Origin of the sequence: Rhodococcus sp. MTM3W5.2, from assembly GCF_001984015.1 — a bacterium.
GTDB lineage: Bacteria > Actinomycetota > Actinomycetes > Mycobacteriales > Mycobacteriaceae > Rhodococcus_G > Rhodococcus_G oryzae.
On sequence record NZ_CP019572.1, the window covers coordinates 4,772,184 to 4,828,014 of the forward strand.

Genomic DNA, 55,831 nt, shown 5'->3' on the forward strand with positions numbered 1-55,831 from the left:
CGACGAGTCGCTAGCAGATGTCATTGCCGAATTCGAGCGCGCAAGCCAACGATCACGTGAGATCGCGTCCCGCTTCGATCTCGACGACACCAAGGACAACCCCGCGAGGGAAGCGTCAGCATGCGGTGGACGCTGCTCACCTTCATCCAAGAGTTCGCCAGGCACGCAGGCCACGGCGACATCCTCCGCGAACAGCTCGAAAAGGGGCCACTCCGTCAGCCGAACTCGTAGAGCTTCGGCGCTACCGGAGCACCTGCCCCAGCTCGCTGACCGCCTCATGCCATTTGTCGGTGATCGCAGCCGTTCACCCGGCGGATCGCGAACAATTGCCAACTATCGGGGTCGGATCAGAGTGAAATGACGGTCTCGATCGACGGCGCAGACACGTGCGGAGTCGCGGTGCTGAGCCAGAACCGGACCCGCCCATACCCCGACGCGACATATGCGGCGTTCCCGGAGGTCTGGTAGGCAGCCGGGTTCTCCCGGCTGTCCATCGGATACACGGTGCGACTGCCGGTGGCGCCAGTGTCGAGGTTCTCCCAGTGCACCGTCACCGCGATCATGCACTGGGTCAGCTGATGGGTCAGGTCCGGGACGAAGAACTCCGGGGACAGCAGGATGTAGGCCTCGCCGCCGGGCCATCCACTGGTCAGTCCCACGGTCATCGGGATACGGACGATGCCGCACCGACCGATGTCGTCCGACAGCGCCCACGTGTCCAGGGCGCGCGCCGGTGACGGCACGGGCGCCGCGCCTGCCGTTCCGAAGCCGAGCATCGTCGTCGCGGCCAGCGCGGCAACGCCGATCGCGCTGCGACCCCTGATGACCTTCCTCATGCTGTTCTCCCCCGTTCCGTGCTGAGCAGCACGACTGATACTGATCGTCCTCAAGCGCCACCAGTCAGTGCGGTCACTGCGAACAGTCGTCTGATCATCGATGACCCCCCACACCGGATTGACTGAATTCACTCGGTGTGTCTGTTTCCTCCCGCCCCGCGTTACCGAGCTCGGCCACGCTCCGGGTGCCCCACGGCTTCCCCGGCAAGCCGGATTCATGGCCTGGTGGCGTTCGTCCGCCGAAAGCGGCCGAATTCACGCAGCGGATCCGCGAACTAGGGCCAACTGTCTTGACCACGATCGCGAACGAAGTGGTCACGTTGTTGGCACACTGCGGGTCAGGTCCTCGGGAATCGCCAACAGCATTGGTGATTCACATCCTCCGGTGTGAACGGCCAACCCGCGGACCTCAAGAGCTGCCCGACTGCTGACTCGAGGGCGCCCACTCGCCCGTGCACAATGGCGCGGTGACGTCAGAGGAAATGCAGGGACCGGGGTACGGCGAGGATTTCGCCACCCTCGCCGCGTACGTGAAGGACTACCGCGCCGGTGGCTACGACGTCGACACCGTCACCGAGTCGGTGTGCGCACGATGCGGCGGACGGGCCTTCGAGATAGGCGTGGACGACGATGCGGGTTGCGCCGAACGGCTCTGCGTGGCCTGCGACGACGCCGTCCTGATCGCCGACAGCGTGGACCACTGGCCCGAGGCCGAACCGGGCCAGTGTGAATGCCCGTGCGGCGGTATGGAGTTCGCCATCGCCGTCGGCTTCGCCCCGGTCGGCGACGGGAGCGACGACGTGCGCTGGGTGAGCATCGGGCTTCGGTGTCTGCGAGACGGGATGCTCGGCGTGTACGCGGACTGGAAGATCGACTACAGCCCTCGGGCCACCTGCGAGGCATGGCGTAGGCGGGACAAACCCCGAAGGTCATCGCCAGTCGGAGCGTCGCGCCCGGCTGCAGGACGTCGCGGCTCAGTCGTGGAGAGTGACGTTGGGCAGTGGGCGGCCACTGGCGTCGAACAACACGGCTCCACAATCGCAGCGCTCGTCGGCCAGGGTCTCCGTCGCAGGCAGCTCCCAGACCAGCATCTCCGAGCAGTCCGGGCAGTTCAGGCTGACCAGGGTCTCTTCGGGTTCCGAGCCCCAGGCCCGCACCGGGATGCCCTGGTGCGTCAGCTCGGTCAGCTCACGCTCACCGGTCAGCGCGACCAGTACCTCGTAGGTGTCGGTGCCGCTGTCCCGCACCGCGAGCGTGCAGCCGAGATTTGCCAGTACACCGGACAGATGATCGAGCTGGCGGACCGGGAAATCACCGCGGCGCAGAGTCGGGTCGGTCTCGGCCGCGTGGTAGACGACGTCGGTGTCGACGGCCGTCGGCTCTACCCCGAAGGCACGTACCCGACCGGCCACGAACGCCGCCAGATGGCCTGGGTAATCCTCTCCGGTCCAGTCCATCCTGAACATCACACTGTCGACTCGGACCCCCTGGGTCCGCTCGGCGGGGGTCAGGACCAGGTCTTCCAGATCTGCCACGACGATCACGCTACCAACTGCCGGCGGGCAGGCCTGCGGTTGTAATGTCGTTGTCGTGCGAGACCAATGCCGGCCCCGCACCAGCTCTCGGGATCGCGGATTCGACCGCCCGATCAGATCACTGGCGGGCCAGCCACTCCGACAGTGATGTTCGCGCCAGCTGTGCACCACTGCCGGGCAGCAGGCTCTCGGGTCCGAGCACCGCCCCGAAATACCGCGCCTGGGGATCGGTGACCACCGTGCGCGGGTCTGAACGCGCGGCCAGCACGGTGCGGATCCACTGGTCCATGCCGAGCACTTCCGGACCCGCGACCTCGACGATGCCGCTCAGCGGAGCGCCTACCGCCGCGCGACCCACGGCCGGTGCCACCTCGTCCGCGGCGATGGGCTGCACACCGGCATCCGGGAGCCGCACCTCGCCGTCGACAGTCGCGGAATCGGCTATGCCACCGGCGAATTCGAAGAACTGCGTCGCGTGGACCAGCGAGTAGGGCAGGCCCGATCCCTTGATCAGATCTTCCTGCGCCAGCTTCGCCCGCAGGTACCCGGATTCCGGCAACCGATCCGTACCCACCACCGACAAGGCGACATAGTGTCCGACGCCGGCCGCGGCGGCAGCCTCGAGCAGGTTCGCGGTGGAGGTCCGGAAGAAGTTCATGACGTCGTCGTCGGCGAACGACGGCGAATTGGATACATCGACCACCACGTTCGCATCCTGCAGCGCCTCTTGGACGCCCTCACCGGTGAGGGTGTTCACGCCCGTGCTCGGTGCGGCCGGAACCGCCTGGTGGCCATCCTCACTCAATCGAGCGACGAGCTTCGAGCCGATCAGCCCGGTGCCGCCGACAACAACGATCTTCATGCTCATTCCTCCTACCTCGTCACACAGCCACAAGCTGGGTCGCGCGCGGGTCCGGTCCGCTCGGCACAAGGCAACGCAGGTGACTACGTCGACACGCACGCACCGCAGGACATCACGTTACCCGGCATCGCGCCCTCAGCCGGGGCGCCTGGTTCCGATCACGACGGTGGCGCCGGCCTCGTCCGAGCGGGCGACGCGGGGAGTCAGTCCACCGCGGGCAAAGGCGTCGACCGTGAGCGGCACCTGCCGTTCACTCGTCTCGATCAACAGGTGTCCGCCCGGCGCCAGCCAGCGGGTGGCGCCGGCGGCGACCTTTCGCTGGATGTCGACGCCGTCGGTCCCACCGTCGAGCGCCACCAGCGGCTCGTGGACACGGGCCTCCGGCGGCAGCATTCCGATCGAGCCGGTGGGCACGTAGGGCGCGTTGGCCACCAGGACATCGACCCGACCGCGCAGGGACCGGGGCAGCGGATCGTAGAGATCGCCCTCGTATACCCGGGCGTCGGCGGCATTGCGACGCGCGCAGCGGACGGCGGCCGGATCGACGTCGACCGCGTGCAGTTCGATGTCACCCCCGGCCGCGGTCAGCGCGACGCCCACCGCACCGGACCCGCAACAGAGATCGAGGACGACCGCCTGGTGGCGGGCGACGGCCGCCGCCTGACGGGCGAGGAACTCGGTGCGGCGGCGGGGCACGAAGACCCCGGGGTCCACGGCGATGCGCAGGCCGCAGAACTCGGCCCAGCCGAGGATCTGCTCGAGGGGCAGGCCGGCGACGCGGCGGTCCACCATGGCCTCGAGGTCGTCGGGGGTCGCGGCGGCGCCGGCGAGCAGGCGCGCCTCGTCCTCCGCGAAGACGCAGCCGGCTGCGCGCAGCCGGGTGACGATGGAGGTTTGCGGGCACAGCGATGAGATAGCAGACATGGGAACGCCTTTCGGGAAATTCCTATGGGCGCTCTCGCGATCACCTACGTCGGTCGGACCGCACACGGTGAGAGCACCCGGGTTGCCAAAACGGACACCGGTCTCACCTCCTCGGTCGGACGACTACTGCGGACGCGAACGATACCCGAGCCATCACGGAGCGGCCACCGATATACCGAGCTCCGTTTGAGCCGCATCACACTTGGTTGTGCACAATCTAACCGTGCACTACCTTCATTCTCGTGACCGATGAACTCGCCCTCGACCGGCAGGTGTGCTTCGCCCTCTACTCGGCCTCGCGCGCCGCCACCGCGGCGTATCGCCCACTCCTGGAGGATCTCGGCCTCACCTACCCGCAGTACCTGGTGATGCTGACGCTCTGGGAACGCGACGGCCGCGGGGTCCGCGAGATCTGCACGGAGCTCGGCCTGGACACCGGCACCCTCTCTCCCCTGCTCAAAAGGCTGGAGGGCCTCGGACTCATCGAGCGCCGACGTCTGAGCACCGACGAGCGTCGCGTGGAGATCCACCTGACCGCCGTCGGACGCACCCTGCGCGACCGCGCGCAGGACATCCCGCGCCGGCTCGCCGATTCCACCGGGATGTCCGAGCCGGAGCTGGCCGCCCTCCGGGAGGCCCTGGTCCGGGTCACCCGCGCATTACAGGCCTCGGCCCGACCTTGAACCACGCCAACCCATTCCCCACCCGAAGGAGAAACAGATGAAGACGCTCTATACCGCGGAGGCCCTCGCCACCGGCGACGGACGCAACGGCCACGCCCGCTCCTCGGACGGCAGGCTGGACTTTGATCTCGCCATCCCGGCCGCGATGGGCGGCACCGGCGACGGCACCAACCCCGAGCAGCTCTTCGCGGCCGGCTACGCGGCCTGCTTCCACTCCGCGCTGCAGCTGGTCGCCCGTCAGGCCAAGGCGAACGTCGCCGACTCGGCGGTCGGCGCCCGGGTCGGCATCGGCTCGCTCGACGGCGGCGGATTCGGCCTCGAGGTCACCCTCGAGGTGTCGCTACCGCACCTGGCTCGCGCCGAGGCCGAGGACCTGACGGCGAAGGCCCACCAGGTCTGCCCGTACTCGAACGCCACCCGCGGGAACATCGAGGTCACCCTCGTGGTTGCCGAGGCCGACGAATAGGCCTCACCGGCAAGAAGATCAGGACCGGCGGGCGAAGATCCGTTCCCACACGGCGGGATCGGTGCGCGGACCGCTCGGGGTCTCCGGCCCGTACCTCTCGATCTCGCCGTCGATGTCGAGGGGGCGGGTCGGCGGCATGCCAGGCACCAGCTCCTCCTCCACCCGGTCGTCCGGAACGAGCCAGCACACCTCGAACTCGATACCGTCCGGGTCCCTGGCGTACAGGGCCTTGGTCGACCCGTGATTGCTCGCACCGGTCAGCGCCCCTGCCTCGATGAGCTTCTCGCGCATCGACGCCAGGTCGGTGAGGGTGTCCACCTCCCAGGCGAGGTGGTAGAGCCCCACGTCGCCCTGGCGGGCACGGCTCGGCCCGCTCGGGCTCTGGAACAGGCCCAGGTCGTGATCGTTGGCCGAGTTCGCGGCCTGCAGGAAGGCCGCGCCAGGAAATCCCCCGGCAGCGGACGGAATCCGAGCACGTCCTGGTAGAACGCCAGGCTGCGCTCGAGGTCGGCCACGAACAACACGGCATGGTTCAGTCGGCGAATCGACATCTGTGTGCTCAGCTTTCGAATGAGTAGGTGACGCCGGTCAGCCGCTCGGACTCGCCCCACAGCGCCCGGGCCACCGTCTTGTCCCGCGACTTCGAAGAGGAGCCGACCACCTTGGGGTAGCCACGCTGCTCGAAGGGCCCGTCGGGCCCGAAGTAGGTGCCGCCCGCCACGTCGGCGGCCGTCGCTGCGTACAGCTCGGGCAGGGCTCCCATCTCCGCGCTCTGCGCCATCAGGTCACCGATGCCCATCAGTCGGTCCCAGATGGACTCGGTGTGCCCCTGCAGGCCGGTGGACGCGTATCCGGGATGGGCAGCAACGGATTTCACGCTCGACCCCGCCTGGCTCAGTCGACGGTCGAGCTCGTAGGCGAACATCAGGTTGGCCAGCTTCGACTGTCCATACGCCGGCCAGCGGCGGTAGGTGCGGCGCTGGTAGTTCGGGTCGTCGAGATCGATGCTGCCGAGCCGGTGAAAGAGGCTCGACATCGTGACGACGCGATCGGAGATCCGGTCGAGCAGCAGCCCGGTCAACGCGAAGTGGCCCAGGTGGTTCGTGCCGAACTGTGTCTCGAACCCGTCGGCGGTGGTGCCCTTCGGCACGGCCATCAGCCCCGCGTTGTTGATCAACACGTCGACCTTCTCGACGCCGGCGGCGAACTCGCGCACCGATGCCAGGTCGGCGAGGTCGAGGCGGCGGACCTGCGCGTTCTCCCCGATCTGGGCGGCAACGGCACCGCCCTTGTCGACGTTGCGACAGGCAAGGATCACAGTGGCTCCCGCCGCTCCCAGAGCGCGCGCGGCGACAGCACCCAGCCCGCTGTTTGCGCCGGTCACCACGAAGGTGCGGCCCTGCTGATCGGCAATGTCCTGTGCGGTCCACTTCACCATCAGTCCAGCTTACGACGAGTGCGGGCGCGGATCCGATGGATCCGCGCCCGCACCCGTGGTGCCGCTGTGCTAGTTCTGGCCGCTGTTGGCGCCCGTCGTCAGGGACGCGAACAGGGCCGCGAGGTCGATGGCGCTCGAACCGCCCCCGCAATCGTCATCCTCCGTGGGGGTCTGGTTCGTGCTGTCGCACGTCTGCGGCGGAGGCGGGGTCGGGGTCGCATTGGCGACCGCCGGGGCAGCCATAAGACCTGCGCCGACGAGGAACAGGCACGCGATGGAACGCCGAGTCATTCGTACTCCTGTGCAATCACATCCGGCCCCCATGGCGGTGCCGGCTCTCGATGCGCGAGACCCTACATATACGGACGTCCGTTCAGGGCGATTCTTCGAATATTGCTAAAACCCAGCAGATCTCGACGGCTACTGCATGCCGCTGGTGATCGTGCTGCCGCCGGCCGCACCGCCCGAGCTACCCAACTCGAGCAGGTCCGTGATCGATCCCGAGCCGGACCCGGAGCCGCCCGCGCACCTGTCGGGACTGCCCGAACCGCCTGCGCTTCCCGAGCTACCGGCGCTGCCCGTCCCGGCCTGGTCGCAGGGCTCAGGATCGACCGACTTCGGCGTCGAGACGAAGTTCAGTCCGGCCACATCGCCCGCCCCGAGATCGGCCGGCTTGCTCGTGGCGTCGAGAACGCAGTCCGCGGCGACGGTCGCCTCGACCTGGTACCCCGGTGCGGCGGTGTAGTTCGTGAACGAGTAGGTCCCGTCGGCCGCGGTCACCGTGGCAGCGACCTCAACGCCTGCGGGTCCGATCAGTTTCACGGGCACCCCGGCCGCCGGCGTCGCCGCGGCGCCCGGGCACCCGGTGACGGTGCCGGAGACATCGTTGGCCAGCGAGGCGAACCAGGTCTGATACACCGGCAGACCCGAGCGCTGGTAGTAGGTGAAGGTCAGCGTCTTGAGGGCCGCCGTCGGCTCGAACCACGCCGCGGCACCGGACGTGTCGCTCGCCCCGCGTTGCCGATCAGTTCGCCCGCGCCGTTCCACGCCGGCACATCCTGATCCGCCGGACACGGTGCCGGGCTTCCCCCGCAATAGTTGAAGGCCCCCTGAACCCGAGCCCGGCAGCAGGGACCGCGGCCCCCGTGGCGTCGGTCGCCGAGATGACGACGCGGTCCGCGTCGATGTCTCCGAGGACGAAGGTCCAGCCCGCGGTCGGCGTCGCGGCGTCGAAGGTGTACGTGGTGGTCGACGGCGACGTCGCGTTGTCGGCCTTCGGGTGCAGGTTGATGTAGCCCTTGCCCTGACTCGACCCGTATTTCGCGCCGACCGGGGTGTTCGCGTTGAGATAGGTGCTGGCACCGGATGGAATCTGCACCGGGGCTCGGGAGTCGCTGACGAAGGTCGCTGCGGGGAAACCGCCGCCGAGTGTCATGGTGCCGGTGAAGGCCTGGGTGGCGCCGCCGACCGTCAACGGCCCCCAGCCACCGCCACCACCATCCGCCGTGTCCGCGGCAGCGATCCCGGGCAGCATCAGCGCCCCTACTGCGGCGAACAACAGGCATGCACCAGAGCGTCGGGTCATACGGAACTCCTATGTAGTCGGATTCCATACCGCCCCCGACAGCGGCACACTAACGTGCTGGACCGTATCGCAATTCGACGGGCGCCGAGCAGAATCAGGCAGGAAAAGCATGACGGACAAGACACTTGGGCTGGCCGTGATCGGGACCGGCTTCGGCTGCATCACCCACGTACCGGCGTTCCGGGATGCCGGGTTCGAGGTCCGCGCGCTCGTCGGCCGCGATCGAGATCGCACTGTGGACCGCGCCGAGCGCATGGGGATACCGCACGCCGCAACCTCCCTCGACGAGGCCCTCTCGGTCGCGGACATCGACGCAGTCACCATCGCGACGCCGCCACACACCCATGCCGCGCTGGCAGTCGAGGCGGCCGAGCGAGGGCTGCATGTGGTGTGCGAGAAGCCGTTCGCGGCAGACCTGGCCGAGGCTCGGGCGATGCTGGCCGCCGCCGAGAAGTCCGACGTCGTGCACATGGTCGGCACCGAGTTCCGCTACGCGAGCCCACAGGCGCTGCTTGCCCGGCAGATCCGCAACGGGGCGATCGGCGCCCCGCGGCTCGCCACCTTCCTCATGCATCTGCCGCTGTTCGCCGCCGAGGGCAGCGAGGCGCCCGGCTGGTGGACCGACGCGAGTAGTGGCGGCGGCTGGCTCGGCGCGCAGGGCACTCACATGATCGACCAGATCCGTAGCACCCTGGGCGAATTCGAGATGGTCAGCGCCGGGCTGCCGGTCGTCGCCGATCGTGGGCAGAGCGCGGAGGACTCCTTCACCGTGCACTTCCGCACCACGACCGGAGTCGACGGCGTGCTGCAGAGCACGGTCGGCGCGTGGGGGCCGCTGCTGATGACCACCCGCATCGCGGGCACACTCGGCACACTGTCGATAAACGGCGACAAGGTGTTCCACGCCGACGCGACCGGTGAGCACGAGGTACCGATGCCCGCCGACCTGACCAACCCGGCCCCACAACCGCCGCCGCACGACCTCTTCCAGACCACCTACGACTGGATGCACTCGACCGGGCTGGATCGCGCCCCGTATGCCCGGCTCGCCGATGCGTTCCGCAGGCGCATCCTCGGGCAGGCCCCCGACCCGAACGAGCCCCGGCGGCGACCTTCCGGGACGGTGTCGCGGGACAGGCTGTGCTGGACGCCATTCGCCGCTCGGGTCGAGAGGGGCGGTCCGTGCGGGTCGAGGCCCCTAGACCCGGGCCGATTCTGGCCTCGACCGGGGGCGACCGCCTACCCTCCGAGGTGTGTCCGCCGCCCCGCTCCCCGTCCGCGACGGCCTCAACCCCACCCGGCTGAGGCTGCCCGAACGCGGCCCATGGACCACGGTGATGGCGTACCTGCTCGCCCGGTTCCCCGACGATGCAGCGCGGCTCCGGGAGAAGGTCGCACTGGCCGAGGTGATGGGCGGGGACGGGGTGCCGGTCACCAGCGAGACCGAGTTCGCGCCGCGCTCGTTCGTATACCTCTACCGAGACCCGCCGGTCGAGGCGCGGGTGCCGTTCGAGATCGAGATCCTGCACCGGGACCGGGACCTGCTGGTCGTGGACAAACCACACTTTCTCGCCAGCACGCCGCGGGGCAGGCACATCGTGGAGTCGGCGCTGGTCCGGCTGCGCCGCGACCTGGACCTTCCCGAGCTCACACCCGCCCATCGCCTGGACCGCGTGACGGCAGGCGTGCTGGTGTTCACCGTCCGGCAGGAGGCCAGGCGGGCGTACCAACTGCTGTTCGAACAGCGGCTGGTGGCCAAGGAGTACGAGGCGATCGCCGGATTCGACCCGGCGCTGACGCTGCCGCGGACCGTGCACAGCCGCATCGTCAAGGAACGCGGAATGCTGCAGTGCATCGAGGCACCGGGGAACCGAACGCCCATACCCGCATCGAGCTCCTCGAGGCGCGCGGCGATCTGGCCCGCTATCGACTGCTCCCGAGCACCGGGAAGATGCATCAACTGCGGGTTCACCTGAACTCACTCGGCATCCCGATCATCGGCGACAGTTTCTATCCACAGCTGTATGACGTTGCACCGGAGGACTATTCGAATCCGCTGCAACTCCTGGCCCGCTCGGTCGAGTTCGATGACCCGCACACCGGCGAGCCGAGACGGTTCGTGAGCGGGCGACACCTGTCCGCCTGGGGGAAGACCGGCAAACCCAACCCTTAGCGAATTGCCAAGGAGCGCACACCGTGCGCTCACAGATCTCCGTCACCATCGGTATATCGGAAAAACCGCCGGACACCCCGGCGGATCCGCACACCGATCGGAGCCCGAGATGACCGACCTCTGCATGATTCTCCAGCGCGCGGACGACGCCGCGGACCTCTTCAGTGATCGCGACTTCCTCCAGGCCGTCGCGCGGGCCGCGAACCTCCGCCAGGCCCACATCCTCGCGGAGCTGCTGACCACCACCGGCCACGAGGAGGACGCCGACCGGTTCCTGGCCGCACACGCCGCATCCTGCCTCGCGAACCTGCCGGACGCGGCATGAGATACCGGCGAACCCACAGGTAGGGGAACTACTACGCACCGTAGTGGACTACGTCACAATACTGGCATCTCAGATGCAAGTTAAATACCGTCGGGTCATGACCCTCTCCCCCGCATCCACCGAAGTCATCAAGGCGACCCTCCCCGCCGTGGGCGCTGCCATCGAGGACATCACCGCGCTCTTCTATCCGAAGATGTTCGCCGCCCATCCCGAGCTCGAACGCGATCTGTTCAATCGGGGCAACCAGAAGCAGGGCCAGCAGCAGAAGGCCCTCGCAGGCGCGATCGCCGCATTCGCGGCACTGCAGGTCAGCCCCGACGCCCCCGCACGGAACTGATCATGTCGCGGATCGCGAACAAGCACGCCTCGCTCGGAATCACCGCGGACCAGTACGTGATCGTGCACAAGTACCTGTTCGAGGCGATCGTGGAGGTCCTCGGCGAAGCCGTCACCCCGGAGGTCGCGGCCGCCTGGGACGAGGTCTACTGGCTGATGGCCGACACCCTGATCGGGCTCGAGGCCGACCTCTACTCCGCGTCCGGGGTCCAGGCCGGCGACGTCTGGCGCCGAATGGTGGTGGGCCGACGCGTCCTCCAGTCCGCGGACACCGTCACCTTCATCCTCGAGCCGGCCGACGGCGAACCCCTGCCCGCGTACCGGCCGGGACAGTACGTCTCCGTCGGCGTGCGACTGCCCGACGGCGCGCGCCAGATCCGGCAGTACAGCCTGGTCGGCGCGCCGTCGCAGTCCGAGTGGCAGATCAGCGTCAAGGCGGTCCCGGCGCAGACGCTGCCCGACGGGTCGGCGAGTCCGGCGGGCGAGGTCTCGAACCACTTGTACCGCAATCTTTTCGAGGGCGACGAGGTTTCCGTGTCGCTGCCCTTCGGCGACCTGGTCCTCGAGGACGACGACGCTCCCCTGCTGCTGGTGTCCGCCGGGATCGGCTGCACCCCGATGATCGGGATGCTCAACCACCTCGCCGCCACCGGCGACCCGCGTCAGGTCTCCGTGCTGCACGCGGACCGCTCCCCGGCCCAGCATGCGCACCGGGCGGAGCTGACAGAGCTGGTGCAGCGGATGCCGTTCGCGGTGATGCACCGGTGGTACGAGGACCTGGGCACCCGAGCCGCGGGCGACACCACGCACCTCGGCCGGGCGGACCTGTCCGCCGTCCAGATCGAGCCGGACACCCAGGTCTACCTGTGCGGGCCGTTGCCGTTCATGCTCTCCGTCCGCGAGACGCTGATGGAACGCCAGGTCCCGGCCGAGCACATCCACTACGAGGTGTTCGGCCCGGACAGCTGGGCCTCGGCAGGCTGACCGTCCGCGCGGCGGCCGGCCTTAAATCCGGCCGCCGACGCCGGTCAGCTCGATGGGCGACTGCGGCAGCACCGCCGAACGGACCACGGCGCCGGCCTCGAGGTCGACCGCATGGATCGACTTCGCGGCCGGATCACTGACGTAGGCCGTGCCGCCGTCGACGAACAGGGCGGGCCGCGGCGACTGCCACTTCTCCGGCTCGGTCCAGGCACCCAGCACCGGTATCCGGTTGGTCACCGCGCCCGTGTGCTGGTCGATCACGCGCAGGAGGCCGTCGGTGCCCAACACCAGCGCCTCTCCGCGCGGGCCTCGACCGAGGGACCGAAAGGTGTAGCTGGCGCCGAGGTCGACGGGCGTCATCGCGGCTGTCGTCGTGTTGACCAGCATCACCCGCTGCGGCCGTTCGAGTTCCGCGCCGCGGTCCGTCTTGTAGTCGCCCAGCACCACATCGGAGGTGCCCGTGCCTGCCTGGTTGCCGATCCGGCCGTAGGCATCCGGGCTCGAGATCTTCGTGACCACACCGTCGCGGTAGACGAGCACCCCGTCCTGGCATCCGAACACGACAACCTCGTCTGCGGCCGCCGCCTCGCCGTGCACGCCGGGGCACTGTTCGTTGCGGGTGACCTCCCTGCGTTCCCGGTCGAGGACGACGATGCCGGTGCGGGTCTTCTCGTCGCCGAGCGTGGTGATCAGCCCGCCGTTCGCCAGTTCCACCGCCACCCCGTGGTGCGGCTCGGCGGTCGCGTGGCTGTCCACCGCCGGTTTCCCGTCCGCGAGCCCGTGCGGATCGAACATCTCGACCAGCCCGGACCCATCGTGGAACAGCACGGTGCGATCGGCATGCCGGACCACGTGGCCGGGCTTGTTCGCGGCGAACTCGGTGCCGGTGAACGCCGGGGCCGCGGTGTAGTGATGCGAGTGGTCGCCGTGCGGCTCGGACCAGGTCCCGACGTCGAGCACCTCGAAGGCGTCGCCGGTGGTGACGAGGACGTGCCTGCCGTCTCCCGCCGGGTTCAGCCGGGTGAAGCCGTCGACGGGCACCTGCCCGACCACCTCGAGACTCTCGGCGTCGAGCACCAGGACGCCGCCGTCGTATGACACCGCGAGACGCGGTGTCGCGCCCGAAACCTCCACCGGTCCAGCGGTTTCGGATCCAGCGGTGGCAGTGGCCTGGTCCTGCGGGTCGATCCCGGACGAGCAGCCGGCGAGCAGGGCGGTCGCGAGGACGGCGGACGCCGCCGCGGCGCGAACACGAGGAGTGGGGGTCTTGGTCATGCCCACCAGCTTCGGCCTTATTGCAAATGATTGTCAAAGTATATAATGCGCATACGTGCACCCATTTGGCCGAAAGGCCTTCCCTGGGAGCGCATTTGACAGCGGGCCCCTATCCTCCCTAGGTTTCTGGAAATCATTTCCATGTGACCTGGTGCCGCATGCCCGCGTGCCGCGGCCGATGAAGGGGATTCAATGAGCAAGTTCCGTATTGCTGGTGTCGGTGCGGCCGCGGCCGTGGCCGTGGCTATCGGCCTGATGTCGACCGGTGCGGCGCATGCCGACACGTTTGTGCCGCTGCCGGACGGGCAGAAGGCCGGGCCGGGTGCGGTCGTCGGGCGTACCGGTGAGAGTGTCCTGATCTCGCCGTCGCTGGCCGCCAATGGTGCCGGCCGCACCGCGTGGGTCTCGGGCACCGTCACCGCCGATGTCACCGGTGTCTCCGGTGAGGGCGAGGCTGGTCCGTGGAACGGTGCGACCAACGACAAGGGCACCAACAACTCCTCGACGCATGGGGTCTCGCGGATCAGCACCGGCTACATCGTGGGCTGCCAGGTCGACATCACCGGTCTGGGTGGGTCCATCGGGATGGGCGTGAGCATGGACGGTCCGTCGATCTCCGGGTCGCTGACGGTCCCGGTGTCCGCCGGTCAGGTCAAGTTCGTCGGTGTCGCGGGCAAGGACATCAAGAAGAACGGCAAGTACGCCGTGCAGTACCAGGACACCCAGATCGAGATCCAGAACTGCGGCGGCTACGCGCAGGCCCGCTCGTACACGGTGGTCGAGATCGTCGGCAACGACTACTCCAAGACCACCCTGTACGGCCAGCCCTTCAGCATCGGATAGCGGCTCCGCCGCCCGTGCGCGTGTTGCACCCCGACTGGGGTACAACGCGCGCACAGTCCACGCCTGAACCCGATACCTGAACCCTCAGAGGAAAATTCATGAACTCCAGCAAGAACGGCCTGCGTCGCGGGCTGCAGATCTCTGCCGTCGGCGCGGCCACGGCCGTCGCGGTCGGCTTCCTGTCCGCGGGTGCGGCCAATGCCGACACCTTCGTGCCGCTGCCCGGCGGCACCATCACCAAGACCCTCGCCGACGGCACCGTCGTCACCGTCACCATGACCGGCGAGTCCGCGAACATCTCCGGCTCCATGGGCGCGACCCCGCTGCACCGCAACGTGTGGGTGTCGGGCTCGGCGAAGGTCGAGATCTCCGGCGGCTCCGGCGCCGAGGGCGGCGACATCGAGCCCGGCTACATCGTGGCCTGCCAGCTCACCCTCGGCGGCGAGACCGGTGCCGAGTCCGGTATGGGCGCCGGCTGGGACGGCACCGCGGGCGAGCCCGAGGCCGCTACCGCGGGCAACGTCACCATCGGACCCGGCGAGGCCGCGAGCTTCTCGGTCCTCGACCTCGAGTCCGCCGACGACTTCGGCGGCGAGTCGCACTCCGGCGAGCACTCCTTCGAAGGCGCCACCGGCAGCGTCACCTGGGCCGACTCCACCATGGGCGTCGAGGGCTGCGCCGGCTACGCGCAGGCCCGCTCCTACGTCAACGTCACCGTCGACACCGAGAACGTCAAGGGCACCGTCACCTTCTGGGGCCAGCCCTTCAGCATCGGCTGACCACCGACTCCGAGGCGGGCGAGGCCGCGGCGGCACCGGACTCCGGGCGGCCGCCGCCGAGCCCGCCGCTGTCGTCGGCATGGACCTGGGCGTTGAAATGTGCGCCGATCATCCCCCGCTCGGCATGCTGGGCCGCGCGCAGGGACGGCGAGCGACGGGCATAGCGGTCCAGTATCGCCCGCAACTCGGGCTGCTCTGCGGTCAGCTCGTTCCATGCGGTGTTCGGCGGGGCGCCATCCTCGATCGCCTGATCGAGTTTCGCCGCGAGGTGGGTGGTCCATCGATGCTCGAGCGCGAGCAGGACACCGTCGGGCCCGCCGAACAGCTTCTGTATGTCGGGCAGGTCCACGAACAGCCCGGGATCGCTCGGGTCGACCCGAGCCCGCTCCAAGACCAGCTGAAGCACGGCACCGCGTGCGTGAAAGTCATTCCAGGACACTGAACTCACCTCCGTATCTGTCGGTACCGCTGACGCTACGGAGTCCTCGGACCCGGATCGACATGCCAGGGTCGCGACTTCGTCTCCTACCGTGGGTGGAGATCGTGACCGCTCGTGGCACGATGCCGGCGGCCGGATCAGCCCTTAGGCTGGCGGGGTGAAGGTGGTAACGGAGTACCTGCACCGACGCGTGGCGGTGCTGCCCTATGACTACCCGCCCGCGATCCCGATCGCGAGCGATCTCGGCCTGATCGCCGCCGCCATCGTCGCGGTCGCGCAGCGCGGCGCCCTCATCCCACCCGGTTGGGCGCTGATCGGCGGGCTGATCGCGATGAGCGCCTGCCTGGGGGTGATGCTCGGCCTGCCGGTGCCCCACCCCGGCTGGTGCCCGTCACCCTCATCGCCAGCACCTTCGTCGGAACGGCGCTGCTGCTGCTGGATCCGGTGCCCAACGACGTCGCGCCGTTCATTCTCATCGTCGGCGTCGCCCAGGTCGCGGCGACCACCGGACCGAGGGTCAGCGTCTCGGTTGCCGTCGCGGCGGTCGGAATGATCGTGGCCGCGGCCACCCTCGGCGACCTCGAAGGGATCCCGCCCTACCTCACCGGTGTTGTGCTCGGGTGGATGGTGGGTTTCGTGCTCCAGACCCAGTTGCGCCTGCTCCAACGGGAGCGCGAAGCCGTGGCCCGCCGCGCCGAGCAGGCCGCGGGCGACGAACGGCGGCGCATCGCCCGCGAGGTTCACGACGTCATCGCGCATTCGTTGAGCATCACGCTGCTGCACCTGACCGGTGCCCGCCGAGCGCTCCAGGAGGATCGCGATGTCGACGAGGCGATCGAGGCCCTCACCGACGCGGAGCGCCTGGGCCGGCAGGCGATGGCCGACATCCGGCAGACCGTCGGCCTGCTCGACGCCGGACCCTCCAGGGTCACACCAGAGCCGGACATCGCCGACATCCCGGAACTCGTCGCAGACTTCGTCCGCGCGGGCGTGCACGTGAAGTACGACCTGACCGGCAGTCCGGAGGCCGTGTCCGCGGCCACCGGTCTCGGCCTGTATCGGATCACCCAGGAATCGCTGGCCAACGTCGTCAAGCATGCGCCGGGCGAGACCGCGAAGGTCCGGCTCCGCGTGGCGGACGATGCGGTCGTCGTGTCGATTGTCAACGGCACCCACCGCGCGCCGCGATCCGAGCCCGGCGTCGGCTCCGGGCTGAGGGGGATGCGACAGCGCGCCGAACTCCTTGGCGGCTCGTTGGTCGCGGGCCCGGACGCGAACGGATGGTCGGTGCGCGCCGAGTTCCCGCTCGGGATCGAATTCCGCAACTGCATGCTCTCGCGCGGGATCCCCGGGCTCTCGTGACCGCGACGGACGTCAAGGTGCTCCTGGTCGACGACCAGGAGTTGGTGCGCTCGGGACTGCGACGGATCCTGCGGCGCAAGGACGGCTTCATCATCGCGGGCGAGTGCGCCGACGGCGCCGAGGTGCCCGCCGCGGTGGCGCTCCACTCCCCCGACGTCGTGGTGATGGACCTGCGGATGAAACGGGTCGACGGGATCGAGGCGACGAGGCAGCTGCAATCGACTGATCGACCGCCGCCCGTGCTGGTGCTGACCACCTTCGACGACGATCATCTGCTCTCCGGCGCGTTGCGCGCGGGTGCCGCCGGCTTCATCCTCAAGGATTCGCCCGCCGAGGAACTCATTCGCGCCATTCGGACCATCGCCGAGGGCGGTGCCTGCCTCGACCCGGCGGTCACCGAGCGGGTCCTCGCCACCTACCGCACCTCCGCGCCGGTTCCCGGCAACGGCACATCGACCCTCGACGATCTGACCGCACGCGAACTCGACGTGCTGACCCTGATCGGGCGTGGACACACCAACGCCGAGATCGGTCGGGAGCTAGGTATTTCCGGGGTGACCGTGAAGAGTCACGTCGGTCACATCTTCCTCAAGCTCGGTCTTCGGGACCGGGCCGCCGCGATCGTGTACGCCTTCGACAACGGAGTCGTGAGCCCCGGGAGCCGGTGACCCTGCGAACCAACGAAAAAACTCCGACTTCGAGTTGAACTCGAAGCCGGAGTTTCAGTAACCACTCATGGTGGCCAGGGCCGGGATCGAACCGGCGACCTTCCGCTTTTCAGGCGGACGCTCGTACCAACTGAGCTACCTGGCCGGGCGGCACCCGAACCGAATGCCTATCGCACTGCGCCTAACTAACGGCACTTTGCGACCCTGACGGGACTCGAACCCGCGACCTCCGCCGTGACAGGGCGGCGCGCTAACCAACTGCGCCACAGGGCCTTGCAGAGTGTTGGTGTCAACAACACTCGATCTTACCGGTCGAACTGTACCCCCTACGGGATTCGAACCCGCGCTACCGCCTTGAAAGGGCGGCGTCCTAGGCCGCTAAACGAAGGGGCCCCGCCGGATCTCTCCGGCAATTCCCTCAACGGCTTTCCGTTGGGAGCTGGGATAGCTTAAGACACTGATTCAGGAAAACTCAAATCGAATGGTCAGAGGCGGTTTCTGGCCCATTTTCGGGGGTTTCGGCACCAGTGTCGGCACGCAGGTCCAGCCAACCGGTGCGATGCCAGCCCTCGAGCCACTCCCGCGACGCCATCGCCTCGAGCACGACCGCGAGCGCCTCCTCGAATCGTTCGGGCAGCGGCGTGCTGTCGGCGGTGAGGTCGAGCATGTAGCGCTGGCCTGCCAGGGCCGCACCGAGGACGCGAGTGAACGTGCCGGGGTCGGCCCCCGGCCGGAGATGACCCTCGGCCTGTGCGCGCAGCACGAGTTCGTGCGCCGTCTGCCCCCACACCTGCGAACCACCGGACCGCACCTCGGCGTAGAACTCGGGCTCGACGATCAGCCGGAACTCCGCCTGGACAATGACGTCGTTGGCGAACCGCTCCGCCAGCTCCACGATGATCGAGTGCAGCACCTGGAACGGGTCGGCGTCGACGGCCTTCCAACGATCATTGGTCTGCGTGTAGTGATCGAGCGCTGAGGCGAGGACGGCCCGGGCCAGCTCTTCCTTCGACTCGAAGTGGAAGTACATCGCGCCCTTGGTGGCGTGCGACCCCTCCAGGATCGTGTTCACCGACGCGGCGGCGTAGCCCCGGCGGGCGAACTCCACCGCAGCGGCTTCGACGATCGCCGCGCGCGTCCTACGTGCGCGTTCCTGTTGACGTGCCATGTGAGCCAGTCGCCTCCGAAAACCGTGCAGCTCTATCCCGTGCCCCGACAGGCCACCAGACGACCTCGTTGTCACCTTAGCCCTAATTTGGACCGTTTCGGGGGAACCTCATGCGGATTCCACCTACCTGCGGGTAAAGTATCCAGACCGCAGAACACACCGAGTGGTACGATTCAGCCGGCTCGGGTGCGGCGCAGGGGGTGCGCACCCGAGCTGTTTGCGTTCTCGGCACGGTGCGGCGGCACCCTCGTTCACAGCCAGTCTCGGCGCTTGAAGCTCAGCCACAGCCCGAAGGCGAGCCCGACCAGCAAGACCGTGCTCAGCCAGAATCCTTCCGTCTGACCGAAACCGGGAAACGGGATGTTCTGACCGAAGTAGCCCGTCACCCCGGTGGGAATGGCGATGATCGCGGCCCATGCGGTGAGCTTCTTCATGATCTCGTTCAGTGAATTACCTTGCATCGCAAGGTGGGTTGCGAGAATCGACTCGATGGTGTCACGCAACCCGTCGATTCGTTCGGTGGCGCGCAGGGCATGGTCGTAGATGTCCTGGTAGTAGGGCGTCATCTCGGCGTCGAGCACGTGCGCGCCCTGCCGGAGCAGCGCACTGAAGGCCTCGTTCATCGGGAGCACCGACCGGGACAACTGCACCACCGCCTTGCGGAGCGTGAAGCTCTGCAACTGGACCGCGTTCCTCGACCGTCCCGCGCTCTGCGCGCCGTCCGAGATCAACAGCTCGTCCTCGAGCCCTGGATCTCCTCGTCCAGGGCATCGAGGGCGACGAAATACCCGTCCACGATCTCGTCGAGGACGGTGTGCAGCAGGAAGCCGACGCCGAAACCCGCGAGATCCGGGTTGTCGTCCCAGTCCTCGAGGATCGGATCGATCGCGAAACGGTCATCGGACCGGATGGTGATCAGCGCGCGGTCGAGGATGAAGATCGAGATGTCGGTGGAGCTGAGCTGACCGCCCTTCGCGTCGAAACGCACAGCGCGCGTATGCAACATGCTGTGGTCGCGGAACCTGACCAGCCGGGGTCGCTGATGTCCGGTGATCGCCCCCTCCACGGCCAACGGATGCAAGGCCACCGCTCCGCCGATCAGCGGGGACAGCGCCACGATGTCACCTACCGACGGGGCGAGCAGGTCGACCCAGATGAGCGCGTCCTCGTCGGACCGGTACGAGGCGATCTCGTCGAGCGGAAGATCCGAACCGGCCAGCACCGCCTTCCGGTAGAGCCGGTTTCGGACTTCGCACGACACCTGAACCGTGTCGATTCGCGGCTTCTCCATCAGCCCTCCCATGGCCTCCCCGCCATCATCGCGCACTCGGCCGCGAACGAGCGCCGACGCGGCCTAGATCGGCGCGCTCACCGTTGCCGGGGTCCTGTCCTCGCCGACGCGGCGAAGCCACTAGACTCCTGCACCGCGCCCCTATAGCTCAGTTGGTAGAGCTACGGACTTTTAATCCGCAGGTCGTAGGTTCGAGCCCTACTGGGGGCACCATCGGTCCCGCCGGGCGATCGCCCGGCGGGACCGTTTCGTTTCCGGCCCCGCTGCCCTCCGTCGACACGCCAAGGCCGCGTCAATGGCCTTCCGCGCCGGATTGGAGCATGCTCTCCCAATGGAACACATGGTCGACCCCCCGGTCCCGCTCTTCAGCCATCCCGACAACACCAGCCTCACCGCCTCGGCCTCGACGCCGAGTTCTGCACCCGCTCCGCAGCCCCTTTTCAGCAGCCCGTCCAGCGGGAATGCCTGCCTGGACTGAGTTCCTCCCGAATCCGATTCGTGGCTCGACACCCACCCACCGCGGGTCCAGAATGGGGACACCGGAAGCGAGTGACGTCACGCTCCGATCCCCGAAGCCGGTGAGCGTGGCGGCGCACCATCAGGGAGGCTGCCATGAGCGATTCCGAACACGTCCGCGAGGTACGCCGCGACATGGTCGTCGTCGCGACCGGAATCGCCCTCGTGCTGCTGAGCATGTGGGTGCCGGATCGGGGTTACCGGCAGATCACCGGCGCCATCCTCATCCTCGGCCTACTCGCCTACTCCGTCGGCCTGTGGGCCATGTCCACCGAATCGCGGTCGAGCCATTGGGGTCTCATCGCACTCGGGCTCTTCCTGCTCGCCACACCGCTGGCGATGGACTTCCCCAACGGCACGACCGCTGCGGCGATAGTGTCCGTGGCCGCTGGGGCGATCGTCACGGCTGCGGGCGCGCTCGGCCTGGCGGCAAAACAGCAGGCCGGCCCGCCCCTCACACGGGCGCGTCAGCGCGTCTGACCTCGGGCGTCCGCAGCATCAACAGCGAGAGCCAGATGGCGGCCAGCAGCAGCGCGCCGATATAGGCCACGGTCGCCGTCCATCCGCCCCACCCGAAGGCGAGGCCGGCGCCTGTGGCGGCCAGGCTCGAGCCGAGGTAGTAGGCGCACAGGTACAGCGATGACGCCTCCGCACGGTGCTCGGTTGCGAGTGCACCCACCCAGCCACTCGCCACCGAGTGCGCCGCGAAGAAACCACCGGTGAACAGCAGCATGCCGACCAACACCAGCGCGAGAACGTCCGGCAATGTCACCACCAGGCCGACCGCGCTCACACATACCGCTGCCAGGAGCACCCATCGCCTGCCGACCAGGTCGCCCAGCCGACCGGCCACCGCGGCCGTGACCGTCCCGAGAGGTAGAGCAGGAAGACCGCGCCGACCGCGGCCTCCGTCAGATCGAACGGCGGGCCAGCAGCCGAAAACCGAGGAAATTGTAGGCGGAGACGAAACCGCCCATCAGGATGAAACCGAGCGCGAACAGCGCCTTGAGATCCCGGTTGCGAAGGTGCAGAACGAGATTGGCCGTGACAGTCCCCCAGCTGACCCGCTTCGGACGAAAGAAGCGCGACTCCGGCATTGTCTTGGCCATCACCACCGCCAGCAGCACCGCCGCCACCGCGGACGCCTCCATCGCCCAACGCCACGTGCTCATGTCGAGCACCGTGGACGGGATCAGCCTGCCCAGGAGTCCGCCGATCGTGGTTCCTGCGACGTACCGGCCCATCGCGGCCCCCAGATCCCTGCCGTGCACCTCTTCCGCGAGATACGCCATCGCAACGGCCGGGATCCCCGCCAGGGCCAACCCCTGGACCACGCGCCCGACGAGCAGCCATTCGATCGTCGGGCTGAGGGGCAGCACCAATCCCACCGCGCAGGACAGCACGGCCGACCAGACCATCACCGTGGTGCGTCCGAACCGCTCGGAGAGCACGCTCGCCGGGATGATGGCCAGCGCGAGCACGCCGGTGGTCACCGAGACCGCCAGCGCGGCCGTGCCGGGCGGCACCGCGAAGCCCTGTGCCAGCGCGGGCAGCAGCGCCTGCGTCGAGTACATCGAGATGAAAGTGGTCAGTCCGGCCGCGAACAGGGCGACCGTGATCCGGGCATAGCCGGGCGATCCGCGCCGGTGCGGTGCGTCCTGCCCTGTGAGTGTCGTCGTCATAGTCATCGAATGGCCTCCGAATCCATCCTGACCGACCTGCACTTATCGACAAAATGAGAGTTTTCGGTGTTCTATATGCAGATAGAACATATGTAGTCGTCAAGGGATCGGGACCGACATGCTCTCCGCCGACCTGAAGTGGTTCGTGGTCCTCGCCGAGGAGGGGCAGGTGACCTCCGCGGCCGACATACTGCGGCTGTCCCAACCGACGCTGTCGCGACGGTTGGCCCGGCTCGAGCGACAGCTCGGCGTCGAGCTGTTCGACCGCCACGGACGCCGCCTCCGCCTCAACCAGCACGGCCGGTTGATGTTCGAGCACGCCTCGCGCGCACTGACAGAACTCACGAGCGCCGAGGAGCGGATCGCCACGATGATCAGTCCCACGGCAGGCACGGTGCGACTCGACTTCCTCCATTCGTTCGGCACCTGGCTGATCCCCGACCTGATCCGGGGCTTCCGCTCCGAGGCGCCGCAGATCCGGTTCGCGCTGCACCAGGACGCCGCCGGGCTCCTCGGTGAACGGGTCCGGTCCGGCCACGCCGATCTGGCCGTTGTCTCGCCCCGACCGGACGCCGCCGACCTGCAGTGGTTGCTGCTGAGCCGTCAGCCCCTCGCCCTCGCGGTTCCCGCCGGGCATCGCCTGGCCGTCCGGGCGGCCATCGACCTCGGTGACGCCGCCGACGAGCCCTTCATCGCCATGCATCCCGATTTCGGCATGCGACGGCTGCTCGACGAGGCAGCGGAGGGGGCCGGGTTCACGCCCGAGATCGTCTTCGAGAGCAGTGAGCTCGCCACGGCGACTGGCCTGGTGTCCGCCGGGCTGGGGGTGGCGCTGGTCCCGGTCTCGCAGGCGGCCCGCTGGCCCGACGGGATCGTGATCATCCCCGTCCGCGGCGCGCGTGCGGCGCGCGAGATCGGGATGATCTGGGCCCAGGACCGCCCACTGACCCCACCGGTCCTGCGCTTCCGCGACTTCGTCGCCCGGCGGACCTGAGTCGCGGGACTCAGCGCTGCTCGTCCTGGCCCGACGCTGCTTCCGCGTCCGCCGCGACCGCCTCTCGGCGCACCCTCTCCTCCTCGCGCATCCTGGCGAGCTCGGCGCCTCGGCGTCGATAGGACACGCTGCGCGCGACGAACACCGCGAAGGCCAGTACCCCGATGATCGCGCCGACCAGCGACGCGCCTCGGAATCCAGGCGCGTCCACGTCGAGGATCCGCTCCCCCGCATGCGCGGCGGTGTTCCCACCGAAAACCACGGTCAGGGTCAGCAAGTTCGGCAGCGCCGCAACGATTCCCAGGATCACCGCCACCACCTGCACCACGCGACTGTGCTTCCGGCCGCGGACCCGCCAGGCCAAGAAGAACAGCAACAGCGGCACCACCGTGCACAGCACGCCGTACATCAGCCCCCAGGCGATGCCCCTCGTGAAGCTGCCCGACGACAACGCCCCGGCCTGCTGCGCCCACCACCTCGGCAGGAAGGCGGCCAGGATGAAGTACGTGATCACCAGGACGACAGCGAGCACCAGCCCGGCGATCACTTTCCTGGCCCAGCCGGGCAGACCTTCCTTCCCTGCCTGCACCGCACCGGTGGTCGTGTTCTCCTCGCTCATGTCGCACCGTCCTCCTCGAGCACCCGGCGCGCGAGCGTCTTCGGCGCCACCAAGATGAAGCTCGTCCGGACCCACTCGCGCAATTGCGCCCAGCGCTCCTCGTCCGCCCCCGTTTCGACCTCGAGCGCCACCCACCCGTGCCTGCCGAGGCCGTAACCGGACGGACTCGCCCCCGGTTCGGTGGCGACCACCGCGGCGGCCTCGTCCATGGTCAGCTTGAACGAGAGATGTTCGGCCGTGGCGTCACTGAAGACGAAGTTCTTGCCGCGCACCCGGAACGTGGGGTGGTCGCCCCACGCGGCCACATCGACCCGCTCGGCTTCCGGGAGATCGGCGATGATCTCCTCGAGACGTCGCATGTTGTCGCCCATGGCGTGAATCCTGCTCGCATCGCTCGGGTTCCGCCAGCGGCGGACCGTGCGTGTTGTTACCGTGGATGCAGCACGCGTGACACCCGATCCGATGCGAGGGAGAGCGCCATGCGAACTTGGGTCCACTTCGTCCTGCTTCTGTGCGGGATCGCGGTCGGCATCGGCGCATTCCTGCCGATCATGCAGGACGTCACTCCAACCGATGTCGGGATCGACGATCTCCGAAACGGATTCCCAGCAGGATGGGTCCTCGAGCAGCTCGGCGATCAGACGGTGACGTTCTACAAGTCGATGGCGATGCTGCTCGTGATCTCGGCGGCACTCATCCTGCTCAGCGCGCTCGTCGGCTCAAGGGCGCTCGGCTGGGTCGGCATCATCGTCGGCGTGATCACCTTGGCCGCGTTCTTCTTTCGGGTCAATGAACGCTTCGGCGACGAGTTCCGCGACCACGCATCGAACCTGCTGACCAATCAGATGGGGCTCAATCTCGTTGCCGGTGGGCTCGTCGTGGCGCTGTTCGCATGCCTCGTCCCACGTGAAAAGGCCTCCGCGACCGTCTGAATCGACGCGCCGGTCCGCGCGGCGATCCTCCCAACCTGCCGGAACGGTCACTAGTGTCGGACGCACCCGGACGCTCGAGAAAAGAGGCGTCCACGAAAAGGCGGGCACCCATGGCATCACTTGACGACCTTTTGTCCCAGATCCCGATCAGCCAGATCGCTGCCAAGCTCGGGGTCGACGAAGAGACCGCGACCGCGGCAGTGAAGACGGCCATCCCGACCCTTGTCGGCGGCCTCGAGGCGAACGCCCAGGACCCGGCGGGTGCCGCATCGCTGGAATCCGCCCTCGCGCAGCACTCCGACCCGGCCCTGCTCACCGGCGGCGTCGATATCGACCAGGTCGACGAGGCCGACGGTGAGAAGATCGTCAACAACGTTTTCGGTGACAACAAGAACCAGGTGATCAGCGCGCTCGGCAACACGGGCGGCGCCGGTGACAGCAACCTCGTCGGCAAGCTGCTCCCGATCCTGGCCCCCATCGTGCTGGCGTTCATCGCCAAGCAGTTCTCCGGCGGCGGCGCCGCGGCGCCCGCTCAGGCCCAGTCCGGCGGCGGTATCGGTGACCTGCTCGGCGGCCTGCTCGGCGGCGGCGGACAGTCCGCGGGCGGCCTCGGAAACGTCCTCGGCAGCATCCTCGGCGGCGCGGCGGGCGGCGGCGCGGCCGGCGGCCTCGGCGACCTGCTCGGCGGCCTGCTCGGCGGCGGGCGCAAGTAGTCCGCACGCTCGAATCCCTGCAGAACTGGCGGCGTCCCGAATCGGGACGCCGCCAGTTCCGTGCGCGGAGAAAGTACGCGCCACATCCCGTCCGTGCAGTGCTGTAACGGACTGCCGGAGGGACCCGATGACCCGGACGGGGTGTCCCATACCCGGTGGTTATTCCCAGGCTGTGAGCATTTCAAACGATTCACAACGTGGTTACGGTCCCGTAGGCTACGTTGAGCCGATTTCAGACAACACTTGGAGGGCATGCGTATGGCCAGGGATCTGACCCAACTCGAACTGCTTCAGGAGCTGGCGCAGGTTGCTGAGGAGAACGTGAATCGCCATATCTCCATGGCCAAGGAATGGCACCCCCACGATTACGTCCCGTGGGACGAGGGCCGCAACTTCGCCGCCATGGGTGGCGACGACTGGGACATCGAGCAGTCGCAGCTCGACGAGGTCGCGCGCGCGGCCATGATCACCAACCTGCTCACCGAGGACAACCTGCCCTCCTACCACCGCGAGATCGCCGAGAACTTCTCGATGGACCACGCCTGGGGCACCTGGGTCGGTCGATGGACCGCCGAGGAGAACCGGCACGGCATCGTGATGCGCGACTACCTCGTCGTGACCCGCGCCGTCGACCCCGTCGAGCTCGAGCGCTTCCGCATGGAACACATGACCAACGGCTACTCGTCGCTCCCCGACGGCGGCGCCGCCGGGCTGCTGCACTCCGTCGCCTACGTGACCTTCCAGGAACTCGCGACCCGCGTCTCACACCGCAACACCGGCAAGGCCTGCAACGAGCCCGTCGCCGACAAGATGCTGCAGCGCATCGCCGCGGACGAGAACCTGCACATGATCTTCTACCGCAACATCTGCGGCGCGGCGCTGGACCTGGCGCCCGATCAGGCGCTGCGATCGATCAACACGATCGTCCAGAACTTCCAGATGCCAGGGGCGGGCATGCCCAACTTCCGCCGCAACGGCGTCCTGATGGCCAAGCACGGCATCTACGACCTCCGCCAGCACCTCGAGGAGGTGGTGATGCCGGTGCTCCGCAAGTGGAACATCTTCGACCGCACCGACTTCACCGCCGAGGGCGAACAGACCCGCGAGGACCTCGCCAAGTTCCTCGAGAACCTCGACGCGCAGGCCACCAAGTTCGAGGAGCAGCGCGACCGCATGCTGGCCCGCGAGGCCGCCAAGCGCGAGCAGCAGGCTTCCTGAGAGCGCCAGCTATTCTGTGCCCGGTACCGAAACAGGTACCGGGCACAGCCCTTTCTATCGAGGTATCGAATGTCATCACCCGCCGGCCAGCACCTCCGAATCGGCTCATTGGAGCTGCGCAGCCCCGTGGTGCTCGCCCCGATGGCGGGCATCACGAACGTGGCGTTCCGCACCCTGTGCCGTGAGCTGGAGCTCGCCCGCTCGGGCAGCACCTCGGGGCTGTACGTCTGCGAGATGGTGACCGCTCGGGCGCTGGTCGAGCGCCAGCCCGCGACCCTGCACATGACCACTTTCGGGCCCACCGAGACGCCGCGGTCGCTGCAGCTGTACACCGTGGACCCGGCGACCACCTACGCCGCCGCGAAGATGATCGTCGACGAGAACATGGCCGACCACATCGACATGAACTTCGGCTGCCCGGTTCCCAAGGTGACGAGCAAGGGCGGCGGCGCGGCCCTGCCGTACAAGCGCACCCTGTTCGGCCAGATCGTCGCGGCCGCGGTCCGCGCGACCGAGGGCACCGACATCCCTGTCACCGTGAAGTTCCGGGTCGGGATCGACGACGAGCACCACACTCACCTGGATGCCGGACGCATCGCCGCAGGCGAGGGCGCGGCCGCGGTGGCACTGCACGCGCGCACCGCCGCCCAGCGGTATTCGGGCACTGCGGACTGGAACGAGATCGCCCGGCTCAAGGAGCACGTCACCGACGTCCCGGTCCTCGGCAACGGCGACATCTTCGCCGCCGAGGACGCGGTCCGGATGATGGCGGAGACCGGCTGCGACGGCGTCGTCGTCGGCCGCGGCTGCCTCGGCAGGCCGTGGCTGTTCGCCGAGCTGAGCGCCGCTCTCGCGGGCACCCCCGAGCCGACCCCGCCCAACCTCGGTGAGGTCGCGTCCATCATCCGGCGGCATGCCGAACTCCTGGCGGACCACCACGGCGAGGACAAGGGCCTGCGCGAGCTGCGCAAGCACGTCGCCTGGTATCTCCGCGGCTTCCCCGCCGGGTCGGAGATGCGGGTGGCGATGGCCATGGTGTCCACCCTCACCGAGCTCGACGACCTCCTCGCCCAGCTCGACCCGACGGTGCCCTTCCCCAAGGACGCCGAGGGTCCGCGTGGACGCCAGGGGTCGCCCGGCAAGGTCTCCCTGCCCGAGGGTTGGCTCGACGATCCGGAGGACTGCCTGGTTCCCGCGGGTGCCGACCTGATGCACTCGGGCGGCTGACCCTCTGAACTCTGGTCGCTGCGCAGGCTCCGCACTTGCGGCTCTCGAGCCTGAGTGGAACCAGCGGTCCCGATAAGTATCATGTTGTGATCGTCCGGTGCGGCGGTGAATGCAGACGTGAGAGGCAGGGTTCAAGTAGGTGAGCGACGATCAGACACCAGGCCCAGTGCCTGAAGGTCGCGCTCCCTGGGAACGACCGCTCTCGCACGTGAGCCGACCCCAGTACCGGCCCGAATCGCAGCAGCCTCCCGGCCCTCCCGACCAGCAGCGGGCCGACAGTGGCCGGATCGGTCGCAGGCACGGCGAACCCGGCGAGCACACCGAGCGGATCTCCGTCTCCGACCTGGTGAACCGCGACAGCCCGCCCCGGCCGACAGCGGCCGGATGAAGACTCCCGCGATGTCGCCGCTGCCACCCGCCCGTCCGCGGCAGGACCCGGTGCCCGACCCGCCGCCTGCGCCAACCACCGGCTGGCTGCGCCGGGCGGAGCCCGAACACGTCGGCCCCGCCGCAGGTGATCCTGTCCGTGTCGGCGCACCCGGCGAGACCCGCCTCGCCGCGAGCAAGAACCGCAAGCAGAAGCGGTGGCGGGTGCTCGGCCGCAGCGCGGTCGCGGTGGCCGCGGCCGCCTCCGTCGGGATCACCGGCGTCGCGTGGGGCTACCTGCGCAACACCGACAACGGCTTCAGCCAGGTTGCCGCCCTCGACCTCGACAGCACCGACGTCGTCGACCCCGGCGGGCAGACCGGCGACGAGACCTACCTGATCGTCGGCACCGACACCAGGGCGGGCGCGAACGGCGGCGTGGGCGCCGGTTCGGTCGAAGACGCCGAGGGCGCCCGCGCGGACACGGTGATCCTGGTCAACATCCCGGCGGACCGCAGCCGGGTCGTCGCGGTGTCGTTCCCCCGCGACCTGGACATCGCTCGGCCCAGTTGCGCGGACTGGAACAGCGACACGGGCCAGTATTCGACCGAGATGAATCCGCCCGCGGACAACGACAAGCTCAATTCCGCCTACGCGTTCGGCGGGCCGAAGTGCCTGGTCAAGGTGATCCAGAAGATGTCAGGCCTCAAGATCGGCCACTTCGTTGCCATGGACTTCTCCGGATTCGAGTCGATGGTCAACCAGGTCGGCGGGGTCGAGGTCTGCACGACCACACCTCTGATCGACGGGGAACTCGGAACGGTTCTGCCGAATGCGGGCAAGCAGACGATCGACGGCGCCACCGCGCTGAACTACGTGCGGGCGCGCAAGGTCGAGGCAGAGGGCAACGGGGATTACGGCCGGATCAAGCGCCAGCAGATGTTCCTGTCCTCGCTGCTGCGCGGGGCGCTGTCGAACAAAGTGCTGTTCGACCCGGGCAAGCTCAACGGCTTCATCAACGCCTTCACCCGCGACACCTTCGTCCAGAACATCGACACCAAGTCGCTCGTGATGCTGGGCCGATCGCTGCAGAACGTGGACGCGGGCGCTGTCACGTTCCTCACCGTCCCCACCGCGGGCACCAACGAGCTGGGCAATGAGATCCCCCGCCAGGACGACATCGACGCGATCTTCCAGGCGATCATCGACGACGAGCCTCTTCCGGGCGAGGAGCGCAAGGACCCGGCGCCCTCCTCCGCCCAGTCGGCCCGAAGCCCACCGCGCCCGCACCGCCTGCGCTCGAGGCGGTCAGCCCGATGGACGTCTCGCTGCAGGTGTCCAACGGATCGGGTGTCACCGGGCTCGCCGCCACCGCCGCCGACGATCTCGGCTCGTACGGATTCCAGATCTACAGCGTCGGGAACTACACCGGTACCAGCACGAACACGCTGGTCCGCTTCTCGCCCGGGCTCGAGGCGGAGGCCGCGACGGTGGCCTCCTCGCTGCCCGGCGCGGTGCTGCAGGAGTCCTCCGATCTCGGCGGCATCGTCGAGGTGGTGCTCGGGTCGAGCTTCTCGGGAACCGTCGCCCAGCCCAAGTCCGTCGGCGCCGCGCTGACCCCGACAATGGCCCCCAAGAACTCCTCCGCGAGCGGCGAGGCGGCCGACGCCCTGCCCGCCGATCTGGCGTTCACCAATGCGGCAGACGATTCCTGCGCCTGACCGGCTTTTACCGCCCTGACGTGCACCGTCATTCATGCCGCGTTAACCCAATGACCGTGACTTGGTATCCCACACGCCGTAGGCTTTGATTCCATGCGCGTGGCTTACAACGAACAGATGACCGAGCTCGCCGACATGCTCGGCGAGATGGCGGGCCTGGCGGGCGCGGCCATGGAGCGGGCGACCCAGTCGCTGCTCCAGGCCGATCTCTCGCTGGCCGAGCAGGTCATCAGCGATCACGACCAGATCACCGAGCTCAGCGTCGCCTGCGAGGAGCGGGCGTTCGCCCTGCTCGCGCTGCAGGCGCCGGTCGCAGGGGATCTCCGGTCCGTGGTGAGTGGAATCCAGATCGTCTCGGACATCGACCGGATGGGGGCCCTGGCGCTGCACGTCGCCAAGATCGCTCGCCGTCGACATCCGAACCACGTGCTGCCCGAGGAGGTCAACGGCTACTTCGCCGAGATGGGCCGGATCGCGGTGGCCCTCGGGGCCGGCGCGCGTGAGGTCCTCGAGACCCGCGACCCCGAGCGGGCCGCGAAGCTCCGCGAGGAGGACGACGCGATGGACGATCTGCACCGCCACCTCTTCAGCGTGCTGATGGACCGGGAGTGGAAGCACGGCGTGGCCGCGGCCGTCGACGTGACCCTGCTGGGCCGGTTCTACGAGCGCTTCGCCGATCACGCGGTCGAGGTCGCCCGCCGCGTCATCTTCCTGGTCACCGGCAAGATGCCCGTCGACCCCGAAGAGACCACCTCGCTGGAATCCTGACCACACAACCACGACGCCCCGACCGGATCACCGGTCGGGGCGTTCTCGTATCGGCAGGCACGGAAAAGCGAACGGGCCGCTGCCGGAGCATCGCCCGAGAGCGATACCCGACAACGGCCCGTTCGACGAAGGCTGTCTAGCCGAAGCGGCCCGAGATGTAGTCCTCGGTGGCCTTCTGCGTCGGGTTGGAGAAGATCTTCTCGGTGTCGTCGATCTCGACGAGCCGGCCCGGCTTGCCGGTGGCCTCGAGATTGAAGAACGCGGTCTGATCGCTGACCCGGGCGGCCTGCTGCATGTTGTGCGTGACGATCACGATGGTGAAGTCCTTCTTCAGCTCCGTGATCAGGTCCTCGATGGCCAGCGTCGAGATCGGGTCGAGCGCCGAACACGGCTCGTCCATGAGCAGCACGTCGGGCGAGACCGCGATCGCGCGCGCGATGCACAGACGCTGCTGCTGGCCGCCGGACAGCCCGCCACCGGGCTTGTCGAGGCGGTCCTTGACCTCGTTCCACAGGTTGGCGCCGCGCAGCGACTGCTCGGCGACCTCGTCGAGCTGCTTCTTGTTGCGCACCCCCTGCAGCTTCAGCCCGGCCACCACGTTGTCGCGAATCGACATGGTGGGGAACGGGTTCGGACGCTGGAACACCATGCCGATGGTGCGGCGGACGCCGACCGGGTCGACCTGCGAGCCGTAGATGTCCTCGCCGTCGAGCAGGATGGCGCCCTCGACGCGGGCACCCGGGGTGACCTCGTGCATGCGGTTGAGCGAGCGCAGCACCGTCGACTTGCCGCAGCCGGAGGGGCCGATGAAGGCGGTCACATTGCGCGGGGGCACGGACAGACCCACATCCGCGACGGCGTGGAACTTGCCGTAGTAGATGTTGACGTCCTTGAGATCAAGACGCTTGGCCATGGTGGCTCCCTCGAGGTTGTGTGAGCGGTGTGGTCGTCATGGGGTCACTTGCTCCGGACCCGGGAGAGGTGACCGATCGCCTTCGCCGCGATGTTCAGCACCGCGATCAGCATGATCAGCGTGAGCGCCGCGCCCCAGATGCGGCTGGCGCCCGCGTCGGTCGGATTGTTCATCTCGGCGACCATGACGCCGGGCAGCGACCCCATCTCGCCGTTGAACATGTCGAAGTTGATGAAGGGTGCGTAGCCGACCAGGATCAGCAGCGGCGCGGTCTCACCGAGCACGCGGGCCAGGGCCAGCATGACGCCGGTGATGATGCCCGGCAGCGCGGTGGGGACGACGATCCGCATGATCGTCTTCCACTTCGGCACGCCGAGCGCGTAGGAGGCCTCGCGCAGATCCTGCGGCACGATGCGGAGCATCTCCTCGGTGCTGCGGACGACGACGGGGACCATCAGCAGGACCAGGGCCAGGGACACAGCGAACGCCGACTTGGGGAAGCCGAAGGTCGCGATCCACAGGGCGTAGATGAACAGCGCGGCCACGATGGACGGGACACCGCTGAGGATGTCGACCATGAACGTGGTCAGCCGACCCAGCTTGGACGGGCCCGCGTACTCCACCAGGTAGATGGCGACGAACAGTCCGAGCGGGATCGACAGAACCGCGCACACCAGTCCCTGGATCAGGGTTCCGATCAGGGCGTGGTAGATGCCGCCGCCGGTGGCGGAGGCGGACAGGCCGCTGAACGAGTTGGTGAACCAGGTCGCGCTGGTCATCGCGGGAAAGCCGCGGACGATCACCGTGTAGAGCACCCACACCAGCGGCACCAGCGCCACCAGCACCGCGAGAGTCACGAGCACCGCCGCCGCCAGGTCGGCGAAGCGTCGTCGCCCGCTGACCCCCTGGAAGGTCGGCTTCTTGACGGGTCGATCGAGGGTCACCGTCATGTCAGGCCCTCTTTCCGGCGATCGCGGCGCGGGCCGCTGCGTTGACCACGAAGGTCAGGATGAACAGCACCAGTCCGACCGCGATGTAGGCGCCGGCCTGGATCTCGTTGTTGAACTCGGCGTAACCGAGCGCGATCTTCGAGGCGATGGTGGAACCGCTGTCGAACAGCGACCATCCGAACGCCTTCGAGGTGGTGCGCAGGATCATGTAGAGCGCCATCGTCTCGCCGAGCGCCCGGCCGAGGCCGAGCATGGAACCGCTGATGTAGCCGGACTTCCCGAACGGGATGATGGTGGTCTTGACGACCTCCCACTTGGTGGCGCCGAGCGCCAGCGCCGCCTCGATCTGCGAGGTCGGGGTCTGCACGAAGACCTCGCGGGTGACCGCTGTGATGATCGGCAGGATCATCACAGCGAGCACGATGCCCGCGGTGAAGATCGTGCCGCCGCCCGCGATCGAGCCGGAGCCGGTGGCGAACAACGGGATCCAGGACAGGTTCTCGTTGAGCCAGACGGCCAGCGGCTTGATCGCGGGGGCGAAGATCAGCAGGCCCCACAGGCCGTACACGATGGACGGCACGGCGGCGAGCAGGTCGATCACGTACGCCAGCGGCCGTGCGAGCCGCTTCGGCGAGTACTCGGTGAGGAAGATCGCGATGCCAAGCGCAACCGGCATGGCCAGCGCCAGGGCGAACACCGACACCAGCACGGTGACCTGGAACAGGTCCAGGACGCCGAACGCCATGCTGTTGATGTTGTCGGTGTCCCATGTGCTGCTGGTGAGGAAGTTCACCTCGTTGCGGGCGAGTGCGGGCACCGCCCGCCACACCAGGAACGCGCCGATGGCACCGATCAGCACCGAGATGAACACGGCCGAGCCGGTCGCCATCGAGGTGAAGACCCGGTCGCCCGGGCGCGTCACCGTCTTCGACGAGGCTGCAGGTGATGGAGTGATCGGTGCCTCCGGTGTTCCGAGCGGACCGCCCACCCCCACCCCGGCATCACCGGGGTTGGGGGTGCGAGGTGCCGATTGGGTGGGCGCGTCGCTCATCTGCGCTCGCAATCTTCTTCGTTGAATATAGAGCCTGGACCGGTCGGAACAATCAGCCGATGGCCGAGATGGACGCGTTCAGCTTGTCCTTGACCGTGGCGGGCAGCGGCACGTAGCCCTGCGCGGACAGCTCCGACTGGCCCTCGTTGGCCGCGCTGGTCAGGAACGACTTGACGGCCGCGGAGGTGTCGGCGTCGTAGCCCTTGGAGCAGACGATCTCGTAGGTCGCCAGGACCAGCGGGTAGGCGCCGGCCTCGGTGGTGCCGTAGATCGAGTTCAGGTCGAGCGTCAGGTCGCCGACGCCCTCGGTCTTGAAGGCCGCGCCCTCGATCGCCTTGCTTGCCGAGTCCTCGGTCAGCGCAACCGCGCCCGCGCCGCTGTCGATCTGGGCGGCCTTGAGCTTGTTCTGGTCCGCGAAGGACTTCTCGACGTAGGTGATCGAGCCGGGCGCACCCGCGACGGCCTGCGCGACGCCTGCCGAACCCTTCGCGCCCTCACCGATGCCGCCCTTGAAGTCGGAGCCGGCGCCCTGGGTCCACGCGCCCTTCGAGGCGGTGGTCAGGTACTGCTGGAAGTTGTCGGTGGTGCCCGAGGAGTCGGAGCGGACGATCACGGTGATGTCCTGATCCGGCAGGGTGGCGCCGCTGTTGAGCGCGGCGATGGCCGGGTCGTTCCACTTCTTGATGCCGCCGTTGAAGATCTTGGCGATGACCTCGCCGTTGAGCGTCAGGTTGTCGACGCCGTCGATGTTGTAGGCGAGGGCGACCGGACCGAAGACCAGCGGCAGGTTCCAGGCGTCGTTGCCCGCGCAACGCTCCTTGGCCGCTGCGGCCTGCTCGGCCTTGATGGCGGAGTCGGAGCCGGCGAAGTCGATCTGCTTGGCGATGAACTGGGTGCGCCCGTCACCGGAACCGCTGGGGTTGTAGGCGACGTTGACGGTCTTGCCCTTGTCCTTGCACACCGCGATGTAGGTGGAGGTGAAGGCGTCCATCGCGTTCTTCTGCGCGGAGGAACCGGCCGCGGACAGCGTGTCCTTGCCCTCGCAGGCGGCGTTCGAGGCGGAGGTGTCCACCGTCGTGCCCGAGGAGGAGTTGTCGTCGCTGCCGCACGCGGTCAGGGCCATGGCACCTGCGGCCAGCACACCGAACATCGCAGCACTGCGCTTGAGGTTCACGCTATTTCCTCCGGGAGGCTCAACTTCACGCCCATTGTCGGGCGGTGTTCCGTGGCGCAGTCCGCATCAGCGCTGCACCAGGCAGCACGGCGCCGCCCAACGAGAAAGGTAGGGGCAGGTGGTGGACAGAGCGTCCCAGAAGGGTGAACGGAGGGTGAACTCATGGCCGGGTGAGGCGGATCTCACCCCGGGCCACGGCAAACGGCCCCTCAGGCGTAGGCGACATCCACGTGGAACCGCTCGAATCCGAGCCGCTCGTAGGTGTGCAGGGCGGCGACGTTGTCCGCCTCGGTGTACAGCAGCACCGTCCCCAGGCCACGCTCGCGCAGATACCGCAGGCCCGCGACGGTGAGCAGCCTGCCAAGGCCCCTGCCCTGTGCCGCCGGGTCGACCGCCACCACGTACACCTCGCCGAGCTCGCCCGATTCGGACGTCGCCGGGTGCACCTTGGTCCAGTGGAATCCCAGGACGTCGCCGGTCCCCGCGTCGGCCGCGATGAACAGGCCCTCGGGGTCGAACCAGGACTCGGCGCGCCGCTCGGCGATCTCCCGCTCGGTCCACGACCCCTGCTCGGGATGCCAGTCGAAGGCCGCGGCGTTGACGCGCAGCAACTCGGCGTCGTCCTCCGCCCCCGCGTAGGTCCGCAGGATCACGCCATCGGGAACCGCGACGTCGGGCAGTTCCGGCCGGTCCAAGGGTCGACGCAGCTGCAACAGCTCGCGGACGGGACTCAGGCCGAGGCGCGCGGCGACGGCACGGGCGGCGGGCAGGTCGCCGTGCGCCCAGACCCGGGCGCCCTCGCCGCCCTTCGCCAGGGCCTCCCTGACCAGGCCGCGGCCGATCCCGGTACCCCGATGCGCCGGGTCGACGGCGACCTCCACCATCGCCGGATGCTCTCCGTGCGGCGGCTCGAGGCTCGCGTAACCGACGATCGAATCGTCCAGCGTCCACAGCAGATGCCGCGACGACTCCGACTTACCCACGATGTGGTGGACGGCCTGCTCGGAGAGCGGCGCGGTCCCGTCGGCCGCGAGCGCCCGGTCCAGCACACCGTGCACCTGCGCGACCTGGTCGTCGTCGAGCAGATAGAACCAGCTCCTTGCCGCCTCTTGCATCTACAGGACCGTCCCGTTGGCCGGGGTCAGCTCCGAATCGTCGACCGCGCCGCCGTCGTCATCGCCGCCGTCGTCGACGGGCTGTGGCGCGGCGCCGGACTTCCGGCTGGGCCGGACGGCCTTGTAGCCGACGTTGCGCACGGTGCCGATGAGGGCTTCGTACTCGGGGCCGAGCTTGGCGCGGAGCCGTCGGACGTGCACGTCCACCGTGCGGGTGCCGCCGAAGAAGTCGTAACCCCAGACCTCCTGCAGCAGCTGCGCGCGGGTGAACACCCGGCCCGCGTGCTGCGCGAGGTACTTGAGGAGCTCGAACTCCTTGTAGGTGAGGTCGAGCGGGCGACCACGGAGCCGGGCCGTATAGGTGCCCTCGTCAATGACCAACTCGCCGAGCGTGATCTTGCCGGAGCTCTCCGGGCTGGCGACGCCGCCGCTGCGCCCCACCAGGAGCCGCAGCCGGGCGTCGAGCTCGGCGGGCCCGGTGCCGGGCAGCAGGATGTCGTCGAGACCCCAGTCGGCGTTCACCGCGACCAAGCCGCCCTCGGTGAGGACCGCGACGACGGGAACCGCGGATCCGGTGCTGCCGAGCAGCCTGCACAGGCCGCGCGCGGCGGCCAGATCGGTCCGGGCATCGACCAGCGCTATGTCGGCGGATCCGGCCTCGAGCAGCGAGGCGACCTCCGTCGGGGCTGGTCGCACGGTATGTGCCAGGAGCGCAAGTGAAGGCAGCACCGACTCAGGGTGTGGGTCCGAGGTCAGCAGGAGCAGCTCCACGCGGCCTCCCCTTCTCGCCGTTTCATGTGCCCGGGCACGGCCGACAGTGACGCGATACTCGAACAGACTAACGTGCCGCGCCCGGTGGGCACCCCACACAGCCCCGTTCCGGTCAGCAACAATGGTGCGGTGCGGAAACTGATTCTCAGCCTGGTGTTGCTCTTGGCGCTCGCGGTCGTCATCGACTTCGGCGCGGCCGCCTACTCCGAGTATCGGGTCTCACGGAGCCTGCGCGAGGGCGGTGAGCTCAATTCGGACCCCGACGTGACCATCGGCGGCTTCCCTTTCCTCACCCAGGCCGTGAACGGCAAATACGAGAACGTCGAGATCCGTGCGAGGGGCGTCGACAGCCAGGTTCTCGGCGAGGTCACCGTCGAGGCGAACCTGCGCGGGGTGAACATCCCCGCATCCGACCTGGTGAACGGCACCGTCAAGACGGTCCCCGTCGACCAGCTCGACGGCCGGATCCTGATCGACGCCACCGCTCTTGGCCAGTTCCTCGGCATCCCCGACCTCCAGGTGTCCGCGCCGCCCGCGGACAAGTCCGACGGCACCGGCGGGTCCGGCGGTTCCGGGATGACCACCTCCGGCGGCGTTGTGCTGACCGGAACGGTTCCGATCGGTCCGCTGTCGGCTGCCGTCAGCGTGCAGGCCGACCTCCTCCTCGACGGCGAGGACGTCAAGATCGTCGCCACCGATCTCTACTTCGGCCCCGAGGGCAATGCGGACTTCACCGTCCCCGGTCCGTTCAAACCCGCCGTGCTCGGTCTGTTCACCCGCACCGTCGAGGCCCAGCAACTGCCCTTCGGCGTGCTGCCGACCAAGGTCTACGCGGAGGGCTCGCAGGTCGTCATCGAGGGCTCCGGCGAGAACGTGGTGATCAACCTCGACGATCTGCAGACGCCATGACCGGTCTGCTCGTCCTCGCGCTTGTCCTCGTCGCTGCAGCGGCGGCGGGGCTGGTGCTGCGGGCCCGGTCGGGCGCCGTGCGGGCCACCGCACCGTCCGATTCCGGCTCCGACACCCGCCGCACCCTGCTCGCCGAGGCCGGGGTGGCGGGCGCGGGCCCTGCCGTCCTGCATTTCTCCGCCGACTGGTGCGGGCCGTGCGCGGCCGTCCGCCGGGTGATCGGCCAGGTGCTCGAGACACTCGACGGGGAGCTCGACCCGGCATCGACCAGGGCCGTGGAGATCGAGGTCGACATCGACGAGAACCCCGCGCTCGCAGCCGAACTCGGCGTCCTGTCGCTGCCGACCACGTTCATCTTCGACGCCGAGGGCACGTCGCGGTACCGGGTGTCCGGGGTTCCGACCGCCGCCGACCTGCGGGCCGCGCTGCTCCCCCTGTGCGGACCCGGGGATTCACACCCGCCCGAAAACGGGTAAGCTGCCACTCGTGCAAACCAGCCAGGAGCTCATGCTCACCCGACGCCGCACAGTTGATCTGTGCCGCCTCGGCGGTTGTTGCTGTACCTGCTGCTGATTCCACGGCTGACGTTCTCCGCTCATCCGGCATCTCTTGCCTGAGCACCGCGCCGTGATCGCAATCCGGAATACCCGCGGTTCATCTCCGCACGTCAAGGCATCCGTTTCAAGCGCAGGAGTTCACTCCCATGTCCACCTCCACCACCTCCCGGTCCCGCACCGGTAGTGCCGACCAGGTCGACGTCCGCGGGCCGCGGTTCGCGGCCTGGATCACCACCGGTGTCCTCGTGACCGTGCTCGTGCTGTCGACGTTCTCCCTGGTCGCGGCCGGTCTGCTGCTCGCGGCGCAGGCCGTGGTCTTCGGGCTCGGCGCAGCCCGCGGCCCTCGCAACAGCCCGTACGGCCAGGTGTTCGCCCGGTTCGTCGCGCCGCGGCTGTCCCCGACCACCGAGCGCGAGCCGGTCGCCCCGCTGCGGTTCGCCCAGCTCGTCGGCCTGGTCTTCGCCGTCGTCGGCGTGGTGGGCTTCCTCACCGGCCTCACGGTCGTCGGCACCGTGGCCACCGGGTTCGCCCTCTTCGCCGCACTGCTGAACGCGGCCTTCGCGTTCTGCCTCGGCTGCCAGATCTACCCGCTCGTGGCCCGCTTCCGCAGGTCGACATCGATCACCGCGGCGTAGCCGCGCAATCCAACCGGCCTAGGCCGCACCACCCCACATACCCCGCAAGAAGTATCGAAAGGAAAACCATGGCTCGCTCCGACGTCCTGGTCTCTGCCGACTGGGCCGAGCAGAACCTCAACGCACCGAAGACTGTCTTCGTCGAGGTCGACGAAGACACCTCGGCCTACGACGGCGGCCACATCGAGGGCGCTGTCCGGCTCGACTGGCGCAAGGACCTGCAGGACGGCGTCCGTCGTGACTTCCTCAACCGCGAGCAGTTCTCCGCGCTGCTGTCCGCCAAGGGCATCGCCAACGACGACACCGTCGTGCTCTACGGCGGCAACAACAACTGGTTCGCCGCGTACGCGTACTGGTACTTCAAGCTGTACGGCCACCAGGACATCAAGCTGATCGACGGCGGCCGCAAGAAGTGGGAGCTCGACGGCCGCCCGCTGTCGAAGGACGAGGTCGTCCGCCCGGCCACCACCTACCAGGCCGGCGAGCCGGACACCTCCATCCGCGCCTTCCGCGACGAGGTCATCAACGCCATCGGCAGCAAGAACCTGGTCGACGTGCGCTCGCCCGACGAGTTCTCCGGCAAGATCCTCGCGCCGGCGCACCTCCCGCAGGAGCAGGCGCAGCAGCGTGGCCACGTCCCCGGCGCCATCAACATCCCGTGGAGCACCACCGCCAACGAGGACGGCACCTTCAAGTCCGACGAGGACCTGACGAAGCTCTACGCCGAAAAGGGCTTCGACGAGAGCAAGGAAACGATCGCCTACTGCCGCATCGGCGAGCGCTCGAGCCACACCTGGTTCGTGCTGCAGGAGATCCTCGGCAAGAACAATGTCAAGAACTACGACGGCAGCTGGGTTGAGTACGGCTCCCTCGTGGGTGCACCGATCGAGTTGGGAGCCTAGTTATGTGTGGAGCACCTGTTCAGGGTCAGACCCTGCCCGCGGGCGTGGACGTCGAGAAGGAAACCGTCATCACGGGCCGCGTGCTGGCCGCTGACGGCCAGCCGGTCGGCGGCGCGTTCGTCCGCCTGCTCGACGGCACCGGCGAGTTCACCGCCGAGGTCGTGGCCTCCGGCACCGGCGACTTCCGGTTCTTCGCCGCCCCCGGCACCTGGACCGTGCGTGCGCTGTCCAGCACCGGCAACGGCGACACCACCGTCACCCCCGAGGGCAACGGCGTCCACAACGTGGACATCACCGTCTCGAAGTAGCGCCTCCGGCGCCCGTGCGCGAGTCTCACCCCAACCAGGGTGAAAAGCGCGCACAGTTCGACTCAGCGGCCCCGCTCCCCCACCAGGGAGCGGGGCCGCTTCGGCGTTTCCGGTGCAGTCGGCACCCACGGCATGCGGCTGCGACGCAGCGGTTTACACTGATGCCGTGGTCATCTTCTTCGAGGTTCTACTCGCCTTCGCCTCCGTGCTGATTGCTTGGTTCTCGCTGTATGTCGTGTACCGCCTGGTGACCGACGAGTCGTGAGCCAGACGTCCGGTCCGGACGACGGTGCGCAGCCCCAATCGGGCGAGGGCGCACCGTCTGATGCGGTGTCCGTGCAGCGTGGCAGCGGCGATCGTGCCGTAGCCGCCGCCGAGGAGCGCGCGAAGGAAACCAGCGCGCGCAACATCCCGGTGCTGCCCGGCCTCCCCGTCCCCGAGGACACCGCCAACCTCCGCCTCGGCCCCGACCTGAACCCGGGCATGCTCGCGCTGCTCCCCATGGTCGGCGTCTGGCGCGGCGAGGGCGAGGCCAACAACCCGACCGATGGCGAGTACCGCTTCGGTCAGCAGATCGTGGTCTCGCACGACGGCGGCAACTATCTGCACTGGGATTCGCAGACCTGGGTCCTCGACGCCGACGGCGAGTACGTCCGGCCGGACCTGCGCGAGAGCGGGTACTGGCGCGTCGCAGGAGACGGCATCCCCGGGAGCATCGACGAGGAGGTCGTCGAGCTGCTGCTCACGCACAGCTCCGGCGTCGTCGAGCTGTACTACGGCCAGGCACTGACCCAGTCCAGCTGGGAGCTCGCGACCGACGTGGTCATCCGCAGCAAGCAGGGTGCACTGGTCGGCGGCGCCAAGCGCCTGTACGGCATCGTCGAGGGCGGCGACCTCGCCTACGTCGAGGAGCGCATCCTCGCCGACGGCCCGCTGAAGCCGCACCTCTCGGCCCGCCTCTCCCGCTACATCGGATAGCCGCGGCTGCGCCGCCCGTGCGCGTGTTGCACCCCAGTCGGGGTAAAAACCACGCACGGTTCTCGCCTTACCAACAGGCCCCGAATAGTCCACACGCAAAGTCGGTGCTGCGGCTGTCGTGACGTTGTCGGTCGGTGCCGCCCGACAATGTCCGGCCCATGACGAACTCCACAGATCTGGAAGCACTGGAGCAGCTGCTCGAGTCGCAGGACGGCCTGCTGTCGGCCGCACAAGCACAGCGGTCGGGCTACACACGTAAGCATGTCCAGTACCTTCTCGAATCCGGCCAGTGGCAGCGTCCGCTGCACGGTGTCTATGCCGTGACGACAGGGCCCCTGAGCCGCCCCATGCTCCTCCGTGCAGCGCTGCTCTATGGCGGGGTCGCGATGCTCAGCCACGACACCGCGGCGGAGGAGTGGGGACTGTTACCGACGGCGCCCGGCGGGCCGGTGCACATCACAGTGCCGTACGGCTCGTCCGCTGTGAACCAGTATGCGACGGCAATCCGCAGGCCACCGCGCGCCCACGAACCCGTCCCGTCCATCGGCGAATTGCTGCATCCCGGGGTGATCGTGCACCGCTCCCGTGCCTTCTCTCGCATCGGCGTCGAAACGGAACCGCCACGGACCTCGCCGCCGGACACCGCGATCGATCTCGCAGTCGATCAGCCGACGGCGCGACTGGCCTACGGATCGGTCGTCGCTAGCGTCACCAATGGCGGAATCCGACTGTCCCGGCTGCAGTCACGGATCGTCGACCGCAAACCGCGACGGTACAACCGGGCCATCGCCGACGCCTGCTCGATGCTTGCAAACGGGATCCAGTCGGTACTCGAATTCCACTACGCAATCGACGTCGAACGAGCGCACGGACTCCCGGACGCCGTGCGGCAGGGCCCGGTGGCGGTCGACGGAGTGACACTCTACGAGGACGTCACGTACACCGGGTCCGCGGCGGTGCTGGTCGTGCGACTGGACGGACACAAGTGGCACTCCTCGCGGAAGGTGCGCCGACGCGACCGTCGCCGTTCGAACGCGGCTTCGCTGGCCGGCAGGGACCAACTGGTCTTCGGATGGGAGGAGGTGAACGAGGAGCCGTGTCTGGTGGCCGCCGAGGTACGCGCCCTCCTCGAGCGCGGCGGTTGGCGGGGTGCGAACCCCTGCCCGAACTGTGCGCGCTTTGTACCCCAGTCGGGGTGAGACGCGCGCACGGGCGCGGAGCGCAGAACGGCCCCCGAGCCGTACCCGTGCGCGGACGTTTGTCGCACGGATCCCGGTCGGGACTCGACCGGGGACTCGGGGGCCGGGTAGCTGCCTGGGATTCGCCAGCCGCAATGCGCGGTTGATGGAACCCCACCGTCAGCGGTAGCGGCTAGCTGACAGCCACCTCACGCGTCCTGTAGTTCTTCAACTTCAGACCACCTCCTTCCTCGTGTACGGACGAAAATACGCCCGCTGCGAGGGCCTGGCAATCGATTAAATCGCCGCCTCTTCCTGCGCGGATGCCGACTCGCTCCCGACCGCGATCACCAGGTCGGCGCCCGTGTCGGCGGGCAGCTGATGCGTCACAACGACCACCGTGCGGCCGGGGTCGACCAGGCCGGCCCCGCGATCGAGCAGGCCCCGCAGCAGCGCGGCGCCCGCCTCCGCGTCGAGGTGCTCGGTCGGCTCGTCCAGCAGCAGCACCCGAGCAGGCGAGGCGATGGCCCGCGCCAGCAGCAGACGTCGACGCTGACCACCGGACACCGACCGGCCCCCGACGCCAGCGAGGTGTGCACGCCGTCCGGGAGCCCCGACACCCAGTCCCCCAGCCCGACCTTCTCGAGCACCGCCCGCGCGCCCTCCTCGTCCAGTTCGCCGTCCGCGACGCGCAGGTTCTCCAGCAGCGAGGTGTCGAACAGGTGGGCGTCCTCGGCGAAGAACCCCACCGCGCGACGCAGCGAGTCGGCGTCGACCGATCCGGCCGGGGTCCCGTTCACCGTCAGCGCCCCGGCGACGGGGGCGAGCAGCCCCGCCAGCGTCATCAACATGGTGGTCTTGCCCGCGCCGCTGGGTCCGACGATCACGACCCGGGCGCCCGGCGCCAGGTGCAGGTCCAGCGGCTCGGTCACCGCGCCGCCCGGCCACCCGCAGCGCAGGTTCTCGGTGCGCAGGTGTACCGGCGCCTCGACCGCCACACCCCCGGTCGGCACCGGATCACCCGACCGGTCGAGCAGGTCCATGATGCGCACCGACGCGAGCCTCGCCCTGGTCAACGCGACCGCCGCCGCGGGCAACGCAGCCGTGCCCTCGAACGCCGCGAGCGGCACCAACACCAGGATCGCCAACGCCATCGGGGTCATCTCGCCCGGGGCCCCTCCGTCGGGGCCGTACAGCGAGATACCGATCAGCAGCGATCCCAGCACGCTCGCCCCGATGGCGAGCGGCGTCGCCGCCGCTGCGAAGGCGGACGGGACCGCGGATCGGTCGGTGGCGCGGATCGCGCGGGCCTCCCAGTCGTCGGCTGCCAGGACCGTCTCGCCGAGTCGGCCCGCGACCCGGAGTTCGGCGGCGTGGTCGAGCGCCAGCACCGCGGTCTCACTGAATCGCGCAGACGCGACGGCGCCGTCCGCCTCCGCCATCCGCGCGGCCCTTGCGGACAGCACCGGCGCGAGCACCCCCGAGACCACGAGCGCGACGGCCAGCACCAGTGCCGCGGCGGGAGAGATCAGCGCGAGCCCGACGGTCGCCGCTACGGCCAGAATCGCGGCGACGGCCATCGGGATCAGCGCCCGGACCACCACGTCGCCGAGCGCGTCGACGTCCGCCCCGGTGCGCGCGAGCAGGTCCCCTCGGCGCAATCCGGCAGGCGCGGCCGGGTCGCCGGTGGAGAGCCGACGGTAGATCCGTTCGCGGGCCGCTGTGGTGCCGCGCAGCGCCGCGTCATGGGTGGCGAGCCGTTCGAGGTAGCGGAACACTCCGCGCGAGATGCCAAGGGCGCGAACCGAGACCACCGCGACCGAGAGATCCAGCACCGGCGGCATCTGCCAGGCCCTGGTGATCAGCCAGGCGGACAACGCGGCAAGGGCGAGCGCGCTGCCGAGGGTGGCGACCCCGGCCGCGACCGCGGACAGGACCCGGCCCGGGCGCAGTTCCAGCAGCCGGAGGGCACGCAGGAGCGGATCGCGGCTCATGCCGGCACCTCCGACTCCAGGTCCACACCGTCGGCACCCTCGACCAGCACCACCTCGTCGCCGGCCCGGAGCACCGTGTCCCGGTGCCCGACCATCACCACGGTGCGTCCGCGGGCTGCGAGGCCGCACACCGACCGGAGCACCGTCGCCTCGGTGGCGGGATCGAGGTGCGCGGTCGGCTCGTCGAGAAGCACCACCGTGGCATCGGAGAGCAGCACCCGGGTCAGCGCCAGCCGCTGCCGCTGACCGAGCGAGAGGCCGAGGCCGCCCACCCCCACCCGTGTCTGCCAGCCGTCCGGGAGATCGGCCAGCACCGAATCGAATCCCGTTGCTTCACAGGCTCTGTCGACGGCATCGGCATCGCTGGCCACCGGCCCGGTTAGTTCCAGGTTCTCGCGCAGGGTGCCGGGCATCAGCACCGGGTGTTGGGGCAGCCACGCCACCTCGCGCCACCACTGCTCGGCGTCGAGTGCGCGCACGGGCACCCCGCCGACCGACACCTCGCCCTCGTCGGGGTCGGCGAGCCCGAGGATCAGGTGCAACACGGTGGACTTGCCGGATCCGTTGGCGCCGGTGAGCACGGTGACCCGGCCCGGTTCCAGGACCGCGTCCAGGCCGCGCGGGGCCCACTGTCCGCGGGCCCGCATCCCCACCGCGCGCAGCACGATCGGGCCGAGGGGCACGGCGCGGTCGCCCTCCCCCGCGACGACCGGTTCCCTGTCGTCCAGCACCCCGAAGGCCTTCTCGGCGGCCGCCATCCCGTCCTCGGCGGCGTGGAACTGCGCGCCGACCATCCGCAACGGCAGGTACACCTCGGCGGCGAGGATCAGCGCGATCACGCCTCCGCGTAGTTCCATGCCGCCGAACACGAGTCGCAGGCCGATGCTCACCGCGACGAGCGCGACGCAGAGAGTGGCCAACAGCTCGAGCACCATCGCCGACAGGAACGCGATCCGCAAGGCCGACATGGTGGTGTGCCGGTGCGCGTCCCCGAGCGCCCGGACCCGTGCCGCCGGGCCCCGTTCGCGACCGAGCGCCCGCAACGTTGGCAGACCTGCCAGCAGGTCGAGCAGCTGCGCGGACAGCGCGGTCATCGTGGTCAGCGAGGCGGCCGCCTTGCCCTTGGTCAGCAGCCCGATCAGGATCATGAAGACCGGCACCAGCGGCAACGTGAGCGCGATGATCACCGCGGAGGTCCGATCGGCGAACAGGATCACCAGCAGGGTGAGCGGTGTGACGGTGACCGCCAGCATCAGGGCGGGCAGGTAGCCGGTGAGATACGCACGCAGGCCCTCGATCCCGCGGGTGAGGACGGTGGCGAGCTCACCGCGCCGCGGGTCCAGCTCTCGCGGGGGCAGCTCGGTGGCCGCCTCGAGCACCTCGCCGCGGAGCTCCCCGATCACCCTCGACGCCGAACGGTGCGCGTATCGGGTGTGCGCCCAGGTGGACGCCGTCCGCACCGCGACCGCGGCGGCCAGCACCGCCAGCTCGGTGCCCCACGCGGCTGGCGTCCGCGCGTCCGGGTCGGTGATCACCCCGGCCAGGACGGTGCCGATCATCAGTGCCGACACGATGACCGTGCCGGCGGTGACCAGGGACAGCGCCACCGTGAGCAGCAGGTAGCCGCGGGCCGATCTCGAGTAGTGCCAGAGCCGGGGATCCACCGGACCGCGCCTGCGAGCGTGCTCCACGGGCGCGGCCGGTGCGTCGAGCGACATCTAACGCGTCTTCAGGGGCAGACCGATCGACGGCGGGATCTGCTTGGTCGAGATCCGCTGACGGAAAACCCAGTAGGTCCAGGCCTGGTAACCGATGACCACCGGCGTCATGAACACGGCCGCCCAGGTCATCACCTTGAGCGTGTACGGGCTCGACGAGGCGTTGTAGATCGTCAGGTTGTACGCCTCGTCGATGGTGGACGGCATCAGGTTCGGGTAGAGCGAGCCGAACAACAGGGCCACCGTGGCGATCACAGCGACTGTGGTGAGCACGAAGGCCCAGCCCTCCCGTGCCACGGCGGTCAGCGCGACCACCCCGAGCAGGGCGGCTGCCGCCACCGCGACGAGGATCCAGGTCCAGCCCTTGCCGAAGGACAGCTGCGTCCACAGCACGAACGCCCCGGCCACCACTACCGTCGGGATCGACAGTCGCGCAGCGAGTTTCACCGCGTCCTCGCGGACCTCACCGGAGGTCTTGAGTGCGAGGAACACCGCGCCGTGCAGTGCGAACACGATGGCCGTCGTCGCGCCGCCGAGCAGCGCGTACGGGTTGAGCAGGTCGAAGAAGCCGGAAACGACCTTCTTGTTCTCGTCGATGGCCACGCCGCGCACGATGTTGGCAAACGCGACGCCCCAGAGGACGGCGGGCACCCACGAGCCGATCATGATGCCGATGTCGCAGCGCGACCGCCAGGTCGGATCGTCGATCTTGCCGCGCCACTCGATCGCGCAGATGCGCAGGATGAGCGCGACCAGAATCAACAGCAGCGGGAGGTAGAACCCCGAGAACAGGGTCGCGTACCAGTCCGGGAAGGCCGCGAACAACGCACCGCCCGCGGTGATCAGCCAGACCTCGTTGCCGTCCCAGACCGGGCCGATGGTGTTGAGCATGACCCGTCGCCGGGTGTCGGTGCGGCCGAGCACCGGGAACAGCATGCCGACGCCGAAGTCGAAGCCCTCGAGGACGAAGTAGCCGACGAAGAGCACCGCGATGAGGATGAACCAGAATTCCTGAAGTCCCATGGTCTTCTCCCTCAGTACGCGAACGACAGTTGTTTGGGCTCGCCCGGCTCCTCGGGCTCTTCTTCGTCACCCGGCGGATGCTTGTCGTGGTCGGACGGTCCGGCGATCGCATAGCGCCGGATCAGCATGAACCACACCACCCCGAGCGCGGCATAGAGGAGCGTGAAGACGATCAGCGAGAAGACCACAAGGCTCGTCGGATGATCCGACACACCCTGGTCCACGGTCAGCCTGATCTGGTCCACGCCGGTCGGATTCGGGTGCACGACCCAGGGCTGGCGGCCCATCTCGGTGAACACCCATCCGGCGCTGTTGCCGAGGAACGGCGTGGGAATGGCCAGGAGGGACAGCCACCCGAACCACTTCTTGTCCGGGACCCGGCCGCCGCGCGTCATCCACAGCCCGACCACCGCGAGCACGGCCGAGCCGGCCGCCCAGCCGATCATCGCGCGGAAGGTCCAGTAGGTGACGAACAGGTTGGGCTTGTAGTTGCCCGGCCCGAACTGCTCCTCGTACTGGGCCTGCAGTTCGGTGACGCCCTGGAGGGTGGAGTTGGGGTCGCCGTTCGCCAGGAACGAGGTGAGTCCGGGGATGCTGATGAGCTGGGTGATGTTCTCGCAGTTGTTCTGGGTTCCGACCGTCAGGATGGAGAAATCGGCGCCGGTCTCGGTGTGGCACAACGATTCCGCGGATGCCATCTTCATCGGCTGCTGTTCGAACATCAGCTTGGCCTGGATGTCGCCGGTGATCGCGAGGCCGACACCCGAGGCGACCATCACCCACAGGGCGAGGATGGTGACCGGACGGAACATCGTCCTGGCGGTGCTCTCGTGTTCGGCTGCGACCGCCAGATCGGTGGCCTCCTTGGCCCTGCGCATGCTGCGCACCATCGACCAGCCGCCGATGCCGGCGACGAACGTGCCCGCGGTGAGGAGGGCGCCCGCCACCACGTGGGGGAAGGCCGCCAAAGCCGTGTTGTTGGTGAGCAGTTCCCAGATGCTCGTCAGCTCGGCGCGGCCGCGCTCGGCGTTGTACCGCGCGCCCACCGGGTGCTGCATGAACGAGTTCGCGGCGATGATGAAGAACGCGGAGGCGTTCACACCGATCGCGACCAACCAGATCGTCGCCAGGTGAACGAGTTTCGGCAACCGTCCCCAGCCGAAGATCCACAGGCCGAGGAAGGTGGATTCGAGGAAGAAGGCGACCAGGCCCTCCAGCGCCAGCGGCGCCCCGAACACGTCACCGACGAAGCGTGAGTACTCGCTCCAGTTCATGCCGAACTGGAACTCCTGCACGATGCCGGTGGCGACGCCGAGCGCGAAGTTGATGAGGAAGAACTTGCCGAAGAACTTGGTGAGCCGATACCAGTGATCCTTCTTGGTGATCACCCACATCGTCTGCATGATCGCGATGAGCGGGGCGAGCCCGATCGTGAGCGGGACGAGAATGAAGTGGTAGACGGTCGTGATTCCGAATTGCCACCGAGATACGTCCAGTGCGTCCATGGCTTCTCCCATGCAGTGCCCGTTGGACAGGCGTGACCGGGGCCGAGTCGTGGGCTGACGCCTCAGTCCCGCTTCAAAAGGTACGTCCTGCGACCCGTTGCCGCAGGCCTTTATCTACTACCGACAGTAGTAGCGGAGTCAAGTCGTCCGCGCCGTCCCGAACCGCGCTCAGACGGCGTCCGGCATCGCCCCAACGGTCTCCGCCGACAGGTCGACCAGCGCCGACAGCTCCTCGGCGATCTCCGGCACCGCCGTCACCCGACCGTTCAACGCCCGCACCCGTGCGGCGAGAGTCACACTCGAGAGCAGCCAGACACCGTCCGCCAGAATGAGATCCGCTGGCCGAAGCGGCGCCACCTCGGTGCGGAACCTGTGCTCGCCCGCGATCTCGAAAAGCGCCCGCTGGGTGGTTCCCGGCAGGATCCCCTGCTCGATCGGCGGCGTGATCAGCGTGCGGCCGCGAGCGATGACGACCGTGGAGCGGGGGCCCTCGAGCACGAGACCCTCGCTGCTGGTGAAGATCACGTCGTCAGCGCCAAGCGAGTTCGCGTGCCGCAGCGCCGCCATGTTGGTCGCGTAGGACAGCGTCTTCGCGCCAAGCAGCTGCCAGGGCGCGAGCGCCGCCAGGTCCACCGAGAACCCGCGGGGCAGGGTGACCACCGCGATCCCGTCGCGCCGCGCGGCCGCGACCCGATCGTCGATGGGGCTGATCGTGAGGTAACCGGTCGGCCCCCCGCCGATCTCGCGGCCACGACTGAGCACCAGCCGCATCAGTCCCTCTCCGTCGCCGTCCCACTCCGCGAGCGCGGTCTTCACTGCCGTGCGCCAGCGGTCCAGGTCTTGTTCCGGCAGGTCCATCGCCGCCGCGGAGTTGTTCAGCCGTTCGAGATGCAGCTCGATGGTGCACGGGGATCCGCCCCGCACCAGCACGGTCTCGAACACTCCGTCACCACGCACTGCCGCCAGGTCGTCCGCGTAGAGCAGCGGGACGTCGGGGTCGTGCACCTTGCCGTCGAGGGTCACCAGTACGCGCGGGGCCATGCCAACAGCCTAGGACGACCCACCGGCCGCGGCTGGACGCTCCTACTATGGAGCTGTGTCCGAGTCGCCGAGCGTCGCCCCCAGTCCGCTGCTGTCCATCCCCGGTGCCGTCGCCGGTCCGGATGATTCCCTCGACGCCGGGGTGGCCTGGCACTACGGCGACCCGCTGCGCGAGCAGCGCAGCGCCGAGAACACCGCCGCCATCGTGGACCGCTCGAACCGCTTCGTGCTCTCCATCGCCGGCGACGAGCGCCTGACCTGGCTGCACACCATCTCCAGCCAGCACATCGCGCAGCTGCCCGACGGCGGTTCCGCGGAGAACCTGAGCCTGGACCTGCAGGGCCGGGTCGAAGAGCACTTCGTGCTGACCGACCTGGACGGGGTCACCTGGATCGACACCGAACGCAGCCACGGCCCCGGCCTGCTGGCCTTCCTCCAGAAGATGGTGTTCTGGGCCAAGGCCGAGCCCGCCGCCGCGCCGGAGATGGCCGTCCTGAGTCTGCTCGGGCCCGACGTGCGCCGGCCGAAAATCCTTGCCGCGCTCGGCATCGCCTCGCTTCCCCCCGTCTACGAGGCGGTGGCGCTGCCCGGCGGCGGGTTCCTGCGCTCGATGCCGTGGCCAGGCGAACACGCCTTCGATCTGATCGTGCCGCGCGACCAGCTCGCCCGCTGGTGGGAGACGCTGACCGCCGCGGGCGCCGCGCCCGCGGGCAGTTGGGCGTTCGAGGCGCTGCGGGTGGCCGCAGTGCGCCCCCGGATCGGCGTCGACACCGACGAGCGCACCATCCCGCACGAGGCCCGCTGGATCGGCGGCATCGCCGAGCACGGGGCCGTGCACCTGGACAAGGGGTGCTACCGGGGGCAGGAGACCGTGGCCCGGGTGCACAACCTCGGCAAGCCGCCCCGACACCTGGTGCTGCTGCATCTCGACGGGTCCGCGGACACCCGCCCGGAGCCAGGCGACGCGGTCACCGCGGACGGCAGGACCGTCGGGCACCTGGGCACCGTCGTCGACCACCACGAGCTCGGCCCCATCGCACTGGCCCTGGTCAAGCGGACCGTGCCGGTGGACACCGCGCTGCTCGCCGGCTCGGTGGCCGCCTCGATCGATGCCGACTCAGTGCCCAGCTACGACGCCGTGCAGGCCGGCCGGGCCGCCGTCGACCGGCTGCGCGGCCGGTGAGCGGCGCGGGGCGCGTCGACGCCGTCTGCGTGGTGTACGCCGAGCGCGACAGCGGCACCAAGCGGGTGCCGCGCACCGCGATCGACAAGCGTCCGGTCGACGGGCCGGTACGGATCGGCCCCGCGGGCCTGGACGGGGACCACATCTGCGACACCGAGTTCCACGGCGGGACGTTCAAGGCGGTGTACGCGTACCAGCAGGACGAGGCGCAGCGGTGGGAGTCGGAGTTGGGGCGCCCGCTGCCGGCCGGCTGGTTCGGCGAGAACCTCCGGGTCAGCGGGATCGCCGCGAGCGACGCGGTGATCGGCGAACGCTGGCGCCTTGGTGACGGCGATCTCGCCGCCGAGCTGGAGGTGAGCGGCCCGCGGACCCCGTGCGGCACCTTCGGCGTGTGGGCCGGGGAGCCTCGCTGGGTCAAGCGCTTCGCCGACCGCGCCGACACCGGCGCCTACCTGCGGGTGGTGCGCGGCGGCCTGGTGACCGCGGGCGATGCGATCCACCGCGTGCACGTGCCGGCCCACGGGGTGACCGTGCGCGACCTGTTCACCGGGCGGGACCCGGAAAGTCTGGTCGCGATGCTCGAGCAGCAGCCCGACCTGTCGCCTACTGTCGCAGACAAGGCACGCCGACGGATCGCCGGACGGAAGGTGCAGGTGGAGTATTGAGCGTCGAACTGGTCGAAGTGGATCGCTCCGGTTTCCGCGAGTGCGTGCACCGCGGTTCGGTGGTCGTGCTGGACCCGGACGGCGAGGTCATCCTGGCCCTCGGCGAGGTACACACCCCGATCTACCCCCGTTCGTCGAACAAGCTCATGCAGGCCGTGGCCCTGCTGCGCAGTGGATTCGCCCCTGCCGACAACCGCGAACTGGCGATCGCCGCCGGCTCCCACGAGGGTGAGCCCGAGCACGTCGCGGTGGTGCACCGGCTGCTCACCCGCAACGGGCTCGCCGAGCACCAACTGCGGTGCCCTCCCGAGTTGCCGTCGAACGAGACAGCCCGCGCCCGCGTCCTCGCCTCCGGGGCGCTGCCGCGCCGCATCTTCATGAACTGCTCCGGCAAGCACGCGGCCATGCTCGCGGCCTGCGTGGCCCGCGACTGGCCGCTGGAGAGCTACCTGGAGCCCACACACCCCATCCAGCTGGCGGTGATGGACACCATCGCCGAACTGGCCGGTGAGACGGATTACGAGCTGGGCATCGACAGCTGCGGTCTGCCGATCGTGCCGCTCTCGCTCTCCGCCCTCGCGCGCGGATTCGCCACGCTGGCCACCGCGGCCGCCGACAGCCAGGAACGAGCGGTGGCCGATGCCGTCCGCGAGCAACCGTGGCTGGTGTCCGGCACCGGTCACGACGACTTCCTGCTGATGAGCGCCGTACCGGGCCTGCTCTGCAAGGTGGGCGCCGACGGCGTGCACGCGGGTGCGCTGCCCGACGGCACGTCCTTCGCGCTCAAGATCGACGACGGCGGCGAACGCGCCCGCCTGCCGCTCACGGCCGCGCTGCTGCACCGACTCGGGGTCGCCTGGACCGAGGATCTGGCGGAACTCGCCTCGCCACCGGTACTGGGTGGGGGTGTTCGGGTGGGCACAATTCGGGCGATTCCCGGCGTTCTGAGATAAATCAGACACCCAACGCGGCCTGGGGTGGGAGCGCACGCCGAGTTCTCAGGCTAGAGTGTGTGTCAGGAAGAAATACACACTCAAACGGGGCCGCCAAAATTCCCAGGCCGCCCCGCGGAAGCGCGAGGGGTTGGCCATGGGCCGCGGCCGGGCTAAGGCAAAGCAGACCAAGGTTGCACGCGAGCTCAAGTACAGCTCGCCGTCCACGAACTTCGACAGCCTGCAAAAGGAACTGTCCGGAGGTTCGTCCAGCTCCCACCGGAACGGGGTCCTCGCCGACCAGCGTTCCGACGACACTGCGTCGCGCTGGGACGACGACGAAAACGACGACTGGCGCCGCTGACACGGCGAAGTACAGGAATGCGGGGAAGCCCACCGGCTCCCCCGCATTTCGGCATGTACGGTCGGCGCGCAATCTCGATCTGCTGAACACATAAACGAACGGACCGTTGACTCCCCCTGAAGGGTGTCAACGGTCCGTTCGTGTCTGTCCTGTGGGATCAGAAGCGCGGGTGGTCTCCGACCATGCGAACCAGGTCGGATCCTTCCTGCTTGTCCGATGCCTTGGCGACGGTGCCGAGCGTCCAGCAGTCGATGTGGCGGGCGGTCAGCACCGCCAGCGCACGGTCGACGTCCTCCGGCGCCACGATGGCGACCATGCCGACGCCCATGTTGAAGGTCTGCTCCATCTCGGCCCGCTCCACCCGGCCGCGCTGCGCGATCATCGCGAACACCGGCGCCGGGCTCCAGGTGCCACGGTCGAGCTCGGCGACGAGCCCCTTCGGCATCACCCGGGCGAGGTTGTTCGCCAGGCCGCCGCCGGTGACGTGGCAGAACGTGCGCACGTCGGTCTCGGCGATCAGGGCCAGGCAGTCCTTGGCGTAGATCTTGGTCGGCTCGAGCAGCTCCTCACCGAGGGTCCGGCCGAACTCCTCGACGTGGCCGCCGAGCGACATGCGGTCGATCTCGAGCAACACCTTGCGGGCCAGCGAGTAGCCGTTGGAGTGCAGGCCCGACGAGCCCATGCCGATCACCACGTCGCCAGGGCGCACCCGCTGCGGGCCGAGCACGGCATCCGCCTCGACGACGCCGACGCCGGTGGCGGAGAGGTCGTAGTCGCCGTCCGCCATCAGCCCCGGGTGCTCCGCGGTCTCGCCGCCGAGCAGCGCGCAGCCGGCGATGATGCAGCCGTCGGCGATGCCCTTGACCAGCTCGGCGACCCGCTCCGGCACGACCCGGCCGACGGCGATGTAGTCCTGCAGGAACAGCGGCTCGGCGCCGCACACCACGAGGTCGTCGACGACCATCGCGACCAGGTCGAGGCCGAGGGTGTCGTGCTTGTCCATGGCCTGCGCGACGGCGATCTTGGTGCCGACGCCGTCGGTGGAGGCCGCGAGCAGCGGCTCCTTGTACCCACCCTTGAGCGCGAACAGCCCGGCGAACCCGCCGAGGCCGCCGATCACCTCGGGGCGGCTCGCCTTCTTGGCCAGCGGGGCGAACAGCTCGACGGCCCTGTCTCCGGCCTCGATGTCCACCCCGCCGCCGCGTAGGAGGCGCCGGTGGGCGGTCGTTGTCGTCGGTCATCGGATTCGCTGCTCCAGCCATCTTCTCGGCGGCGCCTTGGGGCACCGCATGGTGATCTACGTGTGGGCGCAAAGCGCCTACGGTCGACTCAACGCGCTCGCGTTGTCGTTGTCCTGCTTCGCCGCGGCGCCCGCGGTGCTCTCCAGCATTCCCTCGAGCACGTTCTTACCCATCGAGGTCTCGGTCGGCAGCGCAATCGGGTAATTGCCGTCGAAGCACGCCGAGCACAGTCGGGACGCGGGCTGCTCGGTTGCGGCGATCATGCCCTCGATCGAGACGTAGCCCAGGGTGTCGGCGCCGATCGAGCGGCGCACGCCCTCGAGCATCTCGTCCATGCTGTGACTGGTCACGCCGCCGGCCTCGCTGGCCCCTGCGCCGTTGGCGATCAGCTCCGCGGGTGAGGCGAAGTCGATGCCGTAGAAGCAGGGCCACTTGACCGGCGGGGAGGCGATCCGCACGTGGATCTCCAACGCGCCCGCCTCGCGGAGCATCCGGATCAGCGCGCGCTGGGTGTTGCCGCGGACGATGGAGTCGTCCACGACGATCAGGCGCTTGCCGCGGATGACCTCTTTGAGCGGATTGAGCTTGAGCCGGATGCCGAGCTGCCGGATCGTCTGCGACGGCTGGATGAAGGTGCGGCCGACGTAGGCATTCTTCATCAGGCCCTGGCCGTAGGGAATGCCGGAACCCTGCGCGTAGCCGACCGCGGCCGGGGTGCCGGACTCGGGAACGGGGATCACCAGGTCGCCCTCGATCGGATGCTCCTTGGCGAGCCTGCGACCGATCTCGACGCGGGTGGCATGCACCGAACGGCCGGAGATGATGCTGTCCGGGCGTGCCAGGTAGACGTACTCGAACACACAGCCCTTGGGCGTCGGGTTCGCGAAACGCGAGGAGCGGACGCCGTCGGCGTCGATCGCCAGCATCTCGCCCGGCTCGATGTCGCGGACGAACGAGGCGCCGACGATGTCGAGCGCGGCGGTCTCGCTGGCGACGACCCAGCCGCGGTCGAGACGGCCGAGGCAGAGGGGGCGGACACCGTGCGGATCGCGTGCCGCGTACAGGGTGTGCTCGTCCATGAAGGTCAGGCAGAACGCGCCACGCAGAGTGGGCAGCAGCTCCATCGCGGCCTGCTCGATGGTGCGGTCGGCAGCCGCGTGGGCGAGCAGCGCGCCGACGAGGTCGGAGTCGGAGGTGCCCCGGCCTGGCTGCTTGGGGTTGATGAGCCCGGCCTCGCGCGCCCTGGTCGCCAGCTCCGCCGTGTTCACCAGGTTGCCGTTGTGGCCGAGCGCGATGCCCGTGCCCGCCGCGGTGGTCCGGAAGATCGGCTGGGCGTTCTCCCAGGTGGTGGACCCGGTGGTCGAGTACCGACAGTGCCCGACGGCGACGTGCCCCGGCATCGCGCCGAGAGTCTGCTCGTCGAACACCTGGCTGACCAGGCCGAGGTCCTTGAAGACCAGCACCTGAGAGCCGTCGGCGACGGCGATGCCCGCTGCCTCCTGGCCACGGTGCTGCAGCGCGTAGAGGCCGTAATAGGTGAGCTTCGCCACATCCTCACCGGGAGCCCAGACGCCGAAGACGCCACACTCCTCGCGGGGCGGCTGCTCGTCCTGATCCGACAGGTCTGCGGGTGCGAGAAGATTCGGGCTGTTGACCGACAATTCGGCTGGAGTCACCGGGGTTGCTCCCTAGGGGGTGGGATGGGGGCAAGGTCATTCTACGGGTTAACGGCGCGTGTACTGACCACAGGCCTCCCGGTCTCAGAAGCGGAGCAGCGGCAGCCAGTGCTCGATCTCGCGGGCCCTGGTGCCCGACGCCGTGAGCGCGCCCGTCGCCGAGGCGTCGTCGAACGTCAGTCCCCCGGTCACCAGCAGCAGCCAGCTCCGCGGATCGGTCTCCACCACGTTCGGCGGGGTGCCCCTGGTGTGGCGCGGCCCCGCGACGCACTGCACCGCGACGAACGGCGGCACCCGCACCTCCACCGAGGAGCCCGGCG

52 protein-coding genes, 4 tRNA genes and 9 pseudogenes (2 of these 65 only partly in view) are annotated in these 55,831 nt (G+C 68.8%); 31 read left to right on the plus strand and 34 right to left on the minus strand.

Going from position 1 to position 55,831, the window contains the following annotated elements:
• A pseudogene (locus BTZ20_RS21690) lies at window positions 1–231 on the plus strand (DinB family protein); it begins 272 nt to the left of the window's first position.
• Between the two features lie 116 nt (window positions 232–347).
• Here the strand turns inward: BTZ20_RS21690 and BTZ20_RS21695 are convergent.
• From BTZ20_RS21695 to BTZ20_RS21715, 4 genes are all read right to left on the minus strand, one after another.
• Entirely contained in the window at window positions 348–836 is a 489-nt protein-coding gene (locus BTZ20_RS21695) for a hypothetical protein (protein ID WP_077042775.1), read from the minus strand.
• A 974-nt stretch (window positions 837–1,810) separates the two neighbouring features.
• Window positions 1,811–2,371 (minus strand): hypothetical protein, encoded by a 561-nt coding sequence (locus BTZ20_RS21705; protein ID WP_223263464.1) that lies wholly within the window; start codon window positions 2,369–2,371, stop codon window positions 1,811–1,813.
• Between the two features lie 118 nt (window positions 2,372–2,489).
• On the minus strand, window positions 2,490–3,233 hold the full coding sequence (locus BTZ20_RS21710) for an SDR family oxidoreductase (RefSeq protein WP_077042778.1): 744 nt from the start codon (window positions 3,231–3,233) through the stop codon (window positions 2,490–2,492).
• A 135-nt stretch (window positions 3,234–3,368) separates the two neighbouring features.
• Entirely contained in the window at window positions 3,369–4,157 is a 789-nt protein-coding gene (locus BTZ20_RS21715; RefSeq protein WP_077042779.1) for a putative protein N(5)-glutamine methyltransferase, read from the minus strand.
• A gap of 242 nt (window positions 4,158–4,399) precedes the next feature.
• Between BTZ20_RS21715 and BTZ20_RS21720 the strand changes: the two genes are divergently transcribed.
• Both BTZ20_RS21720 and BTZ20_RS21725 read left to right on the plus strand, forming a co-directional pair.
• Complete coding sequence (locus BTZ20_RS21720; RefSeq protein WP_077042780.1) at window positions 4,400–4,840, plus strand: MarR family winged helix-turn-helix transcriptional regulator; 441 nt, start codon at window positions 4,400–4,402, stop codon at window positions 4,838–4,840.
• Between the two features lie 37 nt (window positions 4,841–4,877).
• Window positions 4,878–5,306, plus strand: a complete 429-nt coding sequence (locus BTZ20_RS21725) for an organic hydroperoxide resistance protein (RefSeq protein WP_077042781.1) — start codon at window positions 4,878–4,880, stop codon at window positions 5,304–5,306.
• Between the two features lie 18 nt (window positions 5,307–5,324).
• Here the strand turns inward: BTZ20_RS21725 and BTZ20_RS21730 are convergent.
• The 5 genes and pseudogenes from BTZ20_RS21730 to BTZ20_RS21745 form a co-directional block, all read right to left on the minus strand.
• A pseudogene (locus tag BTZ20_RS21730) lies at window positions 5,325–5,857 on the minus strand (VOC family protein).
• Window positions 5,858–5,865: 8 nt separating this feature from the next.
• Window positions 5,866–6,744: an oxidoreductase gene (locus BTZ20_RS21735; RefSeq protein WP_077042782.1), complete on the minus strand. Its 879-nt coding sequence runs from the start codon at window positions 6,742–6,744 to the stop codon at window positions 5,866–5,868.
• Window positions 6,745–6,813: 69 nt separating this feature from the next.
• Window positions 6,814–7,035: a hypothetical protein gene (locus tag BTZ20_RS26965; RefSeq protein WP_145982386.1), complete on the minus strand. Its 222-nt coding sequence runs from the start codon at window positions 7,033–7,035 to the stop codon at window positions 6,814–6,816.
• A 129-nt stretch (window positions 7,036–7,164) separates the two neighbouring features.
• Window positions 7,165–7,791, minus strand: a complete 627-nt coding sequence (locus BTZ20_RS21740) for a hypothetical protein (protein WP_077042783.1) — start codon at window positions 7,789–7,791, stop codon at window positions 7,165–7,167.
• Window positions 7,769–8,329, minus strand: a complete 561-nt coding sequence (locus BTZ20_RS21745; RefSeq protein ID WP_145982387.1) for a hypothetical protein — start codon at window positions 8,327–8,329, stop codon at window positions 7,769–7,771. The genes BTZ20_RS21740 and BTZ20_RS21745 overlap by 23 nt, the downstream gene beginning before the upstream one ends.
• Window positions 8,330–8,438: 109 nt before the next feature.
• Between BTZ20_RS21745 and BTZ20_RS29955 the strand changes: the two are divergent.
• The 4 genes and pseudogenes from BTZ20_RS29955 to BTZ20_RS21770 all read left to right on the plus strand — a co-directional run.
• Window positions 8,439–9,224: pseudogene (locus tag BTZ20_RS29955) on the plus strand (Gfo/Idh/MocA family protein); the annotation flags it as partial.
• Between the two features lie 358 nt (window positions 9,225–9,582).
• Window positions 9,583–10,502, plus strand: a pseudogene (locus tag BTZ20_RS21760) (pseudouridine synthase).
• Window positions 10,503–10,611: 109 nt separating this feature from the next.
• On the plus strand, window positions 10,612–10,827 hold the full coding sequence (locus tag BTZ20_RS21765; RefSeq protein WP_077042785.1) for a hypothetical protein: 216 nt from the start codon (window positions 10,612–10,614) through the stop codon (window positions 10,825–10,827).
• Between the two features lie 97 nt (window positions 10,828–10,924).
• A pseudogene (locus BTZ20_RS21770) lies at window positions 10,925–12,147 on the plus strand (globin domain-containing protein).
• 21 nt (window positions 12,148–12,168) lie between these two features.
• Here the strand turns inward: BTZ20_RS21770 and aztD are convergent.
• Window positions 12,169–13,422: a zinc metallochaperone AztD gene (gene aztD, locus BTZ20_RS21775; protein WP_077042786.1), complete on the minus strand. Its 1,254-nt coding sequence runs from the start codon at window positions 13,420–13,422 to the stop codon at window positions 12,169–12,171.
• A gap of 192 nt (window positions 13,423–13,614) precedes the next feature.
• Between aztD and BTZ20_RS21780 the strand changes: the two genes are divergently transcribed.
• The gene (locus BTZ20_RS21780) at window positions 13,615–14,265 is read left to right on the plus strand and encodes an MspA family porin (RefSeq protein ID WP_077042787.1); all 651 of its coding nucleotides are present in this window, start codon (window positions 13,615–13,617) and stop codon (window positions 14,263–14,265) included.
• Between the two features lie 98 nt (window positions 14,266–14,363).
• A complete protein-coding gene (locus tag BTZ20_RS21785; protein WP_077042788.1) occupies window positions 14,364–15,044 on the plus strand; it encodes an MspA family porin in 681 nt (226 codons plus the stop codon).
• Here the strand turns inward: BTZ20_RS21785 and BTZ20_RS21790 are convergent.
• Window positions 15,031–15,450 (minus strand): hypothetical protein, encoded by a 420-nt coding sequence (locus BTZ20_RS21790; protein ID WP_189636526.1) that lies wholly within the window; start codon window positions 15,448–15,450, stop codon window positions 15,031–15,033. The genes BTZ20_RS21785 and BTZ20_RS21790 overlap by 14 nt on opposite strands.
• Before the next feature lie 417 nt (window positions 15,451–15,867).
• Between BTZ20_RS21790 and BTZ20_RS21795 the strand changes: the two genes are divergently transcribed.
• Both BTZ20_RS21795 and BTZ20_RS21800 read left to right on the plus strand, forming a co-directional pair.
• A complete protein-coding gene (locus BTZ20_RS21795) occupies window positions 15,868–16,845 on the plus strand; it encodes a sensor histidine kinase (protein ID WP_223263465.1) in 978 nt (325 codons plus the stop codon).
• A 17-nt stretch (window positions 16,846–16,862) separates the two neighbouring features.
• Window positions 16,863–17,513, plus strand: coding sequence for a response regulator transcription factor (locus tag BTZ20_RS21800; RefSeq protein ID WP_077043896.1), 651 nt, complete (start codon window positions 16,863–16,865; stop codon window positions 17,511–17,513).
• A gap of 68 nt (window positions 17,514–17,581) precedes the next feature.
• On the opposite strand, the gene BTZ20_RS21805 is transcribed toward BTZ20_RS21800, so the two are convergent.
• The 6 genes from BTZ20_RS21805 to BTZ20_RS29290 form a co-directional block, all read right to left on the minus strand.
• Window positions 17,582–17,658 (minus strand) — tRNA-Phe (locus tag BTZ20_RS21805).
• Between the two features lie 54 nt (window positions 17,659–17,712).
• Window positions 17,713–17,786, minus strand: a tRNA-Asp gene (locus BTZ20_RS21810).
• A gap of 47 nt (window positions 17,787–17,833) precedes the next feature.
• Window positions 17,834–17,906 (minus strand) — tRNA-Glu (locus BTZ20_RS21815).
• 79 nt (window positions 17,907–17,985) lie between these two features.
• Window positions 17,986–18,681: a ScbR family autoregulator-binding transcription factor gene (locus BTZ20_RS21820; protein ID WP_077042790.1), complete on the minus strand. Its 696-nt coding sequence runs from the start codon at window positions 18,679–18,681 to the stop codon at window positions 17,986–17,988.
• A gap of 251 nt (window positions 18,682–18,932) precedes the next feature.
• On the minus strand, window positions 18,933–19,412 hold the full coding sequence (locus BTZ20_RS29285) for a CorA family divalent cation transporter (RefSeq protein WP_262982505.1): 480 nt from the start codon (window positions 19,410–19,412) through the stop codon (window positions 18,933–18,935).
• The gene (locus BTZ20_RS29290) at window positions 19,409–19,972 is read right to left on the minus strand and encodes a CorA family divalent cation transporter (protein WP_262982506.1); all 564 of its coding nucleotides are present in this window, start codon (window positions 19,970–19,972) and stop codon (window positions 19,409–19,411) included. Before BTZ20_RS29290 ends, BTZ20_RS29285 begins: the two co-directional genes overlap by 4 nt.
• A 137-nt stretch (window positions 19,973–20,109) precedes the next feature.
• Here BTZ20_RS29290 and BTZ20_RS21830 point away from each other — a divergent pair.
• Window positions 20,110–20,185: transfer RNA gene (locus tag BTZ20_RS21830), tRNA-Lys, on the plus strand.
• Between the two features lie 399 nt (window positions 20,186–20,584).
• Complete coding sequence (locus BTZ20_RS21835) at window positions 20,585–20,968, plus strand: hypothetical protein (protein ID WP_077042791.1); 384 nt, start codon at window positions 20,585–20,587, stop codon at window positions 20,966–20,968.
• Here BTZ20_RS21835 and BTZ20_RS21840 read toward each other — a convergent pair.
• A pseudogene (locus tag BTZ20_RS21840) lies at window positions 20,943–22,176 on the minus strand (MFS transporter). The gene BTZ20_RS21835 and the pseudogene BTZ20_RS21840 sit on opposite strands and share 26 nt — an antisense overlap.
• 112 nt (window positions 22,177–22,288) lie before the next feature.
• Between BTZ20_RS21840 and BTZ20_RS21845 the strand changes: the two are divergent.
• The gene (locus BTZ20_RS21845; protein ID WP_077042792.1) at window positions 22,289–23,164 is read left to right on the plus strand and encodes a LysR substrate-binding domain-containing protein; all 876 of its coding nucleotides are present in this window, start codon (window positions 22,289–22,291) and stop codon (window positions 23,162–23,164) included.
• Window positions 23,165–23,174: 10 nt separating this feature from the next.
• On the opposite strand, the gene BTZ20_RS21850 is transcribed toward BTZ20_RS21845, so the two are convergent.
• Entirely contained in the window at window positions 23,175–23,783 is a 609-nt protein-coding gene (locus BTZ20_RS21850; RefSeq protein WP_077042793.1) for a hypothetical protein, read from the minus strand.
• On the minus strand, window positions 23,780–24,154 hold the full coding sequence (locus BTZ20_RS21855; RefSeq protein ID WP_077042794.1) for an MmcQ/YjbR family DNA-binding protein: 375 nt from the start codon (window positions 24,152–24,154) through the stop codon (window positions 23,780–23,782). The genes BTZ20_RS21850 and BTZ20_RS21855 overlap by 4 nt, the downstream gene beginning before the upstream one ends.
• Before the next feature lie 108 nt (window positions 24,155–24,262).
• Between BTZ20_RS21855 and BTZ20_RS21860 the strand changes: the two genes are divergently transcribed.
• The 6 genes and pseudogenes from BTZ20_RS21860 to phoU all read left to right on the plus strand — a co-directional run bounded on the left by BTZ20_RS21860 (window position 24,263) and on the right by phoU (window position 30,728).
• Window positions 24,263–24,715, plus strand: a complete 453-nt coding sequence (locus BTZ20_RS21860; protein ID WP_077042795.1) for a hypothetical protein — start codon at window positions 24,263–24,265, stop codon at window positions 24,713–24,715.
• Window positions 24,716–24,825: 110 nt separating this feature from the next.
• A complete protein-coding gene (locus BTZ20_RS21865) occupies window positions 24,826–25,428 on the plus strand; it encodes a DUF937 domain-containing protein (RefSeq protein ID WP_027503377.1) in 603 nt (200 codons plus the stop codon).
• Window positions 25,429–25,686: 258 nt separating this feature from the next.
• Complete coding sequence (locus tag BTZ20_RS21870) at window positions 25,687–26,646, plus strand: acyl-ACP desaturase (RefSeq protein ID WP_077042796.1); 960 nt, start codon at window positions 25,687–25,689, stop codon at window positions 26,644–26,646.
• Window positions 26,647–26,715: 69 nt separating this feature from the next.
• Window positions 26,716–27,873: a tRNA dihydrouridine synthase DusB gene (gene dusB / locus BTZ20_RS21875; RefSeq protein WP_077042797.1), complete on the plus strand. Its 1,158-nt coding sequence runs from the start codon at window positions 26,716–26,718 to the stop codon at window positions 27,871–27,873.
• Between the two features lie 208 nt (window positions 27,874–28,081).
• Window positions 28,082–29,960, plus strand: a pseudogene (locus tag BTZ20_RS29580) (LCP family protein).
• Between the two features lie 93 nt (window positions 29,961–30,053).
• Window positions 30,054–30,728, plus strand: coding sequence for a phosphate signaling complex protein PhoU (gene phoU, locus BTZ20_RS21885; protein ID WP_077042798.1), 675 nt, complete (start codon window positions 30,054–30,056; stop codon window positions 30,726–30,728).
• 136 nt (window positions 30,729–30,864) lie between these two features.
• On the opposite strand, the gene pstB is transcribed toward phoU, so the two are convergent.
• The 6 genes from pstB to BTZ20_RS21915 all read right to left on the minus strand — a co-directional run bounded on the left by pstB (window position 30,865) and on the right by BTZ20_RS21915 (window position 36,702).
• The gene (gene pstB / locus BTZ20_RS21890; protein WP_027503383.1) at window positions 30,865–31,641 is read right to left on the minus strand and encodes a phosphate ABC transporter ATP-binding protein PstB; all 777 of its coding nucleotides are present in this window, start codon (window positions 31,639–31,641) and stop codon (window positions 30,865–30,867) included.
• 44 nt (window positions 31,642–31,685) lie between these two features.
• The gene (gene pstA, locus BTZ20_RS21895; protein ID WP_077042799.1) at window positions 31,686–32,591 is read right to left on the minus strand and encodes a phosphate ABC transporter permease PstA; all 906 of its coding nucleotides are present in this window, start codon (window positions 32,589–32,591) and stop codon (window positions 31,686–31,688) included.
• A gap of 1 nt (window position 32,592) precedes the next feature.
• On the minus strand, window positions 32,593–33,642 hold the full coding sequence (gene pstC, locus BTZ20_RS21900; RefSeq protein WP_077042800.1) for a phosphate ABC transporter permease subunit PstC: 1,050 nt from the start codon (window positions 33,640–33,642) through the stop codon (window positions 32,593–32,595).
• A 52-nt stretch (window positions 33,643–33,694) separates the two neighbouring features.
• Window positions 33,695–34,816, minus strand: a complete 1,122-nt coding sequence (gene pstS, locus BTZ20_RS21905; protein ID WP_077042801.1) for a phosphate ABC transporter substrate-binding protein PstS — start codon at window positions 34,814–34,816, stop codon at window positions 33,695–33,697.
• A gap of 209 nt (window positions 34,817–35,025) precedes the next feature.
• On the minus strand, window positions 35,026–35,931 hold the full coding sequence (gene mshD / locus BTZ20_RS21910; RefSeq protein ID WP_077042802.1) for a mycothiol synthase: 906 nt from the start codon (window positions 35,929–35,931) through the stop codon (window positions 35,026–35,028).
• Window positions 35,932–36,702, minus strand: coding sequence for a winged-helix domain-containing protein (locus BTZ20_RS21915; protein ID WP_077042803.1), 771 nt, complete (start codon window positions 36,700–36,702; stop codon window positions 35,932–35,934). It abuts the gene before it with no gap.
• Between the two features lie 129 nt (window positions 36,703–36,831).
• On the opposite strand from BTZ20_RS21915, the gene BTZ20_RS21920 reads away from it, so the two are divergent.
• From BTZ20_RS21920 to BTZ20_RS21950, 7 genes are all read left to right on the plus strand, one after another.
• Window positions 36,832–37,611, plus strand: coding sequence for an LmeA family phospholipid-binding protein (locus tag BTZ20_RS21920; RefSeq protein WP_077043897.1), 780 nt, complete (start codon window positions 36,832–36,834; stop codon window positions 37,609–37,611).
• A complete protein-coding gene (locus BTZ20_RS21925; protein ID WP_077042804.1) occupies window positions 37,608–38,087 on the plus strand; it encodes a thioredoxin family protein in 480 nt (159 codons plus the stop codon). Before BTZ20_RS21920 ends, BTZ20_RS21925 begins: the two co-directional genes overlap by 4 nt.
• Before the next feature lie 227 nt (window positions 38,088–38,314).
• Entirely contained in the window at window positions 38,315–38,803 is a 489-nt protein-coding gene (locus BTZ20_RS21930) for a DUF4395 domain-containing protein (protein WP_077042805.1), read from the plus strand.
• 68 nt (window positions 38,804–38,871) lie between these two features.
• The gene (locus BTZ20_RS21935; RefSeq protein ID WP_077042806.1) at window positions 38,872–39,705 is read left to right on the plus strand and encodes a sulfurtransferase; all 834 of its coding nucleotides are present in this window, start codon (window positions 38,872–38,874) and stop codon (window positions 39,703–39,705) included.
• 2 nt (window positions 39,706–39,707) lie between these two features.
• Window positions 39,708–40,013, plus strand: a complete 306-nt coding sequence (locus BTZ20_RS21940) for a DUF1416 domain-containing protein (protein ID WP_027503393.1) — start codon at window positions 39,708–39,710, stop codon at window positions 40,011–40,013.
• A 336-nt stretch (window positions 40,014–40,349) separates the two neighbouring features.
• Window positions 40,350–40,991, plus strand: coding sequence for an FABP family protein (locus tag BTZ20_RS21945; protein ID WP_077043898.1), 642 nt, complete (start codon window positions 40,350–40,352; stop codon window positions 40,989–40,991).
• Window positions 40,992–41,149: 158 nt separating this feature from the next.
• Window positions 41,150–42,190: a type IV toxin-antitoxin system AbiEi family antitoxin domain-containing protein gene (locus tag BTZ20_RS21950; RefSeq protein ID WP_077042807.1), complete on the plus strand. Its 1,041-nt coding sequence runs from the start codon at window positions 41,150–41,152 to the stop codon at window positions 42,188–42,190.
• 276 nt (window positions 42,191–42,466) lie between these two features.
• Here the strand turns inward: BTZ20_RS21950 and cydC are convergent.
• The 5 genes and pseudogenes from cydC to BTZ20_RS21975 form a co-directional block, all read right to left on the minus strand.
• A pseudogene (gene cydC, locus BTZ20_RS28585) lies at window positions 42,467–44,163 on the minus strand (thiol reductant ABC exporter subunit CydC).
• The gene (gene cydD, locus BTZ20_RS21960; RefSeq protein ID WP_077042808.1) at window positions 44,160–45,881 is read right to left on the minus strand and encodes a thiol reductant ABC exporter subunit CydD; all 1,722 of its coding nucleotides are present in this window, start codon (window positions 45,879–45,881) and stop codon (window positions 44,160–44,162) included. The pseudogene cydC and the gene cydD overlap by 4 nt, the downstream one beginning before the upstream one ends.
• Complete coding sequence (gene cydB, locus BTZ20_RS21965) at window positions 45,882–46,904, minus strand: cytochrome d ubiquinol oxidase subunit II (protein WP_077042809.1); 1,023 nt, start codon at window positions 46,902–46,904, stop codon at window positions 45,882–45,884. It lies immediately after the preceding gene.
• 11 nt (window positions 46,905–46,915) lie between these two features.
• Window positions 46,916–48,409, minus strand: coding sequence for a cytochrome ubiquinol oxidase subunit I (locus tag BTZ20_RS21970; RefSeq protein WP_077042810.1), 1,494 nt, complete (start codon window positions 48,407–48,409; stop codon window positions 46,916–46,918).
• Between the two features lie 168 nt (window positions 48,410–48,577).
• A complete protein-coding gene (locus BTZ20_RS21975) occupies window positions 48,578–49,450 on the minus strand; it encodes an aminodeoxychorismate lyase (RefSeq protein ID WP_077042811.1) in 873 nt (290 codons plus the stop codon).
• Window positions 49,451–49,505: 55 nt separating this feature from the next.
• On the opposite strand from BTZ20_RS21975, the gene BTZ20_RS21980 reads away from it, so the two are divergent.
• The 4 genes from BTZ20_RS21980 (at window position 49,506) to BTZ20_RS21995 (ending at window position 52,594) form a co-directional block, all read left to right on the plus strand.
• Entirely contained in the window at window positions 49,506–50,633 is a 1,128-nt protein-coding gene (locus BTZ20_RS21980; protein ID WP_077042812.1) for a YgfZ/GcvT domain-containing protein, read from the plus strand.
• Window positions 50,630–51,298, plus strand: coding sequence for an MOSC domain-containing protein (locus BTZ20_RS21985; protein WP_077042813.1), 669 nt, complete (start codon window positions 50,630–50,632; stop codon window positions 51,296–51,298). The genes BTZ20_RS21980 and BTZ20_RS21985 overlap by 4 nt, the downstream gene beginning before the upstream one ends.
• Window positions 51,295–52,251, plus strand: coding sequence for an asparaginase (locus tag BTZ20_RS21990; protein ID WP_077042814.1), 957 nt, complete (start codon window positions 51,295–51,297; stop codon window positions 52,249–52,251). The genes BTZ20_RS21985 and BTZ20_RS21990 overlap by 4 nt, the downstream gene beginning before the upstream one ends.
• 136 nt (window positions 52,252–52,387) lie before the next feature.
• Window positions 52,388–52,594 carry a DUF3073 domain-containing protein gene (locus BTZ20_RS21995; RefSeq protein ID WP_077042815.1) on the plus strand — a complete coding sequence of 69 codons (207 nt, stop codon included), beginning with the start codon at window positions 52,388–52,390 and terminating at the stop codon, window positions 52,592–52,594.
• Between the two features lie 157 nt (window positions 52,595–52,751).
• Here the strand turns inward: BTZ20_RS21995 and purM are convergent.
• The 3 genes and pseudogenes from purM to BTZ20_RS22010 all read right to left on the minus strand — a co-directional run.
• Window positions 52,752–53,809: pseudogene (purM, locus tag BTZ20_RS22000) on the minus strand (phosphoribosylformylglycinamidine cyclo-ligase); the annotation flags it as partial.
• A gap of 103 nt (window positions 53,810–53,912) precedes the next feature.
• Window positions 53,913–55,511, minus strand: a complete 1,599-nt coding sequence (purF, locus tag BTZ20_RS22005; RefSeq protein ID WP_077042817.1) for an amidophosphoribosyltransferase — start codon at window positions 55,509–55,511, stop codon at window positions 53,913–53,915.
• A gap of 84 nt (window positions 55,512–55,595) precedes the next feature.
• A protein-coding gene (locus BTZ20_RS22010) for a sterol carrier family protein (protein ID WP_077042818.1) crosses the window boundary here: on the minus strand, window positions 55,596–55,831 show its 3' portion. 151 nt of this gene lie beyond the right edge of the window; 236 of the gene's 387 nt are visible here — the last part of the coding sequence; the start codon falls outside the window, past its right edge — the gene reads right to left on this strand; the stop codon is at window positions 55,596–55,598.

What these genes read in the sequence shown, in the direction of transcription:
- BTZ20_RS21975 (WP_077042811.1), bottom strand. Translation starts at nt 49,450, where the DNA reads ATGGCCCCGCGCGTACTGGTGACCCTCGACGGCAAGGTGCACGACCCC.
- BTZ20_RS21845 (WP_077042792.1), top strand. Translation starts at nt 22,289, where the DNA reads ATGCTCTCCGCCGACCTGAAGTGGTTCGTGGTCCTCGCCGAGGAGGGG.
- pstB (WP_027503383.1), bottom strand. Translation starts at nt 31,641, where the DNA reads ATGGCCAAGCGTCTTGATCTCAAGGACGTCAACATCTACTACGGCAAG.
- BTZ20_RS21695 (WP_077042775.1), bottom strand. Translation starts at nt 836, where the DNA reads ATGAGGAAGGTCATCAGGGGTCGCAGCGCGATCGGCGTTGCCGCGCTG.
- pstC (WP_077042800.1), bottom strand. Translation starts at nt 33,642, where the DNA reads ATGAGCGACGCGCCCACCCAATCGGCACCTCGCACCCCCAACCCCGGT.
- mshD (WP_077042802.1), bottom strand. Translation starts at nt 35,931, where the DNA reads ATGCAAGAGGCGGCAAGGAGCTGGTTCTATCTGCTCGACGACGACCAG.
- BTZ20_RS21780 (WP_077042787.1), top strand. Translation starts at nt 13,615, where the DNA reads ATGAGCAAGTTCCGTATTGCTGGTGTCGGTGCGGCCGCGGCCGTGGCC.
- BTZ20_RS21970 (WP_077042810.1), bottom strand. Translation starts at nt 48,409, where the DNA reads ATGGACGCACTGGACGTATCTCGGTGGCAATTCGGAATCACGACCGTC.
- BTZ20_RS21765 (WP_077042785.1), top strand. Translation starts at nt 10,612, where the DNA reads ATGACCGACCTCTGCATGATTCTCCAGCGCGCGGACGACGCCGCGGAC.
- pstA (WP_077042799.1), bottom strand. Translation starts at nt 32,591, where the DNA reads ATGACGGTGACCCTCGATCGACCCGTCAAGAAGCCGACCTTCCAGGGG.
- cydD (WP_077042808.1), bottom strand. Translation starts at nt 45,881, where the DNA reads ATGTCGCTCGACGCACCGGCCGCGCCCGTGGAGCACGCTCGCAGGCGC.
- BTZ20_RS21725 (WP_077042781.1), top strand. Translation starts at nt 4,878, where the DNA reads ATGAAGACGCTCTATACCGCGGAGGCCCTCGCCACCGGCGACGGACGC.
- BTZ20_RS26965 (WP_145982386.1), bottom strand. Translation starts at nt 7,035, where the DNA reads ATGACTCGGCGTTCCATCGCGTGCCTGTTCCTCGTCGGCGCAGGTCTT.
- BTZ20_RS21745 (WP_145982387.1), bottom strand. Translation starts at nt 8,329, where the DNA reads ATGACCCGACGCTCTGGTGCATGCCTGTTGTTCGCCGCAGTAGGGGCG.
- BTZ20_RS21930 (WP_077042805.1), top strand. Translation starts at nt 38,315, where the DNA reads ATGTCCACCTCCACCACCTCCCGGTCCCGCACCGGTAGTGCCGACCAG.
- BTZ20_RS21995 (WP_077042815.1), top strand. Translation starts at nt 52,388, where the DNA reads ATGGGCCGCGGCCGGGCTAAGGCAAAGCAGACCAAGGTTGCACGCGAG.
- BTZ20_RS21785 (WP_077042788.1), top strand. Translation starts at nt 14,364, where the DNA reads ATGAACTCCAGCAAGAACGGCCTGCGTCGCGGGCTGCAGATCTCTGCC.
- BTZ20_RS21870 (WP_077042796.1), top strand. Translation starts at nt 25,687, where the DNA reads ATGGCCAGGGATCTGACCCAACTCGAACTGCTTCAGGAGCTGGCGCAG.
- BTZ20_RS21735 (WP_077042782.1), bottom strand. Translation starts at nt 6,744, where the DNA reads ATGGTGAAGTGGACCGCACAGGACATTGCCGATCAGCAGGGCCGCACC.
- cydB (WP_077042809.1), bottom strand. Translation starts at nt 46,904, where the DNA reads ATGGGACTTCAGGAATTCTGGTTCATCCTCATCGCGGTGCTCTTCGTC.
- aztD (WP_077042786.1), bottom strand. Translation starts at nt 13,422, where the DNA reads ATGACCAAGACCCCCACTCCTCGTGTTCGCGCCGCGGCGGCGTCCGCC.
- BTZ20_RS21865 (WP_027503377.1), top strand. Translation starts at nt 24,826, where the DNA reads ATGGCATCACTTGACGACCTTTTGTCCCAGATCCCGATCAGCCAGATC.
- dusB (WP_077042797.1), top strand. Translation starts at nt 26,716, where the DNA reads ATGTCATCACCCGCCGGCCAGCACCTCCGAATCGGCTCATTGGAGCTG.
- BTZ20_RS21835 (WP_077042791.1), top strand. Translation starts at nt 20,585, where the DNA reads ATGAGCGATTCCGAACACGTCCGCGAGGTACGCCGCGACATGGTCGTC.
- BTZ20_RS21940 (WP_027503393.1), top strand. Translation starts at nt 39,708, where the DNA reads ATGTGTGGAGCACCTGTTCAGGGTCAGACCCTGCCCGCGGGCGTGGAC.
- BTZ20_RS21925 (WP_077042804.1), top strand. Translation starts at nt 37,608, where the DNA reads ATGACCGGTCTGCTCGTCCTCGCGCTTGTCCTCGTCGCTGCAGCGGCG.
- BTZ20_RS21935 (WP_077042806.1), top strand. Translation starts at nt 38,872, where the DNA reads ATGGCTCGCTCCGACGTCCTGGTCTCTGCCGACTGGGCCGAGCAGAAC.
- BTZ20_RS29290 (WP_262982506.1), bottom strand. Translation starts at nt 19,972, where the DNA reads ATGGAGAAGCCGCGAATCGACACGGTTCAGGTGTCGTGCGAAGTCCGA.
- BTZ20_RS21820 (WP_077042790.1), bottom strand. Translation starts at nt 18,681, where the DNA reads ATGGCACGTCAACAGGAACGCGCACGTAGGACGCGCGCGGCGATCGTC.
- BTZ20_RS21715 (WP_077042779.1), bottom strand. Translation starts at nt 4,157, where the DNA reads ATGTCTGCTATCTCATCGCTGTGCCCGCAAACCTCCATCGTCACCCGG.
- BTZ20_RS21860 (WP_077042795.1), top strand. Translation starts at nt 24,263, where the DNA reads ATGCGAACTTGGGTCCACTTCGTCCTGCTTCTGTGCGGGATCGCGGTC.
- BTZ20_RS21950 (WP_077042807.1), top strand. Translation starts at nt 41,150, where the DNA reads ATGACGAACTCCACAGATCTGGAAGCACTGGAGCAGCTGCTCGAGTCG.
- phoU (WP_077042798.1), top strand. Translation starts at nt 30,054, where the DNA reads ATGCGCGTGGCTTACAACGAACAGATGACCGAGCTCGCCGACATGCTC.
- BTZ20_RS21710 (WP_077042778.1), bottom strand. Translation starts at nt 3,233, where the DNA reads ATGAAGATCGTTGTTGTCGGCGGCACCGGGCTGATCGGCTCGAAGCTC.
- BTZ20_RS21850 (WP_077042793.1), bottom strand. Translation starts at nt 23,783, where the DNA reads ATGAGCGAGGAGAACACGACCACCGGTGCGGTGCAGGCAGGGAAGGAA.
- BTZ20_RS21855 (WP_077042794.1), bottom strand. Translation starts at nt 24,154, where the DNA reads ATGGGCGACAACATGCGACGTCTCGAGGAGATCATCGCCGATCTCCCG.